The organism is Neobacillus terrae (assembly GCF_011393025.1).
GTDB classification, from domain to species: Bacteria; Bacillota; Bacilli; order Bacillales; family Cytobacillaceae; genus Neobacillus_A; species Neobacillus_A terrae.
The window spans coordinates 1-57,671 of the sequence record NZ_JAAOEO010000019.1 but is presented as its reverse complement, the minus strand read 5'-3'; the positions used below and the strand labels follow the sequence as shown (position 1 = coordinate 57,671).

The 57,671-nt window shown below is 39.3% G+C and carries 55 protein-coding genes and 1 other annotated feature (1 of these 56 running past the window's edge); of the genes, 9 read left to right on the top strand and 46 right to left on the bottom strand.

All coding sequences use genetic code 11. The features are described 5' to 3' along the window. Positions 1-1,842 carry the 5' portion of a monovalent cation:proton antiporter family protein gene (locus tag G8761_RS20660; protein WP_166029864.1) on the bottom strand. It extends 15 nt beyond the left edge of the window, so the window shows 1,842 of its 1,857 coding nt (coding positions 1-1,842); its start codon is at positions 1,840-1,842; its stop codon lies beyond the left edge, outside the window. Positions 1,843-1,983: 141 nt separating this feature from the next. Here G8761_RS20660 and prpE point away from each other — a divergent pair, with 141 nt between their 5' ends. Then, positions 1,984-2,730 (top strand): bis(5'-nucleosyl)-tetraphosphatase PrpE, encoded by a 747-nt coding sequence (gene prpE / locus G8761_RS20655; RefSeq protein ID WP_166029898.1) that lies wholly within the window; start codon positions 1,984-1,986, stop codon positions 2,728-2,730. A gap of 21 nt (positions 2,731-2,751) precedes the next feature. Here the strand turns inward: prpE and G8761_RS20650 are convergent, their stop codons facing one another. From G8761_RS20650 to G8761_RS20635, 4 genes are all read right to left on the bottom strand, one after another. Next, positions 2,752-3,651: an RluA family pseudouridine synthase gene (locus G8761_RS20650; RefSeq protein ID WP_166029863.1), complete on the bottom strand. Its 900-nt coding sequence runs from the start codon at positions 3,649-3,651 to the stop codon at positions 2,752-2,754. A 6-nt stretch (positions 3,652-3,657) separates the two neighbouring features. After that, complete coding sequence (locus G8761_RS20645) at positions 3,658-4,458, bottom strand: NAD kinase (protein ID WP_166029862.1); 801 nt, start codon at positions 4,456-4,458, stop codon at positions 3,658-3,660. Positions 4,459-4,488: 30 nt separating this feature from the next. Continuing rightward, positions 4,489-5,127 carry a GTP diphosphokinase gene (yjbM, locus tag G8761_RS20640; RefSeq protein ID WP_166029861.1) on the bottom strand — a complete coding sequence of 213 codons (639 nt, stop codon included), beginning with the start codon at positions 5,125-5,127 and terminating at the stop codon, positions 4,489-4,491. Positions 5,128-5,247: 120 nt separating this feature from the next. After that, complete coding sequence (locus G8761_RS20635) at positions 5,248-5,607, bottom strand: UPF0738 family protein (RefSeq protein WP_166029860.1); 360 nt, start codon at positions 5,605-5,607, stop codon at positions 5,248-5,250. A gap of 118 nt (positions 5,608-5,725) precedes the next feature. On the opposite strand from G8761_RS20635, the gene G8761_RS20630 reads away from it, so the two are divergent. Together G8761_RS20630 and G8761_RS27705 are read left to right on the top strand one after the other, a co-directional pair. After that, positions 5,726-6,325, top strand: a complete 600-nt coding sequence (locus tag G8761_RS20630) for a CYTH domain-containing protein (RefSeq protein ID WP_166029859.1) — start codon at positions 5,726-5,728, stop codon at positions 6,323-6,325. 21 nt (positions 6,326-6,346) lie between these two features. After that, positions 6,347-7,045, top strand: a complete 699-nt coding sequence (locus tag G8761_RS27705; protein ID WP_166029858.1) for a lytic transglycosylase domain-containing protein — start codon at positions 6,347-6,349, stop codon at positions 7,043-7,045. Positions 7,046-7,168: 123 nt separating this feature from the next. Here G8761_RS27705 and G8761_RS20620 read toward each other — a convergent pair whose 3' ends face one another. From G8761_RS20620 to G8761_RS20560, 13 genes are all read right to left on the bottom strand, one after another. Then, positions 7,169-8,419 carry a hypothetical protein gene (locus tag G8761_RS20620; RefSeq protein ID WP_166029857.1) on the bottom strand — a complete coding sequence of 417 codons (1,251 nt, stop codon included), beginning with the start codon at positions 8,417-8,419 and terminating at the stop codon, positions 7,169-7,171. A gap of 12 nt (positions 8,420-8,431) precedes the next feature. Then, positions 8,432-9,166, bottom strand: a complete 735-nt coding sequence (locus G8761_RS20615) for a creatininase family protein (protein WP_166029856.1) — start codon at positions 9,164-9,166, stop codon at positions 8,432-8,434. Between the two features lie 15 nt (positions 9,167-9,181). Further along, the gene (locus G8761_RS20610) at positions 9,182-10,315 is read right to left on the bottom strand and encodes a M20 family metallopeptidase (protein ID WP_166029855.1); all 1,134 of its coding nucleotides are present in this window, start codon (positions 10,313-10,315) and stop codon (positions 9,182-9,184) included. Between the two features lie 6 nt (positions 10,316-10,321). Beyond that, positions 10,322-11,638 (bottom strand): amidase, encoded by a 1,317-nt coding sequence (locus G8761_RS20605; RefSeq protein WP_166029854.1) that lies wholly within the window; start codon positions 11,636-11,638, stop codon positions 10,322-10,324. A 1-nt stretch (position 11,639) separates the two neighbouring features. Further along, positions 11,640-12,578, bottom strand: coding sequence for a M14 family metallopeptidase (locus G8761_RS20600; RefSeq protein WP_166029853.1), 939 nt, complete (start codon positions 12,576-12,578; stop codon positions 11,640-11,642). Between the two features lie 83 nt (positions 12,579-12,661). Next, on the bottom strand, positions 12,662-14,299 hold the full coding sequence (locus G8761_RS20595; protein WP_166029852.1) for an ABC transporter substrate-binding protein: 1,638 nt from the start codon (positions 14,297-14,299) through the stop codon (positions 12,662-12,664). A 98-nt stretch (positions 14,300-14,397) separates the two neighbouring features. Further along, complete coding sequence (gene nikC / locus G8761_RS20590) at positions 14,398-15,216, bottom strand: nickel transporter permease (RefSeq protein ID WP_166029851.1); 819 nt, start codon at positions 15,214-15,216, stop codon at positions 14,398-14,400. A gap of 15 nt (positions 15,217-15,231) precedes the next feature. After that, positions 15,232-16,245, bottom strand: coding sequence for an ABC transporter permease (locus G8761_RS20585; protein ID WP_166029850.1), 1,014 nt, complete (start codon positions 16,243-16,245; stop codon positions 15,232-15,234). 17 nt (positions 16,246-16,262) lie between these two features. After that, complete coding sequence (locus G8761_RS20580) at positions 16,263-17,219, bottom strand: ABC transporter ATP-binding protein (RefSeq protein WP_166029849.1); 957 nt, start codon at positions 17,217-17,219, stop codon at positions 16,263-16,265. Beyond that, positions 17,173-18,189 carry an ABC transporter ATP-binding protein gene (locus tag G8761_RS20575; protein ID WP_166029848.1) on the bottom strand — a complete coding sequence of 339 codons (1,017 nt, stop codon included), beginning with the start codon at positions 18,187-18,189 and terminating at the stop codon, positions 17,173-17,175. Before G8761_RS20575 ends, G8761_RS20580 begins: the two co-directional genes overlap by 47 nt. Positions 18,190-18,211: 22 nt before the next feature. Then, the gene (locus tag G8761_RS20570) at positions 18,212-18,868 is read right to left on the bottom strand and encodes a GntR family transcriptional regulator (protein WP_166029847.1); all 657 of its coding nucleotides are present in this window, start codon (positions 18,866-18,868) and stop codon (positions 18,212-18,214) included. Next, the gene (locus G8761_RS20565; protein ID WP_166029846.1) at positions 18,865-19,905 is read right to left on the bottom strand and encodes a ketopantoate reductase family protein; all 1,041 of its coding nucleotides are present in this window, start codon (positions 19,903-19,905) and stop codon (positions 18,865-18,867) included. Before G8761_RS20565 ends, G8761_RS20570 begins: the two co-directional genes overlap by 4 nt. A gap of 10 nt (positions 19,906-19,915) precedes the next feature. Continuing rightward, on the bottom strand, positions 19,916-20,734 hold the full coding sequence (locus G8761_RS20560) for an SDR family NAD(P)-dependent oxidoreductase (RefSeq protein ID WP_207789288.1): 819 nt from the start codon (positions 20,732-20,734) through the stop codon (positions 19,916-19,918). 522 nt (positions 20,735-21,256) lie between these two features. On the opposite strand from G8761_RS20560, the gene G8761_RS20555 reads away from it, so the two are divergent. Beyond that, the gene (locus G8761_RS20555) at positions 21,257-21,664 is read left to right on the top strand and encodes a globin domain-containing protein (protein ID WP_166029845.1); all 408 of its coding nucleotides are present in this window, start codon (positions 21,257-21,259) and stop codon (positions 21,662-21,664) included. Beyond that, positions 21,664-22,536, top strand: a complete 873-nt coding sequence (locus G8761_RS20550) for a ClpXP adapter SpxH family protein (RefSeq protein ID WP_166029844.1) — start codon at positions 21,664-21,666, stop codon at positions 22,534-22,536. Before G8761_RS20555 ends, G8761_RS20550 begins: the two co-directional genes overlap by 1 nt. 821 nt (positions 22,537-23,357) lie before the next feature. Here G8761_RS20550 and pepF read toward each other — a convergent pair. From pepF to spxA, 5 genes are all read right to left on the bottom strand, one after another. Further along, positions 23,358-25,175, bottom strand: a complete 1,818-nt coding sequence (pepF, locus tag G8761_RS20545) for an oligoendopeptidase F (protein ID WP_166029843.1) — start codon at positions 25,173-25,175, stop codon at positions 23,358-23,360. A 104-nt stretch (positions 25,176-25,279) separates the two neighbouring features. Then, complete coding sequence (locus tag G8761_RS20540; RefSeq protein ID WP_166029842.1) at positions 25,280-26,491, bottom strand: competence protein CoiA; 1,212 nt, start codon at positions 26,489-26,491, stop codon at positions 25,280-25,282. A 208-nt stretch (positions 26,492-26,699) separates the two neighbouring features. Beyond that, positions 26,700-28,211, bottom strand: coding sequence for a cardiolipin synthase (gene cls / locus G8761_RS20535; RefSeq protein WP_166029841.1), 1,512 nt, complete (start codon positions 28,209-28,211; stop codon positions 26,700-26,702). Between the two features lie 184 nt (positions 28,212-28,395). Further along, a complete protein-coding gene (mecA, locus tag G8761_RS20530) occupies positions 28,396-29,067 on the bottom strand; it encodes an adaptor protein MecA (RefSeq protein ID WP_166029896.1) in 672 nt (223 codons plus the stop codon). 863 nt (positions 29,068-29,930) lie between these two features. After that, the gene (gene spxA, locus G8761_RS20525; protein ID WP_166029840.1) at positions 29,931-30,326 is read right to left on the bottom strand and encodes a transcriptional regulator SpxA; all 396 of its coding nucleotides are present in this window, start codon (positions 30,324-30,326) and stop codon (positions 29,931-29,933) included. A gap of 605 nt (positions 30,327-30,931) precedes the next feature. Between spxA and G8761_RS20520 the strand changes: the two genes are divergently transcribed. Then, the gene (locus G8761_RS20520; RefSeq protein ID WP_166029895.1) at positions 30,932-31,117 is read left to right on the top strand and encodes a hypothetical protein; all 186 of its coding nucleotides are present in this window, start codon (positions 30,932-30,934) and stop codon (positions 31,115-31,117) included. A 55-nt stretch (positions 31,118-31,172) separates the two neighbouring features. Here G8761_RS20520 and G8761_RS20515 read toward each other — a convergent pair whose 3' ends face one another. The 7 genes from G8761_RS20515 to G8761_RS20485 all read right to left on the bottom strand — a co-directional run bounded on the left by G8761_RS20515 (position 31,173) and on the right by G8761_RS20485 (position 38,316). Next, on the bottom strand, positions 31,173-32,099 hold the full coding sequence (locus G8761_RS20515; RefSeq protein ID WP_338001005.1) for an IS3 family transposase: 927 nt from the start codon (positions 32,097-32,099) through the stop codon (positions 31,173-31,175). Then, positions 32,000-32,563, bottom strand: coding sequence for a helix-turn-helix domain-containing protein (locus G8761_RS20510; RefSeq protein WP_166029838.1), 564 nt, complete (start codon positions 32,561-32,563; stop codon positions 32,000-32,002). The genes G8761_RS20515 and G8761_RS20510 overlap by 100 nt, the downstream gene beginning before the upstream one ends. Before the next feature lie 105 nt (positions 32,564-32,668). Continuing rightward, positions 32,669-33,601 (bottom strand): ABC transporter ATP-binding protein, encoded by a 933-nt coding sequence (locus tag G8761_RS20505; protein WP_166029837.1) that lies wholly within the window; start codon positions 33,599-33,601, stop codon positions 32,669-32,671. Continuing rightward, complete coding sequence (locus G8761_RS20500) at positions 33,601-34,671, bottom strand: ABC transporter ATP-binding protein (RefSeq protein ID WP_166029836.1); 1,071 nt, start codon at positions 34,669-34,671, stop codon at positions 33,601-33,603. Before G8761_RS20500 ends, G8761_RS20505 begins: the two co-directional genes overlap by 1 nt. A gap of 12 nt (positions 34,672-34,683) precedes the next feature. Further along, a complete protein-coding gene (locus G8761_RS20495; protein ID WP_166029835.1) occupies positions 34,684-35,598 on the bottom strand; it encodes an ABC transporter permease in 915 nt (304 codons plus the stop codon). A 2-nt stretch (positions 35,599-35,600) separates the two neighbouring features. After that, complete coding sequence (locus G8761_RS20490; RefSeq protein ID WP_166029834.1) at positions 35,601-36,536, bottom strand: ABC transporter permease; 936 nt, start codon at positions 36,534-36,536, stop codon at positions 35,601-35,603. Positions 36,537-36,663: 127 nt separating this feature from the next. Beyond that, positions 36,664-38,316, bottom strand: coding sequence for an ABC transporter substrate-binding protein (locus G8761_RS20485; RefSeq protein WP_166029833.1), 1,653 nt, complete (start codon positions 38,314-38,316; stop codon positions 36,664-36,666). 519 nt (positions 38,317-38,835) lie between these two features. Next, positions 38,836-39,084: a binding site (T-box leader), on the top strand. 62 nt (positions 39,085-39,146) lie between these two features. Between G8761_RS20485 and trpS the strand changes: the two genes are divergently transcribed. Beyond that, positions 39,147-40,136, top strand: a complete 990-nt coding sequence (gene trpS / locus G8761_RS20480) for a tryptophan--tRNA ligase (protein ID WP_166029832.1) — start codon at positions 39,147-39,149, stop codon at positions 40,134-40,136. 55 nt (positions 40,137-40,191) lie between these two features. On the opposite strand, the gene G8761_RS20475 is transcribed toward trpS, so the two are convergent. The 11 genes from G8761_RS20475 to G8761_RS20430 all read right to left on the bottom strand — a co-directional run bounded on the left by G8761_RS20475 (position 40,192) and on the right by G8761_RS20430 (position 50,957). Beyond that, positions 40,192-40,938 carry a YjbA family protein gene (locus G8761_RS20475; RefSeq protein ID WP_166029831.1) on the bottom strand — a complete coding sequence of 249 codons (747 nt, stop codon included), beginning with the start codon at positions 40,936-40,938 and terminating at the stop codon, positions 40,192-40,194. Between the two features lie 88 nt (positions 40,939-41,026). Then, positions 41,027-41,242, bottom strand: a complete 216-nt coding sequence (locus G8761_RS26865) for a YuzI family membrane protein (RefSeq protein WP_420800277.1) — start codon at positions 41,240-41,242, stop codon at positions 41,027-41,029. A 111-nt stretch (positions 41,243-41,353) separates the two neighbouring features. Next, positions 41,354-41,518, bottom strand: a complete 165-nt coding sequence (locus G8761_RS20470; RefSeq protein ID WP_166029817.1) for a hypothetical protein — start codon at positions 41,516-41,518, stop codon at positions 41,354-41,356. Between the two features lie 168 nt (positions 41,519-41,686). Next, on the bottom strand, positions 41,687-43,471 hold the full coding sequence (gene opp4A, locus G8761_RS20465; protein ID WP_166029830.1) for an oligopeptide ABC transporter substrate-binding protein: 1,785 nt from the start codon (positions 43,469-43,471) through the stop codon (positions 41,687-41,689). 18 nt (positions 43,472-43,489) lie between these two features. Then, complete coding sequence (locus tag G8761_RS20460) at positions 43,490-44,362, bottom strand: ABC transporter permease (protein WP_166029894.1); 873 nt, start codon at positions 44,360-44,362, stop codon at positions 43,490-43,492. 79 nt (positions 44,363-44,441) lie between these two features. Then, positions 44,442-45,410, bottom strand: coding sequence for an oligopeptide ABC transporter permease (gene opp4B, locus G8761_RS20455; protein WP_166029829.1), 969 nt, complete (start codon positions 45,408-45,410; stop codon positions 44,442-44,444). 12 nt (positions 45,411-45,422) lie between these two features. Then, on the bottom strand, positions 45,423-46,349 hold the full coding sequence (locus G8761_RS20450) for an ABC transporter ATP-binding protein (RefSeq protein WP_166029828.1): 927 nt from the start codon (positions 46,347-46,349) through the stop codon (positions 45,423-45,425). Then, on the bottom strand, positions 46,336-47,355 hold the full coding sequence (locus G8761_RS20445) for an ABC transporter ATP-binding protein (protein ID WP_166029827.1): 1,020 nt from the start codon (positions 47,353-47,355) through the stop codon (positions 46,336-46,338). The genes G8761_RS20450 and G8761_RS20445 overlap by 14 nt, the downstream gene beginning before the upstream one ends. 258 nt (positions 47,356-47,613) lie before the next feature. Then, complete coding sequence (locus G8761_RS20440; RefSeq protein ID WP_166029826.1) at positions 47,614-48,402, bottom strand: DUF2268 domain-containing putative Zn-dependent protease; 789 nt, start codon at positions 48,400-48,402, stop codon at positions 47,614-47,616. A gap of 311 nt (positions 48,403-48,713) precedes the next feature. Then, complete coding sequence (fabF, locus tag G8761_RS20435; RefSeq protein ID WP_166029825.1) at positions 48,714-49,952, bottom strand: beta-ketoacyl-ACP synthase II; 1,239 nt, start codon at positions 49,950-49,952, stop codon at positions 48,714-48,716. Positions 49,953-50,024: 72 nt separating this feature from the next. Further along, positions 50,025-50,957: a beta-ketoacyl-ACP synthase III gene (locus G8761_RS20430; RefSeq protein WP_166029893.1), complete on the bottom strand. Its 933-nt coding sequence runs from the start codon at positions 50,955-50,957 to the stop codon at positions 50,025-50,027. Between the two features lie 206 nt (positions 50,958-51,163). On the opposite strand from G8761_RS20430, the gene G8761_RS20425 reads away from it, so the two are divergent. Next, positions 51,164-51,400, top strand: a complete 237-nt coding sequence (locus tag G8761_RS20425) for a hypothetical protein (protein ID WP_166029824.1) — start codon at positions 51,164-51,166, stop codon at positions 51,398-51,400. A 61-nt stretch (positions 51,401-51,461) separates the two neighbouring features. Here the strand turns inward: G8761_RS20425 and G8761_RS20420 are convergent, their stop codons facing one another. The 4 genes from G8761_RS20420 to G8761_RS20405 form a co-directional block, all read right to left on the bottom strand. After that, positions 51,462-51,659: a ComZ family protein gene (locus G8761_RS20420; RefSeq protein ID WP_166029823.1), complete on the bottom strand. Its 198-nt coding sequence runs from the start codon at positions 51,657-51,659 to the stop codon at positions 51,462-51,464. A gap of 20 nt (positions 51,660-51,679) precedes the next feature. Then, a complete protein-coding gene (locus G8761_RS20415) occupies positions 51,680-52,627 on the bottom strand; it encodes a BMP family ABC transporter substrate-binding protein (protein WP_166029822.1) in 948 nt (315 codons plus the stop codon). Between the two features lie 105 nt (positions 52,628-52,732). Then, complete coding sequence (locus G8761_RS20410; protein ID WP_166029821.1) at positions 52,733-53,587, bottom strand: hypothetical protein; 855 nt, start codon at positions 53,585-53,587, stop codon at positions 52,733-52,735. A gap of 82 nt (positions 53,588-53,669) precedes the next feature. Continuing rightward, entirely contained in the window at positions 53,670-54,401 is a 732-nt protein-coding gene (locus G8761_RS20405; protein ID WP_166029820.1) for an alpha/beta hydrolase, read from the bottom strand. A gap of 220 nt (positions 54,402-54,621) precedes the next feature. Here G8761_RS20405 and G8761_RS20400 point away from each other — a divergent pair, with 220 nt between their 5' ends. Beyond that, entirely contained in the window at positions 54,622-54,810 is a 189-nt protein-coding gene (locus G8761_RS20400) for a YjzD family protein (protein ID WP_166029819.1), read from the top strand. Between the two features lie 106 nt (positions 54,811-54,916). Here G8761_RS20400 and clpB read toward each other — a convergent pair whose 3' ends face one another. Continuing rightward, the gene (gene clpB / locus G8761_RS20395; RefSeq protein ID WP_166029818.1) at positions 54,917-57,514 is read right to left on the bottom strand and encodes an ATP-dependent chaperone ClpB; all 2,598 of its coding nucleotides are present in this window, start codon (positions 57,512-57,514) and stop codon (positions 54,917-54,919) included. Positions 57,515-57,671 lie beyond the last annotated feature (157 nt).

Sequence of the window (57,671 nt, the reverse complement as noted above, 5' to 3'; positions counted from 1 at the left end):
AAACTCAAGTTCCCTTTTCAAATCAGTCACATACTCTTTCGAACCGCTCACGATTAAATGGTCATCCAACTGCAGTTCAGTATCGCCATGGGGAATAATTGAGTCCTTTCCTCTAAAAATGCGTACAAAGATAATATCTCCTGTAAAAGGAAATTTCCGTATTGTCATACCATCAAAACGTTTATTTTGCATGGAAATTTCATGAAGAGCTGTCTCCTGATTGGTTAAAATATTCATAATGCTGGGAGACTCAATTAGTGCCCGCAGCAGAACTTTGGTAGACATATAAAGTGAATAGGTTTCCACTCCCCTAGCCCGGAGGCCTTCCTCAAGAGATGGAGTTTCAATTCGGGTAATCACTCTTTCTACTCCCAGTTCCTTGAGTTTAAAGGCTAATCTAGCATTTACTTCCTCATCCTTTGTAGAGACAACAACAATATCAGTCTCAGATACATTCTGTTTCTCAAGCGTCTCTATAGAATAATCCTCTATTTCTCTAATTTCAAACAAGGAATTAGAAATCTGCTCTTCTGATTTATCCAATTTGGTATGAAAAAGAACAGGGTCATATATAGAGGATTTGAGCTCGAGTGAAACCGGAAGGGTAACCTGGTTTGCCCCAATAAAGGCCACCTTGATTTTTCTGCCGGCAGCAGCTTCCTTTGGAAACAGCTTTTTAAAAACAATTGGAGTGATTATTGACGTAATGATTGCAACTAGAATAAGCGTGCCGCTCATTTGCTGAGTAATAATCTTCATCCTTTCCCCAATTGTTGCCGCAGCAATTACAAGCGATAAGGTACTTGTCAGCAAAAAGCCTGAAGAAATCACTGTCTTGGTGTCATACCATTTTTTTAGCAAAAAGACGGGCAAAAGCTTAGATAACAGCAGCCCCCCTAATAAAAGCGGAATCAGCATAAGTAATCTTTTATCACTGAAAAGTGACCAAACGTCCAGTTTAACCCCTACCATAACAAAGAAAATCGGTATTAAGAATCCATAACCAAACGAGTCAAGCTTATGGACCAAATCCTGATTAGGAGACAAAAGTGACACCAGTACACCAGCAAGGAAGGCTCCTAATATATTTTCTGCCCCAACGGTTTCAGATAACCCTACCAAAACGATAATTAGTGTAAAAACTGCCCTTGTACCAATCTGAACTGTTCCTTTAGACAAAGCATCAAGAAAGGCTCTGTTTTTAAAGCCGCGGCCTATAAAATAAAGGCCAATCCCAGCTGCAAATAAAACAAGAAGCAGCCATGTATTTCCATGGCTTTTTTCATTTAGTGAGACAAAAACAGCGAGCAGTATCATTGTGACAAGATCTGCAATAACTGCCACAAGCAGAATAATTTGGCCAATTCCTGTTTTCATCAGATGCGCTTCCTTTAGGGTAGGCACTACAACTCCAAGAGAAATCGTTGAAATGATAAGAGTCATAAGGAATGCATTATGAATAAAACCTGCAGCCACAAATAAATAGGACAGTCCCAGTGAAACGGCAAATATTCCTGCGAAAATAAGCCCGGCTACAGCAAATGTATTCGGCTCCCGTTTCCCAGAGGGCAGCATCCCTCTCTTCTTATTTCCGGTAAAAGCAGTAAAATCAATTTCCAGGCCGCTCAAAAACATCAGAAAAATAAACCCTAGTGTGGAAAGTGTTGCAATCCAGGGATCCTTACCAATAAGATCAAAACCGCTTTTTCCAATAATCAGACCCATGATAATTTCTGCAACTACAACCGGGATAAAGCCTAATTTCAATTTATGAAGTATGATTGGAGTAACAAATGCCGCAACAATCACAATGACCAGCGATGTAACTGATGAATGTTCCATAAAAACTCCTCCTTTTCCCCCATCAAATAAGATTATTCAGCAAAACATCCTATATAAATCTTTTAAATAGTTTTCATCTATTATAAATGAAGGGTAAAGTGAAAAACTAATCATAAGGATGCATAAAAGGGAGGGATTCAACTGAAAATCGATATTATTGGTGATATACATGGATGCTATAAGGAATTTGATACCCTTACACAGGAGCTGGGCTATAAATGGGATAATGGAATTCCTCTTCACCCTGATGGCAGGATACTGGGTTTTGTAGGTGATCTCACTGACCGGGGGCCAGAGTCACTAAAGGTAGTTGAACTTGTATGGAGATTGGTTGTTAAGGAGAAAACTGCTCACTATGTTCCCGGAAACCATTGTAATAAGTTATACCGCTTTTTCATTGGGAACAAGGTTCAGATAACACACGGTCTGGAAACTACAGTAGAGGAATTCCAATCGCTTGAAAAGAAGGTCCAGCGTGAAATAAGAAACAAATTCGTAGCTCTTTATGAATCTGCCCCGCTCCATTTGATACTAGATGATAAAAAGCTGGTCATCGCCCATGCCGGTATTCGTGAGGATTATATAGGTAAAAATAATTCCCGAGTTAAAACCTTTGTTTTATATGGAGATATTACTGGTGAAAAGCATCCGGACGGTTCACCGGTCAGAAGGGATTGGGCAAGGAATTACCAGGGTAAAGCCGTCATAGTATACGGACATACGCCAGTTGAGGAGCCAAGGATTGTGAACAATACCTACAATATTGATACTGGCTGTGTATTTGGAGGAAAACTGACAGCCTTAAGATATCCTGAAATGGAACTTGTATCTGTCCCCTCCTCTATGCCTTTTACAGAAGAAAAGTTCAGAAAGATTGACGAAGAATAAAATATAAGGCTGCCTGTTTATTTAGGGCAGCCTTTTTAAAATCGAGATCATATCATCGGGCATCGGGGCCTCTAATGACATTTCAAATTTAGTAAATGGATGGATAAAAGTTAGTTTTTTGCAGTGAAGGGCCTGTCTCTGAATAATACTTCTTTCTCCCCCATATAAATCATCACCTAGTAGGGGATGTCCTAAATAGGCCATATGAACGCGAATTTGATGCGTACGGCCTGTTTCCAGACGAAGTACAATATGGGTGCAGCCTTTGAAACGCTGAATAACTCTGTAATGGGTGCAGGCATACTGGCCGTCTTCCCGGACCTCTCTTTCGATAATACTGTCCGATCTTCTGCCAATTGGCTGATTAACGGTGCCCCGATCTTCAGGAAATCCCCCGCTAGCTAAGGCTTCATACATTCGCTTCACTTGCCCTGCTTTCTGCTGCTTACTCATTAAATGATGAACATGGCGGTGCTTCGCAATAAGGACAATACCTGATGTGTCACGGTCAAGGCGGGTAACAATATGGGCAGTAGCTGGAATTCCTCTTATCTGATAGTATCCTACCAGGGCGTTTGCCAGGCTCCCTGTGGGATGTTCCCTTGAAGGTATCGTATTCATATTTGCAGGCTTGTTAACGACAAGCAAATACTCATCTTCATATAGGATATCGAGGGGTATTTTTTCCCCCTTCAGCCCATCTGAAGTTTCCTCAGGAGGAAAGATAACCGTTAAAAGATCATTCGCCTTAAGAATGTACCGAACATTTTCTTCCTGTGCATTCACGAGGATTTTTCCACCCTTAAATTTAATATCCGTAAGGGCGGTTTTAGAAATCTCATGTTCCTTTAAAAAGTGCCGGATGAGTTTACCCTCACTGCTGCTATTAATTTCCCAGTCCAAGCTAAATTGCGATGACATGTCTTATCAATCTCCATCTGCGATAAACGAATCATGTACCCTTTTCCAAAAAGGGAAGGGCCGGAATCTGGCAAACCGGATTTTTTCTTCGGGAACTCTGAATTGAATCGATTTCACATCTTTATGAAGAAGTGTTAAATGATCAATGGTCACCTGGAAGTCCGACAGATTGACAGGTTTAAGCATGCACGTATGATGGGCAGGCAAAATTAACGGGGATCCGATTGTCCGGAAAACCCGGTTATTAATCGAAGCCATTTCAGCTACCTGGATAGCGGCAATCGACGGATGTATTATGGCTCCTCCAAGTGCCTTATTATAGGCTGTACTTCCTGAAGGAGTGGAAACGCAAAGGCCATCACCGCGGAAACGTTCAAAATGCTGGCCTCTGATCTCTAAGTCCATAACTAAAGTTCCTTCAATACTTTTTACAGTGGATTCGTTTAAAGCAAGATACCTTGATTCTTTCCCACCATGCTGATATCGGATAATGATCTCGAGGAGCGGATATTCAATTACCTGAAAAGGAGTTTTAGCAATGGCAATGACCAGCTTTTCAATTTCTTCAGGGACCCAGTCAGCATAAAAACCCAAGTGACCAGTGTGAATTCCGACAAATGCCGTTTTATCCAACCGGCTGCTATACCTGTGAAACGCATAGAGAAGGGTTCCATCCCCTCCTACTGAGATAACAATATCAGGCTGGTCCTCATCGTAAACAAGATCAAAATCAAGCAGATAGGTTCTTATCTTATGCATAAGCGTATTCGATTTTTGATCTCCCTTTGAGGTGATGGCAAATTTCATTTTTCAAGCTCCTTATTTTATAAGATTTAATCAGTTCTGATCTTCCTGCTTTTGATCTTTTTTTCTAGTAAAGAATGCTTGCGCCTCCTGGATTTCTCCTCGTATAAGCGACATTTCCTCATCAAGCCTGAAAGCTGCTTCGGCCGCTCTCTTAAGCCTCAATTTTATATCCTGTGGAAAAGCCCCTTTATATTTATAGTTCAGCGAATGCTCGATCGTTGCCCAAAAATTCATGGCCAGTGTCCTGATTTGAATTTCTGCCAGGATCTTTTTTTCACCATGGATTGTCTGAACAGGGTATCGGATCACCACATGATAAGAACGATAGCCGCTTACTTTTTTATTGGAGATATAATTCCTTTCTTCAACGATCTCAAAATCGTTCCTGTTTCTCAGGAGACTAACCACTCCATGAATATCATCAACAAATTGGCACATCATTCTTAGTCCGGCAATATCCTGCATTTCTTCTTCAAGTTTATCTAGGGCAATCCCTTTATTATTGGCTTTGTCAAGGATACTCGCTATAGGCTTTACCCGGCCTGTGACAAATTCAATCGGTGAATTGGAAGAGTCCATTTCAAACTGGCCCCTCATTCCTTTTAACTTTACCTTCAATTCTTCAACTGCCTGTTTATAAGGGGCTAAAAATTGATCCCAATGTTTCATTTTTCTATCACCCGGCCCTAAAACAAAATCTTAATGGATGAATGGCTGTTTATTAGAAAACAAGTTATTCCCGATATGACGGATTTACAAGTTCTCCTTTATCACATATGTGATCCTGCATTAGAAAACAGCTTCGACCTTTGTGACCATTTCCTCTCCGTAGTTACTATTACCCTTAATATTATCGGTTAAATATTCAAGTTCTTCAAAAAAGTTGAAAAGTTTAATCTGTTGTGTTCCATCTGATAAAATAACCGCAGCCCTTTGGTCCAGCGCAGTTTTTAAAGATGGCCAAATGTTTTCCATTAGAACTATATATGTATAATCACCATTCTCCTCCATTAAGTAAATAAAGGCGAAACTGTCAGAATCAACAAGCATCTGCCCGGCAGGAACAAGACCTGAAACAGGCTGAGCCGCAGACAGCAGCAATTGGTTCTTTTCTAAATTAGCTATGTCTATTCGAAGCTTTTTTTTCATTATTTTCTACCTCCATATATACTCTCCTATTTTAGCATAAGCAGTTCAATTCTCCCAGAAATTGCAGTCGCCATAAATCAAAGAGATAATAAAGAAAAAATATAGGAGGTAAAGTACCTTGTCACAACATCTTGAAATTGAATTTAAAAATATGCTGACGAAATATGAATATAACCAGCTGAAAGAAGCCTTTCAAATAAACGAAAACAACTTTTTCACTCAGGAGAATCATTACTTTGACACAGCTAATTTTGCTTTGAAGGAAAAAGGATCTGCACTTAGAATTCGCCAAAAAAAGGGCTCCTATGAAATGACTTTGAAACAGCCAGCCTCCCAAGGTCTTTTGGAAACCAACCAGATTCTTACCTCCATTCAAGCACATGAAGCTTTCAATGCAGGCAGGCTCCCTGAAGGTTTAGTAAAGATGGCCGTTGAGGAATTAGGGGTCAATTTTAATATGCTTGCTTACTTTGGGGCTCTTACGACAAAACGAGCTGAAGTAAAATATCTATCCGGTCTGCTCGTTTTAGATTATAGTACCTATTTAAATATGGAGGACTATGAGTTAGAATACGAAGTAGAAGAATATGAGACAGGCAAGAAAGCCTTCTCTGATTTATTAAAAAAACACCATATTCCTGAGCGGCCTACTCTTAATAAAATTCGCCGCTTTTATGAGGAGAAGTATCGTCAATCTACAAACTTCTCAACCGAATAAAACTTCTTAAGGAGCTTTTAGATGAGTATCGATAAATTAAAGGCCATGCTTGAATTAAAAGCCTTTCAAGGCTTTGGTTCTTCATCGGAAGAACAGGATAACTCAAATATGTTTACGGACCTTCTAAATCAACTTTTAGGGGATCAAGAGCGTCCTTCTTTTACTTCTGATCCATCTAACCAAGGATCAACGGACGTAAACCTGGTGAATGATCTAACTTTGCCTGAGATCTCAAATACTGTTACTCCCATGGTTCCCGGTTTAATAGCTGCTAATTCCCTTGGCTGGATTGGAAAAGCACCAATTGTTCCTCCTGCTGGGACAAGCCAGAACCAGAATTCATCCCAAAAATACGATGATATTATTGAAAAAGCATCCAGGCTTTATCAAGTGCCCGCAAAATTAATTCGTTCTGTGATGCAGCATGAATCAAGCTTTAACCCTAATGCTGTCAGCAGAACAGGCGCCTCTGGACTCATGCAATTAATGCCTGGAACAGCACGCGCTATGGGGGCTGAAAATACGCTTGATCCTGAACAAAACATCCTTGCAGGAACCAAGTATCTTCGCCAGCTTATGGATAAGTATGATGGTAATATCCACTATACCATTGCAGCGTATAATGCTGGCCCGGGAAATGTGGATAAGTATGGAGGTATTCCTCCTTTTAAAGAAACACAAAATTATGTCAGGAAAGTAACCGGTTCATTTTTAGCATAAAGTTTAATGACATCCAAACAGTCCTAAATCAATTGAGAAGCCCCCTTTTTGGGTGGCTTTTTTATAAAGGCAGAAAAAAGAAGGGGGAACATTGGTCATGCTTCCCCTTCTTTCAGTATTACTCTACCTTTGCATACTTGCAATCTCAAATGGCCTAAACTCTTTGCCGAGCAGCTCAGAAATGTCATCGATAAATGTAAATGTTGTATGTGGCGTATCATAAAGAATATTGAAATATTCATCTCTTTTCTCAACTGGAGTTGCATCATACGCCAAACCGACCATCCAGCGTCCATAGTAATAGGAAGGATAATACGTTCGTTGAATTCTATCAGAGAAGAAACGGAATGCATTATTTGCTTCAATTGTATTAATGCTGCCTTTATGAATCATATAATCTATAGCTTCTTCTTTGCTTCCTTGACCAAGATTATATAGATAGCACGCATTGGTCGTGTACATCCTCTGCAGATCCAAATAATTACGGGCCAAAATATATTGATGCTTGGCTGCCACATCTACTCCTGTGGTCTCCTGGTTTAATTCATCCCATCCCAAGAAGTGAAGCGCTGTTTCCGGACCACCTTCAAACAAAGCGTTCGTAGGACTATTGATTAAATAATAGGAAGCTTCTAACGGAAGCTTTCCCTGCTTAAATAAATGATCCCAGCGGCAATAAAAAGCTTGATGACCTGGGTAACCTTCGTGGGTCATGATTTGCGCCAAAATTGGCTCGCTCCATGGACGGTCAATATTAAAAGTTAGATTACCACGGTAATTTCCGGTGTATTTAGAATAACCACTCCAGAACACGCCGCGTATTGATTTGATTGCGTCAATCCCGTCTTCTTTAGGAAGGGAAATAACACGTTTCAAAGTACCCGCCTTGCTTCGTTCCTTAAAGTTTTCTGCCACCTTCGTCACAAGTTCGGGTTCAATCAGCGTATCCTTTCGCCATTGTTCACCCATCTCTGCAACGCTCCCCTTGTAACCAAGGTCTTTAAGTCCTTTTTCCACCTGTTCTTTCATAAAAATAATTTTTTCATCGGAAATAAATACAGATGGAAGCTCTTGAATATTCAAAATCAATTGATCATATGGAACGTTATCACCTTGGAGGCTTCTGGCAAAATAACGAAAGCTGTTTACCATGGACCTTAAGTAACGGCCAGGGTGCCCTTCTAACGATTGAATCTCCTTTTCCACTTCCTCAATCGTTTTGCCGATTTCATCAAAGGTATGAAGACTCGACTTTACATCACTGTAGCTGGCAGTTGCCACTTCCTGTTGATATAGCTTTTGCACCTGATCATTTAAGCTTAAAACGATATCAACTATTTTTTCTCCTGTCTTTTCCTTCGTCCAACGCAGCATCAAGTACCCCCCTTAAATTTGAGTTTGTACTGGTTTGTTAACCTTCCACATGTCTTCAAAGTCCTTTAACATGAGCGGAATCATTGCTTGATACAATTTTTCTCCTTTTTCCACAGTTGCTGCTCCTGCATTTCCTAAATAGCCTTCGGGAAAAATTGATCTCCCCCAGTTGCGGTACTTTATTTTTGGTGACAGCTCGATTTGGTGATTGCCTACTTGGCTAGTATCCGCAAGAGATTCTGAGATTGCCAGTACTAATGAAGTCTCATCTTCACCGGCATGGCCAGGCTCAGCTGCAATAGTTTTAATCGTATCGCGGTAATCCACCCACCAATTAATCATTAAAATAGTTAATCCTAAATCGGCTAACTTTTCACCAACCGTATTTAAGCTGTTAATGTTTCCACCATGCCCATTAAAAAACACTAAATTTTTAAAGCCGCTCCGGTGAAACTCCTTCCCTACTTCAAATACATAGTTAGAAAATGCCTCAACTGAAACATCAATGGTCCCTTTGAAAGACTGCAGCGCCCAGGAATGACCATAAGAAATTTCTGCTCCAATGACTACTTTTTCACCTATAATCCTGTCCAGCCGTCTTAAAAACTCCCTCGGGATTAACACATCTGTTCCAAGCGAGCAATGGGGACCGTGTGCTTCCACCATACCAATCGGTAAAATGGCTGTATCAACACCGCTTTTTAACACATCTTCAAATTGGCGCAAACTTAAATCCATCATGTACATGAATCGTCACTCCCATTAAATATTTTTTTTCAATGCTTCCGCCAACAATGCTGCACGATATGGTAAGTTGGCCAATACCACATGCTCATCATCAGAATGGGCACCTGCTCCCTGTGGCCCAAGGCCATCTATGGTTGGGATTCCAAGGCCTGCGGTAAAATTCCCGTCACTTGCCCCGCCTGATGAACCTTCTTTCAATTCATATCCATGGCCGGCTGCAATCTCTTTTAGTTGTTCATATAACATAATGACTTCAGCATTCCTCTCCAATGGATACCGGTTTATCCCACCGCTCACCTCAACTGTTGTACCATTTAAAAATGGTGTAAGGTTTTGGAATTCACGTTCCAACTCATACGCTTGTTCCTTTGCCGTAAATCTTACATCCACTTCTGCATGTGCATGCTTGGCAATAACATTGGGCCGGCTGCCGCCTTCAATTAATCCAACATTCACTGAAATCCCTTTTTCTTTGTCTGCTAACTTCTTCATCTCCACAATTTGCAATGCTAGCTCTTCAATCGCACTTGCACCAGCCCAAGGATCTATACCGGCATGACCGGTGACTCCTGAAATATTAATTGTGAACCATCCAACACCTTTTCGAGAGGTTTTTACTGCTGCATCCGGGGAAATACTGGATTCTGGTACATAGACCATTGAGCTGTCTTTGGCCAGCTTTTCAATTGTTTCCCTGGAAAAAAGGCTGCCGACCTCCTCGTCCGAACTAACAAAAAAGACAACCTTTCTTTTACCAAAAATATTAAACTCTTTTAATGCCTTTAAGGCCCAAAGGGTAGTGGTTAGACCTCCCTTCATGTCAAATGTACCCGGACCATACAATATGCCATTTTCTTTTTTAATCGGGAGTGCCCCTTGGCTCCATACGGTGTCATAGTGGGCAATGATTAAAATTTGCTCTTGTTCCTCACCAGTCCCGTATGTAAAACAATATTGGTTTCCGACCCTTTCCTGAGGAATAATCTCAGCCTTGCCGCCAACTAATCTTTCAAATTCCTTTTGCAGTACAATGCCGCATTGGTCGGTTAATTCTTTGTTAGTAGAGGGAGATTCTGCTTCAACAAGCCTCAAAAGCGTTTCTTCCATTTCTGACTGATGATCCTGTAAAAATGACAATATATCAGACAATATTTCTCACCCCTTTTTTAAATTCGCCCCTTGCTCTAATGCTCGAGCGATACTTAATAATTCCCTGTCTTTATTCAAAGGTCCTGCCAATTGCATCCCAATCGGCATTCCTTCATTGGAATAGCCAAGATTAATTGTGACTGCAGGATGCCCGGAAACATTAAAGGGACCAGTAAATGTCATTTCATTTTTATCATGGTCACCAATCACTGGATCCTCTCCGGGTGCAGGAAACGCGACCGTTGGCATCAACAGTACATCCACTTTAGTAAAAACCTCAGAGACGGTCACCCGAAACTCCTTTTGCTGCTGTAGCCCTTCAAGGTAATCTACTGCTTTTTGTTCCATACCAAGTTCGAGTTGACTAAAGGTCAGGGGTGCGTAATCATGTTTACGATTCAACCAATTTTTATGAATTTGCGCCGCTTCAGGAAGCAATATCTTCATAAGGATATCCTCGGTTTTCTCCCAGCCTGGAATCTCTACTGTTACGAGCTGCCAGCCAAGCTCTTCTGCAATGTCCAGTGAGTGATTGTAGACTTCTCTTACATCAGACTCTATACTTCTTAAATAAGATTCTGGGAGTATACCAATCCTCTTTATTCCATCTAATGAACCCTTGGTATTGAATTCTGAGATTGCATCCCAAACTAATAATAAATCCTCGGCTGTTTTGGCAATTGGCCCGGCGTGATCGAGTGACCAAGAAAGTGGGAAAACGCCCTGTACGCTTATCGCATCATAGGTAGGCTTTAATCCAGCAACACCACAATAGGAAGCCGGAATTCTAATAGAACCGCCTGTGTCCGAACCCATAGAAAAAAAGCCGAGCCCGGCCGCCACTGAAGCTGCGGAGCCGCCGCTAGAACCTCCGGCAGTTTTATTCAAGTCCCAAGGATTGTTGGTTTGCTTGTATTTCGGGTGAACAATTCCGTAAGCAAACTCAAGCATATTGGTTTTCCCTATAAAATTAGCACCTGTGTCCGTAAGCTTCTCGACCACATCAGCGTTGTGATCAGGAATAAAGTCTTTCAGTATCGTTGACCCGCAGGTTGTTAGCCTTCCTCTTGTATAAAATAGATCTTTTAAGGAATACGGCACCCCAGTTAGTAGGTGAGTTGGCTTTCCTTGTAAAAATAGTGCTTCTGCTTGCTGTGCTGAAACCAGCGCATCCTTCTTGAAAAGTGAAATAAACGCATTTAACTTTAGCTCTTCTTTTTCAATACAAGAAAACAAATAGCTTACAAGTTCGACTGGAGAAAGCTGTTTACTGCGATATAAATTTGCAAGATTGATTATTGATCCTTTTAATATTTCCTTCAATCTATTCACCTACTGCAAGAAGTGGGTCATTTTCATTAATCGCTAATGAGGTTACCAGGAACAAGACAGCTCCATTTGTGTCAGAATGGAAAGTTTTCACAACATGGCCGAACTCATCAGTTAAATCGCCAAGCTTATCGCCCTTACGAACCATCTCACCAATTTTTACGCTCGGGTACCATAAACCTCTTTGGTTGGCACGGTACCAATCAAATTTCGATAAATATTTTGACTTGAACCTGCTCACTTCTCCCTCCAGAACGCCAAGAGAACGAAGGATATTTTTCGTTCCTTCCTGTAAAAGGACAGAATTCTCATCACTTAAAATTCCTTGCTGCCCCGCTTCTGCTATAATGGCAGGAATCCCCTGCTCCGCAGCTGCCCCGTAAGTAGAACCGGGAACCTGTCCGCTGCTGCCAACTACATATTCAATTTCAAAGAGTGATGCCATTTCTTTTGATTTCTCGGCCACCTGTTCGTCCTTTGTTACATGGTAAATCGTAAAGGGTATCAAGGCTTCAATCATATCGCCTCCATGGAGGTCAATAAGGTAATCCACATTTTTAATGGCTGTTTCATTTAACCAGTATGCCAGTCGTTCTGCATCTGTACCGTCTTCCTTCCCAGGGAACATCCGATTTAAATTTTTACCATCACGGGGATGAACATAGATACTGCGGGAATAAAATGAAGCCGGATTGGCTATTGGCAAAATGGCAACCTTGCCTTTTACTTCCTCTGGGTTAAGGCTCTGGCCAAGCTTTAAAGCGGAGTCAATTGAGGTATATTCGCAGCCATGAATCCCGCCAATAATAAGAACCCGGGGACCTTCCTGGCCATTAATCAAAAATAACGGAAGCTTTTCTTCAATGTCCGGAAATTCTAAATATCCTTGAACTTTTTCATTACTCGAAGCAGCTAAATTACCGAATTCCCACATTAGCCTCGCCCTCTCCAATATTTCTATAAATTTCCTGAACGGCAGAGATAATATTTTTCCTGCCGTTCAAGAAGATACTATGATTATTCCTTTGTCATCTTTTGGAATGGCACATACCAAGTATTCATTGGGTTAATTTCAAAGCCTTTTACCCAAGTTTTCTTAGCAACTTGGACCTTTCTTTGTGCTACGAAAATATATGGTGCTTCATCTGCCATAATGGCTTGAACTTCTTTATAATCTGCATCACGCTGTGCATCATCAACACTAACACGAGCCTCTTGTAACAGCTGGTCAACCTTCTTATTATCATAGAATGCAAGGTTAAAGCCTGGCCCTTTACTAGAGGAGTGTGCAAAGTACCATAGGTTGTAATCTGGATCGGCATAATCCGGTGTCCAGGCTGCTAAAGCAAGCTGGTGCTTACCATTCGTTACCGTGTCAAGGAATGTTGGCCATGCCAAGGTTTTAATATTCAATTTAACACCGATTTTCGCCAAGTCAGATTGAAGCATAACCGCAATATTCTTACGGACTTCATTGTTCTCGGAAATGACAATTTCTAAGTCAAAGCCTTTTTCATAGCCAGCTTGTTTCAATAGATCCTTTGCTTTATCTAAGTCGTAATCATACAAAGTAGCCTTATCGTTATAACCAAACATTCCCTTTGGAACGATGCCATTGACGCGCTCTGCACCACCAAGCAGCACGTCTTTGATAATAGAATCATAGTTCACTGCGTGAGCTAATGCCTGGCGGACTAATTTATTATCTAACGGTTTTTTCGTCATGTTCATTGATAGATCATCAATTTGGTAGCCAGGAGACTTCACAACTTCCACTCCATTTTTTCCATCCATTTGGTTTAGGACATCTGGAGAGATCATTGTGTCATCTAATTGATCGAGCTCACCCTTTTCCAGCATTAAACGGGCAGTCGATGGTTCTGGAACAATTAAAATATTTACTGTCTTCATCGTTGGAGCACCGCCCCAGTAGCTGTCATTAGCCTTTAATACAAGCTTTTGGCCGCGGTCCCAAGTTGCCAGTGTATATGGACCAGAGCCCATTTCGTTGGAAGCTAAGTATGATTCTCCATTGTCTTTTCCTTCATGCTCCTTTAATTTTGGATTAACGATATTTCCATACACGGTTCCTAATGATTTCACAAATGGACCAAACGGCTTCTTCAAATGGATTTTAATCGTGTTAGCATCAACAATTTCGAAGCTTTTGTCATCGACAATACCTTCAAAAATTCCGGCAGCAGATTTTTTCAATTTCATGGCACGTGTAAAGGAATATTGAACAGCCTCCGTCGTAACAGGTGTACCATCATGGAATTTGGCATCCTTGCGTAAAAAGAAGGTATACGTTTTGCCGTCTGGAGTAACTTCCCATTTCTCGGCGAGTTGAGGTTTGATTTCTGTAGTAGTTCCATCATAAGTAACTAGGCGGTCGTAAAGCATATAGGTAACACGAAATGATGTATTGGCAGCTGTTCCATGTGGGTCAAGGTGCGGAATATCTTGGTTTGTAGCAAAGTTAAATACATCTTTATCCTTTGGCTTTTCAGCATCCGTCTGATTACCTGTATTTTGTTTCCCGTTATTTTTAGCAGGAGTTGACGATTCTTGATTGTATTTGTTACACCCTGATAAAACCAGCCCAACTATCAGCGCAAACATAACCAACTGCATCCATAACCTTCTTTTCTTCATGCTTTATTTCCCCCTTGGTTATTTCGAATATTTTAAAAATATTTTTGGCAATTGTTGTTCCACATTCCCTCCCAACTAAAATGTTTTTTCTTAAAATATTAACGCTGCTTAGGGTCGAGGACGTCACGCAGTCCATCACCTAACAGGTTAAAACCTAGAACCGTAAACAAAATGGCTAAGCCAGGGAACGTCGCTGCCCACCATGCTTCGCGAAGAATCTCCCGGCTTGATGAGAGCATCGCTCCCCATTCAGGTGACGGCGGCTGTGCACCTAATCCTATGAAGCTTAATCCTGCTGCTGCTAATATTACAAACCCTAAATCAAGGGATGCTTGAATACTTGCTGGTGCAATTGAATTGGGAAGGATATCTTTAAATAAAATTCGAAACGGATGGGCACCAAGTGCACGAGATGATTCGATAAACTCGGCATTCTTAATTGACAGCACCGATGAGCGAACAATCCTTGTGTACCAAGGCCACCAAACCACCGCTAAGGCTAACAATACGTTTTCGATTGATGGACCAAGTGCGGCCGCGATCGACATCGCAAGTATGATTCCAGGAAAGGAAAGGAAAATATCTGTTAAGCGCATGATAATTTGATCGACTAACCCACCAAAATAACCGGCAATTGCTCCAAGCATGGTGCCAACTGGAAACGAAATCACCACAACTAAAAGACCTACTTTTAAAGAAATTCGCGAACCATAAACGATACGGCTAAAGATATCTCTGCCTACTTCATCTGTGCCAAAAATATGGGCACTACTCGGTGGCTGCAATTTATTTGAAAAATTCACTTCTAAAGGATTATAGGTTGCGATCAACGGAGCAAATGCAGCCAGGAACAGTAATATAAACACTAAGATAAAACCGATTAAGGTTAACGGACTGGAAAAAATTCGCCTAACCATTCAGCGTGCTCCTTTCTACTCATATTTCAATCTTGGGTCAATCACCTGATAGAAAATATCAATGATTAAGTTTACAAAAATGAATAGGACAGCAATTAATAATGTTACGCCCATAACGGCAGGGAAATCCAAATACGTAATCGCGTTTACTGCGTATTTTCCAAGTCCAGGCCAAGAAAAGACAGATTCCACTAAGACGCTTCCACCCAGAGAATGACCAAACGTCATCCCAATTAATGTTAATATGGGCATCATCCCGTTTTGTAAGGCATGGCCGTAGAGGACACGATTTTGAGAACCGCCCTTTGCATAAGCCGTACGAACATAATCGCTTCTTAAAACTTCAAGCATGCTTGATCTTGTCATCCTGGTAATCATTCCAATGGTTACCGCTGCCTGAGTAATACCTGGCAAAATGAGATGGATAAATGCAGATTGAAAAACTGGCCAGTTTCCAGTTAATAACGCATCTATTGTATACATTCCAGTTATGTGCGCAGGAGGTGAAACCCAAGTGTCCAGCCTGCCCGCTCCGGGCAGCACCCCCAACTGAAGGTAGAAGAACAATAGCAGGATAATTCCTAGCCAAAAAGCAGGCATAGCGACACCGATTAATGCTGCAAATCTTGTAATTTGGTCTGGAATTTTATCCTTTTTGTTCGCACTGATAATACCGAATGGAATTCCGACCAAAACGGTAATGATCATTGAAAATAAGGTTAGTTCCAGAGTTGCAGGAAAATAGCGTTTTAAATCATTTACCACCGCTTGCTGCGTGTACGTGCTGTTACCTAGATCTCCTTGAAGTATCCCGCTAACATAACGTCCATATTGAACATATACCGGGTCATTTAGTCCCATTTTTTCCTGAAGCTCTTTTATGATTACCGGATCTGCCTTTGGTCCCAAAATGAGTCGGGCGGGGTCACCGGGAATCGTATGTGAGATAAAAAATGTCAGGACACTAATTCCAAATAGAATTGGAATCATTAACAGCAAGCGTTTTGAAATGTACTGAATCGCATCCAATTTTTTCTTACCCTCCTCTATACATGAATACAAGCCGTCCAATGACCAAACGATTTTTCACGGAGCTCTGGAACAATTGTCTTACATTCCGCGGTTGCCATAGGACAACGGGTATGGAAGGTGCAGCCTGTCGGCTGATTCACTGGACTTGGCAAATCTCCTTGAAGAATAATCCTATCCCGTTTTTGTTTTGGATCTGGGACAGGAACGGCTGATAATAGTGCTTTTGTGTAAGGATGCTGAGGGTTGCTGTACAGCTCGTCAACTTCTGCAAGCTCAACAATCTTGCCTAAATACATTACCGCTACCCGGTCGGAAATATGCTGCACCACGGATAGGTCATGGGAAATAAACACATAGCTTAAGCCGAACTCTTCCTGCAGGCTGGACATGAGATTTAGTACCTGTGATTGCACAGAAACATCGAGAGCTGATACCGGTTCATCAGCAATAATTAACTTTGGATTTAGCGTTAATGCGCGTGCGATTCCAATCCTTTGCCGCTGCCCGCCGGAAAATTCATGTGGAAAATTGCTCAATTGTTCTTTTCGAAGTCCAATTTTACCGATTAAGTTTTCAATCATTTCAAGGCGTTGTTTTCGATTGCCGACTCCATGGATAATCAACGGCGCTTCTAAAATATCTCTCACTGTATTCCTGGGGTTCAGTGACGCAAAAGGGTCCTGAAAGACAATCTGCATTTCTTTTCTCAGATCCTTTAGATCTTTTCCCTTTAAATCAGTAATGTTTTTTCCTTTGTATTTGATTTCACCTGAGGTTGGCTCAATTAATCGAAGGATTGAACGCCCCAAACTAGATTTTCCGCAGCCTGATTCACCAACAATTCCTAAAGTTTCACCCTCATTCACTGAAAAGCTGACCCCATCGACTGCTTTGACCGTTGTCTTTTTTCCTAAAAAGCCTTTGTTAATGGTGAAATGTTGCTTCAGATCTTTCACCTCGAGAAGCGTCATACCTGCCCACCCCCTTTTCTTCATATAACCAGCAAGCTGCCGTATGATTAGGACCAACCTCCACCGTTGAGGGCTGCTTTCCTCTGCATATATCCATTGCTTTATTGCATCTGTCAGCGAAACGGCAGCCAAGAGGCATATTTTTGGGGGAAGGAACTGTCCCCGGAATCGAACCAAGTTGGTTTTTTCGTTCTCCCAGTTTCGGAATTGATTGCATCAAACCAATTGTATAGGGATGTTTGGGATTGGCAAATAACTCCTCCGCCATTCCCTGTTCAACAACCTTTCCAGCATACATAACGATAACCCTGTCACAAACCTCTGCAACCACTCCTAAATCGTGTGTAATCATGATGATTCCCATGTCATTCATTTGCTTTAATTTGTTCATTAAATCGAGAATTTGGGCTTGGACAGTAACGTCTAATGCAGTAGTCGGTTCATCACAGATGAGCAGTCTTGGATTACATGCCATGGCAATCGCAATCATTACCCTCTGCCGCATTCCACCCGACAGCTGGTGAGGATATTCATTCACAATTTCATCCGCCCGGGGTAAGCCAACTTCTTTTAGCAAATGGACCACTCTTTGTTTTCTTTCAATTTTTGACAGTTCCGTATGCAGGTAAAGTGCTTCACCAATTTGTTTACCTACAGAATGCAAGGGATTTAGTGATGTCAAAGGATCCTGGAATATCATTGAGATTTGATTTCCACGTATTTTTTCAAGCTGTTTTTTGGATAAGGCGGTAATCTCCTTTTTTTCAAGATTTACCTTCCCCTCAAGCTTTGCCTTGTCAGGCAGCAGCCTCATTATCGAGAGGGCGGTCATACTTTTTCCACAGCCAGATTCACCGACAATCCCCAGGGTTTCCCCTTTTTCAACCTGAAACGAAACATCGTCGAGGATCTTCAAATAGGAACCATCTTTTTTAAGCGATAGTGATAAATTCTCAACATTAAGTAACAATGGATAACACCTCCATCCTTTGTTAATCTGCTTTCTGCTTCGCTAAAGCCTTCACTGCGTTAACATAGTGTTCTGAAAATACCCGTTTAATTTTTTGCAGGTCCCTTGTTCTCAAAGTATCAATCAATAACTCGTGATTTTCGACCACCATACTGGCCCTGCTTGGAAGTTTGTTGGCAACAGTCAAAAACATTGCTCCAACTTGTGTATCAAGCTGCTGGTGCATCCTAATTAACCGTTTATGCTTTGATAATTGGACAATCGTTCCATGGAACTGAATATCGCACCTTGCTTCCTGCTCTAAATCCTTTTCTAAAAAGGCTGTCTCTAATTCTTCAAGCAATTCTTCTAATCTGGTAAAATCCTTCTCTGTTATGTTGGCGGAGGCCAATAACGCCGCTTCCCCTTCCAGCAGGGCTCGTAAGGTATAAATCTCATAGGCGTCCTTCATCGACAAGGTTGTCACGAATGTCCCCTTATTGGTTTCATGTTTGATGAGCCCCTCATTTTCTAAAAGCTTAAGAGCTTCCCTTACAGGTCCTCGGGAAATGTTCATTTCCTCTGCAAGCTGTGCCTGATTGAGACGTTCCCCCGGCTTTAATGTTCCATTAAAAATCATTTTTCGTATGATATTGGCAACGTCATCCGATAAATTACGCTGTTCGAGAAAAAATTTCATCGCTGCTGAACCCTTTCGTATAGTTTTTTTAATTCATAAAGGTTTTCCCAATTCATTTGCCTTACACCTGTCTCAAGTTCTTTGATTTGCTGTATTAACGCGTTGGTTAATGGCATTTCTAAACCACATTGATTTCCTATTTCTACAATCGGTACAAGCTGTGCATCAATTTCCGTTTTCCGTTTTCGGACGGCTAAATCTCTCCAAATTCCGCTTTTTGTCTTTTTATTAGCTGCCATTCTTACTGATAGTTTTTCTAGTTGTACATCAAGTACTTCACGATTACGAGATTCTCTTGGGTATACTAATTCTGGCTCCCAATCGTCAAATCCGAGGGGTGTCACACCCTCTTTTTCAGCAACCTCCAATATCTCTGAGCATAGCTCCATTAAGGTCTCTCTTAAATCCTGCTTCCTTACTACTGCTGCCATGGTTTCATCAGCCAATGCAGTGGCATACAGCAGTCCGGCATAGGACATTTTCCCCCATAAAAATCCCCAAATATTGTCGGTTATCTGTGCTGGCCCCCATGCCTGCAAGCGATGGTGGAGGTCGTTGAGCCTGGGAGTTACTTTGGAATTGAGTTCACCAATGTATAGTGACGCCACCCCCCCATAAAGAATTCTTCCTGGTTCGAGATAATCTGCAGAAAAGTTAACAAAGCAGCCAATTGTACGTTCTCTTCCAACCATACTTGCAATCTGTTTTTCACATAATCCATTTTGAACCGAAACGATAAAGGATTCTTCCGAAAGCAACGGGAATATTTCATCCACTGCATCTTTCGTATGTTGAGCTTTTACACAAATCAAAACGGTTTCTATTGGTTTCCCTCTTTTTCTCAGCTGTTCTGGAGTAAAAGACGGGCACTTTGCAGTAAAGGTTTCTTCCGGGCCTTCAATAGTTAATCCACTTTCATTGATTTTATTTACATGATTTTCAGCGATATCACAGAGAACAATCTGTTCCCCTTTTGCAGCTAAGTGTGCACCAATAACACCGCCAATGGCACCCGCTCCTACAATTGTTATCTCCATAACGCCCCTCCTAGAAAAGTTGTAACCCACCATCTGCAGAAATAATCTGTCCGCTGACATAAGCCGAATAATCTGATGCAAAAAATAAAACCGGGTGGGCAATGTCCTCTGGCTTGCCAATCCTTTTTAGCGATATGGATTCGATTAGCTGCTGCTGTTTTTCCTCTCCCATTGCTTCCCATTGTTTGATCGAGGAAGGATTGGATAATACAAAGCCTGGTGCAACATTGTTTACAGTAATTCCATAAGGCCCCAGTTCTCTTGCCATTTGACGTGTAAAGCCTATTTGACCTGCTTTTGAACCTGTATATGCCTGAATCCCGGTCAAACTGCTGCTGCGGCCAGCGCCGCTTGAGATATTGACGATCCTGCCGTATTGCCTTTCCTTCATGTGGGGAGCAACCGCCCTAGTCATATAAAAACAGGCGTACAGATTAATCTCCAATACCTTGTGCCACTCGTCATCCGTTACTTCTTCAATCGGCTGATGGACCTGGCCAACAACCCCGCCTGCATTATTAACCAAAATTTCAACAGATTGAAATTGCTTAATCACATCGTTAATGAATTCCTGAACTCGATTAGATTGGGTTAAGTCCACTCGATAGGTATGTATGGTCCCTTGTGATTGAGTTTGTTGTATGGTTGAGGTTACTTCCTCTCTCGTTCCCTGTAGCTGTTCCTCTAAAATATCAACAGCTATTACATTAGCCCCCCGTATGGCAAATGCCTGACAGATTGCACGGCCAATACCATGTCCCGCCCCTGTTACAATCGCGGTCTTATTTTTAAAAACAGTTGAATGTAAAATGTTAACACTTCCAGACAATGTAAACACCTCTTTTTCTAAACTTCCTGACTATTCAAAAAGTATCTTACAACCCATTTCTCAGGCTTGCAATAGCTTCGACTGAACTTCCTATAAAGATTGTTTAAATGATACTTTTCTACTTTTTTCTTGTTTTCTAGTTAAGGATCAAAAGCGTACTCCTAAAAGTACACCCTACTTCTAAAAGAATCCCTATTAACCAATTTAAATTCCTGAGAAATGCTTGACCAAAATAGCTGTTGAAACCAATAGTATTGATGGTTGGTTAAATTGGGCAAAATAGCTCCATACTGTTTCAACGATCGATAACTTTGTTCAAGTACTTTTCGGCCTTCCTTTAAATTCGACATTTTATACCAAATTTTAGGAGTAGCGGGTAGAGAATTCGTTTCTCTACTCATCAAAATATAGAAATTCTTTGATATTTCTAAAGAAATTCCCCATTCCAAAGCGATTTATTTGTTATATAAAAGGGGCATTGCTAAAATAAGGCATACAAACTCATTTAAAGGAGTTGTCAACATGATTGAGAAAATGCCCACTCCATTCGAGGCTATTGGAGCAGATAAACTGCATGAACTGGTAGACACATTTTATGGCCTGGTTGGAAAGCATCCTGATCTAGCACCCCTGTTTCAGAATGATTTTTCCGAAATCGCCAGGAAACAAAAACAATTCCTGACTCAATACTTAGGTGGTCCTAATTTATATACACAAGAACATGGGCATCCCATGATGCGTGCCCGTCACTTACCTTTCCCCATCACACCTGTTAGGGCAAAGGCCTGGCTTTCCTGCATGCACCAGGCAATGGATAAAGTTGGATTGGAAGGACCTCTTCGCGAGGAATTTTATTCCCGCCTTTTCCTTACTGCCCAGCATATGGTAAATACACCGGATGAGAAAGAAACACAAGGTGATATGCTGTGATGGACGGGGAAAAGTATATAAATAAAGCTTCTGCGCATTGCCATGGCAGTGAGAAAAAACCGATTGAAATTTATCTCTTTGTTGATCCTCTCTGTCCTGAGTGCTGGGCAATTGAACCTATACTCAAAAAGCTGCAAATTGAATATGGCCGATATTTCTCTATACGCCATATTTTAAGCGGAAAATTAGCTATGCTGAATATGAGTAAGAAGCAGAAATATGAAAGCATCGCTAATCTTTGGGAGAAGACAGCTAGCAGGTCCGGAATGTCATGCGATGGAGACTTGTGGTTTGAGAACCCAGTTTCATCTCCCCATATTGCTTCTATTGCTGTTAAAGCAGCAGAACTTCAGGGCAGACGCAGAGGACATCGTTTTTTACGAAAGCTGCAGGAAGCGTTATTTGTCGACAAACAAAACATATCTAATTTTGATGTCCTCAAAGATTGCGCTCGCAGTGTAGGTTTGGATGTAGAAGAATTTATTACTGATATCCATTCAGATAGTGCAGCCAAAGCTTTTCAATGCGACTTAAAAATCACTTCCGAAATGGAAGTTAGTGAAATTCCAACTTTGGTTTTTTTTAATGAGAATGCTGAAGAGGAAGGAATAAAAATTACAGGTTCTTATCCATATGAGGTGTATGTACAAATTCTTGAAGAAATGCTTACCGAAGAACCGATGAAATCACCTCATCCCCCACTCGAAAACTTTTTAAAGTTTTTCCGGCTGGTTGCGACTAAGGAAATTGCTGTTGTGTACAATATGTCCATCTCTCAGGTGGAAAAGGAAATGAAAAAACTTTTACTAAAAAAGAAAGTGGAACAGATCCACGCCAAGTATGGAAGTTTTTGGAGATATATTGAAACCTAGGCCAGCCCTCTTCCTAAATGGGCGGGCCTTTTTTTAGAAATGGCTTTGTTAATCCTACCTGTTGATTTCCGCTCCCGGCGCTCGCTTTCCCCGGACGGTCCGGAAGCCTCCTCGGCGCTATGCACCTGCGGGGTCTCCCTTGGACCGCTTTCCCGCAGGACATTGAATAGCACCCATGAAATCACCCACACACGAAGGAATGCGATAGCATTTCCGAGGAGTCTCGCACCTTTTGCTTCAATCAAATTAAGGAAAAATTAACAATGAGCTTTAATAGACACCAATGAAAAAAATTTGGCACACAAATAAATGAAATAACAGTATCCACAGTTATTTCAGGGTAGAGCCTTAGGAACAAAGAAAAAAGGCCTGAAGCACCAGGCTTCGGCCTTTTTTATAAATACGAACAAAGGGGATGGGAGAAATTTTTCACGGTCAAACAAAGGGGTATATGTTTGTTTGTGATCAACTTCACGTATAAAATATATCATGGAAAATGCCTTCTTGACAAGAAGTTTGTTACACATTTCACAATATTGTCAAATTCATATTAGCGACAACAGGACAATATATTATCTTTAAAAGAGATCTATTTGAGGTGAAACGTATGAGGAAATTTTTTTATCTTTCGATGTCGGCACTTCTACTATGCTCCTTCTTTATACATATACTGGCCCTGATGCACCTGGCTCCGCTCCTGTTAAGCATTCCTCTATTGTTTTTCTCCATTTTTATTTTCATCATGAGCCTGATCGACCGCAAACGATTCAAAGGATTTCACTAGTATATTAAAAGGGATGGCTGCCGCCATCCCTTCGCTCTTATGACAATAACTTTTCCATTTCGTCCAGTTTTTCTTCAAACACCTTGCAGGCATCTGCGATTGGCTGGCTGCTAGTCATATCGACACCAGCTCTTTTTAATACTTCAATCGGATAATCGGAGCTTCCGGACTTCAGAAATTCTACATAGCGTTTAACTGCAGTTTCCCCTTCTTCCAGGATTTGCTTACTTAGAGAGGTTGCTGCACTAAATCCGGTTGCATATTGATATACATAATAGTTGTAGTAAAAATGAGGAATTCTGGACCATTCAAGACCGATTTCTTCATCGATTACTAAATCTTCTTCACCAAAGTACTTCTTGTTTAGCTTATAGTACTCCTCTGTCAAAAGATCAGCTGTTAATGGAACATTGTCCTGTGCTTTTTGATGGATAAGATGCTCGAATTCAGCAAACATCGTCTGGCGGAAAACAGTCCCTCTAAAGCCTTCAAGATAATGGTTTAGGAGATAGAGGCGTTTTTGCTCATCGTCAACTGTTTTTAACATGTAATTATTTAGAAGTGCTTCATTACAAGTTGAAGCAACCTCTGCTACGAAAATAGAGTAATTCCCATATGGATAAGGCTGTGTTTTTCTTGTGTAATAGCTATGGACGGAGTGACCGAACTCATGGGCTAGAGTAAACAGGTTATTTACATTATCCTGCCAGTTCATCAAAATATATGGATTTGTTCCGTAAGTACCGGAAGAGTAAGCTCCGCTGCGCTTCCCTTTATTCTCATGCACATCCACCCAGCGATTTTCAAATCCCTCTTTCAGAACTCCAAGATATTCTTCCCCCAGTGGTGCGAGTCCCTTTAAAATAATTTCTTTTGCTTCTTCATATTTGATTTCCATTTTTACGTCTTTAACAAGAGGTGTGTAAAGATCGTACATGTGAAGCTCTTTAAGTCCTAATACCTTTTTGCGCAGCTTTATGTAGCGGTGCAGCAAGTGCAGGTTATCATTTACTGTCTTAACCAGGTTTTCATAAACACTTTCAGGAATATTATTGGCTGCAAGAGCTGCCTGCCGTGCTGAGTCATATTTTCTAATCCGAGCATTGAAATTATCCCTTTTAACATTACCGCTTAATGTGCTTGCAAACGTATTACGGAACTTGCCATAAGTATCGTAAACTGCTTTGAAAGCATCGTGGCGGACCCTCTGGTCTCCGCTTTCAAGAAATCTTGAGTAGCGTCCATGAGTTACTTCGACCTCTTCTCCACTTTCATCCTTAATCGAAGGAAATTCGATATCTGCATTGTTGAGCATTCCAAAAGTTGTGCTTGATGAGTTTAGAACTTCTGAAGCTTCTGCAAGAAGTGCTTCCTGGTCAGCGGGCAGTACATGTGGCCTTTGAAGATTGATTTCCTCTAAAGCATGCTCATAAAGCTTTAATTCCCCTTTTTCTTCAAGGAAGCTCTCAATCTTTTTCTCATCAACTGACAAAAGTTCTGGTACTATAAAAGCCAATTGGCTTGCTGCCTGAGAATAAAGGCTTTTAATTCTTCCATCAAGGCTCTGATAAAAGGAATTTGTTGTATCCTGGTCATAGCGCATATGTGCATAGGTATACAATTTGCTAAGCTTCTCCATAAGCCTGTCCTGAAATTGCAGCGCCTCATATAGTGTAGCTGCGTTTTCGCCTAGTTTTCCCTCGAATTCTTTTATCCCAGGAATTAATTCTTTAACCTCATTAAATTCCTTATCCCATGCTTCATCACTTGAAAATATGTCTTCCAGTTTCCAGGTATCCTCTACAGAGATCTCCTTGCGTGCTGGAAGTGCTTTTACTGCTGATTCGTTCGCCATGTTTATCCTCCATTCGACATTTCGGGTTTCGAAAAAATACTCTTCAATATATTCAACAATTCCGTTGATATTCCTTTCTATCTTTATAAAACTAATTGGAATATTCAACTATTACTATTGCTATCATTTATTATTCCCCAGTATGCCTTATAAAAAGCATCTTCCATTACCTTTTGTTCCGCAGAATTCTGCGGAACTCTGAATACATTGTTAAGTTTATATATCCCTTTTTCTACTGGACTTAACTTTCCCATCCGCGTTAATACATCTAAATATTGCTTAATAACTCCATAGCTGCCAGAGCTTTCAGCTAATGGAAGCATTCTAGGTACAATGTCGTTTGATTTGATCCTGAGATTAATCTTTCGCATTGCTTGTTCTAGACTGACAATGGCCCCGTACCTTATAAATCTAAGGTAATCGAGATACAAATAGATCTGCCATACTAAAGGCGGGGTTAAAAAGTGAGCAGCTTCTGTTAAAGGAATTCCAATTTCAGGAGGAAGGAGAAAGATGTTCAAATGGCTTCTATATAACTCATTTAGTACTAGTAAAGGTTTTGCAGAATGAAATTGGATAGAATTCATTTTGAAGGTATATAGTGCTTTTTTCCAATCATTTGCACTTATACGCGAAGGGCTCCCAGAAGGCTCGATTAAGTTTCCTATTAAGGTCTTATCAAGTGGGGATACAGTTATGTCTGCCAGGGCATTTTTTGAGGAATAGGGAAAAAGAGGGTTCAATTGGATAAGGGATTTGCTGTCAGGAGAGTAAAAGGGAAGAGTCCAGTTTAACGAATGGATTTGTCTAACAAATAAATATTGAAAACCGGAGAGTGAAACGGAAGATGCATTTTTCCTTTGAAAGTGCATTGCACCCAGCAGCCAAATTGGGATATAGCCTTGATTTACATAGGATTTAGTCCTTTTTAACACTATTTCAGGGGAGATAACTGAGCATTGGTATTCAAGTGCGTATTTCTTACCTTCAAATTCAAACATGATATCTGGCCTCTGCCGAATTTCTTTAATATAATACTCCATCTCTACTGTTGGTACCTGCCGCTTAAGCCACTGGTATAAGTGTTTTTTTCCAAGCAAATGATATTCGGTTTCATTTTCAAAACTAGCCTCGCAGGTATGCGCCTTTAAATGAGAAAAATGAAATATTCGTTTTTCCCCTAGTTTTAATACTACCTTTTCACCACATGAGGGGCAGTAAAATTCTTCTTTATTACGGAAATACACCAGGCTTGCTTTTTTATAATTATTACCAAGGCAAAGCTTTTTGCCCGTTTTAGTAACCGCAGTTAACAAAGTGATCCCTCCTTTTAATATAAAAATTCGAGATATAAAAATAAAAACCTTTAAATAATAGAAAAACTTGGCATACGCCAAGTTTTTCTTATACTCTCTCAAAACGGAACATCCTCAACAAGGAAAAACTGATGAAAGTTTCCTTGTCCTGCTCGTCGTTCAGATTTTATGAATATAAGCTAAAGAAACAACTTCTGTAAAAGAATTTTTAAAGAAGAGGGGACAGCAGCCTTGAAGTAGACTCTAAAAGCCGATAACCCAGGTGCCTCTTTTTAAAGGATTCCAGTTCCAGCTTTTCTGAGTATTTAAGATCAAGGAGAAATTCATCCACCAGTTTTTGGGTACTTTTTGTCCTATATAAGAAAGCGTTAACCTCAAAGTTTAAATGGAAACTCCGCATATCCATATTTGAGGTTCCAATCGAGGCCAGTTCAGAGTCAACTATAACAATTTTGCTATGCATAAAGCCACGTTCATACTCGTATATCTTTACTCCAGCTTCAAGCAGTTCCGGAAAATACGACCGTGAAGCATGAAAAACGATTCTTTTATCGGGTTTATTGGGTACAAGAAGCCTGACATCAATACCGCTTAACGCAGCAACTTTTATGGCAGAGAAAATATCTTCATCCGGAATGAAATAAGGAGAAGCTATCCATACTGATTGGCGGGCAGAGGTAATCATGGAAAAAAAGATATTCTTGATGACGCTCCACTCATTATCAGGTCCTCCCGCAATAAGATGAACTCCACCGTGGCTTTTACCGTCTATGACCGGTGAAAGATAATCATCTGTCAGGAAGCTGTGATTTGTAGCATAATACCAATCCTGCAGAAAGATGAGCTGCAATGACCTAACTGCTTCACCCTTTAACATTAAATGAGTATCTCTCCAAAAACCAATATTCTTAACTCTGCCTAAGTATTCATCACCAATATTCAGCCCGCCGACAAAGCCTACAGATCCGTCAATTACGATTATTTTCCGATGATTGCGGAAGTTAAATTTGTTATTTAAAAATGGAAGCTTAACTGGTCCGAATGAAACAGTTTCTACCCCTGCATTCTTTAATTCTTTAATATACTTTTTGGAAAGCTGCCAGGACCCTACCGCATCATATAAAAATCGCACTTTTACTCCTTGAAGTGCTTTTTTAATGAGCACATCCTTTATCTCACACCCGATTTGGTCATTCCGAACTATATAGTATTCCATATGAATGTGGTGTGTTGCCTTGTTTAACTCTTTAATTATATGGCGAAAAGTTTCGTTCCCATTTGTTAGAGTTTTTGTTGCTGTATCGAAAGAGATAGGGCTGTTTCCAAGCCTTTGTGCCAAAGAGAAAAGCCTTTTCTGATGGTCGCCCATCTGCTGGAGTTTCTCTTCACTCCTTGGGTCAATGTCCCCTTCAACTGTTAAAAAAGCCTGCTTATCCAGGAAGTATTTTTTTCTGTACATACGTTCTTTTCGATAGCTTCTCCCAAAAAGCAAATAAAAGAAAAAGCCTAATAAGGGAAAGCTTCCAAGTACAACCAGCCAGGTCAGTGTCTGAGTAGGATGTCTGTTTTCAAAAAAGATTAAGATTCCTATAAATATAACGGACAGTGTAACAAATACACTTAGAAAACTAACAATTCCCCCTTCAAGCTTTTGCCTGAAAATAAAGAAAAAAACAAAAAGAAACACACCGAATAAGATAACCCGTACGGTATTTTTCAATAATCCTCACCACCCAATACTCCATAACAAGAAAACATTATATCTTATTTTATGTAAAGTGTTTGTTATATCATTTAAAATTGTTCGCATTTTCATTTTAACAAAACAGATATTTCTTTGTCCTGAAAGACGTAGACTTTATTAGCTTTTAAAAAAGCCGATTTCAAATGAAATCGGCTTGGTCTTAACTGAAATGTTTTCTTAATTCTGCAAAAACATTTTCAGAAATTATTTCTTTTCCGTACTCTTCGATGCGATGAATGGTTACTTGTGTTTCAAGCCCATATTCAAGAAGAATACTTAAGATATCATCAATTTGGTCCTCTTCAAATTGTTCTTCTGGGAACTCAGCAAACAAATAATAGGTTCCTTCGAAGTGAAAAAGACTTGTATTTAGACCATCCAAACCAGGATGAAGAGATAACTGAATAATGTCTTCAAAATCTTTAAAAGCGAGCAGGAATTCTAAAGGCTCATCTTCGAGAAGTTCCTCTTCAGGACCATATGTCCGTGGATTAAAATGCTGGTCCAGAAGTTCCTCAATTTTTTCATCTACAGGAATATCCTTCATTTTGTCACTTGGTATAGGAAGCTCGAATTTTTGTCCATCTCTGGATAACTGAGCTTTTGTCACCAAAACCTCAAGACCTTTTTCTAAAGCCTGAACTTGAATCCAAAGCGGTCCTTCAACGGTAAATTCCTCTTCCTGATGCACCTCATCCATCATTTCCCAGAAGAGCTCTTCACTTCGTTCCCGATTGTACCAGATCTCTTCTCTGTCGAAGCCTCTTTCCTCTATATCAATATATGAGATATAAAACTTAACGGTATTCTCATTAATGCGTTCTATTTCCATCATCAACTCTCCCTCCCTTTCCATGATTGAAGGGACTCATAACCCCCACGAAGAATGATAATGCTTATCTATTACCCATTTTAGACCTATTTATTCTTTGCTAAATGGATAAAAGTCAGCCTTGTACTTTTATTTTATGATAAAAAAATGAATATGGGAAACAAAATATCACGGCAATTCAAAAAACGTCAAATGCCTATTGATATTCCTTCAATTTTATCAAAAAAATCGCTTTTTTACAATAAGACGGTCTTCTTTGTGCTTATTCCGATAACTGGTTTGTATGACTTAAATAAAAGCAATACCATGCAGTGAGGTTTAATTTAACCTTATTTACTAGGTGTTATTCTTTATGTTTAGTTAACTTTTCCTATTGTTTTTTTAAAAGAGAAGGTATCCGGTTCCTTACGATCAGCAATATCATTAGCTCAGAGATTTTTTTGAAAAAACGCACAAATTACGCGATTGCAGAAGGAATATATCTTTGAATTTACATCGCCCGAAACTATGCGATAGTATAATTGAGGATTTTTGAGGAGTTCCCGCCTTCCGCTTCAATCAACAATTGACTTTAATACATCCATTAGATAAGAAAAACTAGGTATTCGCCAAGCCCTTTTGGCGGAAGACCTAGTTTCTTAATACATCAAAACAGCACATCCTCGGAAAAGCAGGTGCTGTTCCTTCGTGCCATGGATATAGCTGACGAAGCCTTACTTGTCCGGTCCAGGTAGTTTCAAAAATGATGAATATATACTTTTAGCTAAAGAAAATTCGGCAACTGCAGACCCTTTTCCTTTATCGACAATTCTTCCTTAATAACAATAAAAAACCCCTTCTAAAAATTGAAGGAGTTTTGAAAGTTAATTTACCATACGCTGAGCTTCCTGTAATTGGAAAGTACGAACCTTCCTTGGAAGGAAACGGCGAATTTCATCTTCATTATATCCAACTTGTAAGCGCTTCTCATCTAAAATAATTGGTCTGCGAAGCAAGCCTGGATTTTCTTTTATAAGCTCAAATAAATTTTGCAAGGGCATCGTTTCAAGATTAACATCCAGCTTTTGGAATGTCTTTGACCGCGTAGAAATGATTTCATCTGTTCCATCTTCAGTCATACGAAGAATTTCTTTGATTTCTTCAATGGAGAGCGGCTCGGAAAAAATATTTCTTTCAGAATATGCAATTTCATGCTCTTCCAGCCAGGTTTTTGCTTTTCTGCATGATGTACAACTTGGTGAAGTGTATAGTGTTACCATTTTGGTTTCACACTCCTTAATTATTTTCAAACTATATATAGGAAATAGTAGCTTAGCAGTCAGAATATATCTTCTAAATAATAATTAATTTAAATAAGTAATTTATATCATTAATTATACACTACCACTCTAAAAAAAGTAACCCTATTAAACAATTAGTTTTCTAATGTTTACTTTATATTAGACGATGGATTTCCATAAAAGTTTCAGGTTTTTATCAAATAATTATTTGACATCCACCCTTTCGTGGGAAAATAATAAGCTAAATTATTAAATCATTCGTCTTTTATTGCAGCTTTATGTACGTGACTGCTATAAAATTTTAAAAATATATTCTTATAGTTTCTTTACCCTTATCATTTTTATCTTAAACCACTTAAAATAAACTTTTTTATTCTCAATTAAAATTCTCTTTCGAAAACGCTTAACTTTGTATTAATATCATTAAATATGAAAAAGGTCACCTTTTCATTTTAATTAGTTTTTGCGTATTTTTTCCTTTCCATCTGTTTGAAATTCTTTTAAAATAAAGATAGGAAAATGCTTTCAGGCCTGAATCGGTTGAGCCTGTTCCCAATTTGAATGGAGGGTTTTTCTTGGCTGGATTGGCTGGTTACATAACAGATTTGACAATTGTTGCAGTCCTTGTTGTAGGAATTACTGCTTTAATGGGTGTTATTACTAATGGTATTGGGGAAAATTTATTTGGCGGAAAGAAAAAATCAGAATTTGTCCAGGAATCTGCAAAATACCAAACTGGTTGGAAAGCAGTGGGTGGCAATAAAAAATAAATACAAAAAAAAGAACCCATACTTTGAGGTGACCCCCAAAAGTTAGAGTTTTATATTAAGCAGCTGATTGGCTGGTATGAATCCGGTATTGTACTGGACTCATGCCAGCCAATTTTTGTTTTATACGCTTGTTATTGTAATAGTGGATATAATCTTCTATTCTATTTTTTAACTCTTCATAAGAGCACAGTGCTTCTCCGTAATACATCTCTTGTTTCATTAAACCGAAAAAGTTTTCTATAGGTGAATTATCTAAACAGTTTCCTTTTCGTGACATACTCTGGAATACCTTTTGTTCTTTGAGTCTTTTTACCCATTTGTTATGTTGATAATGCCAGCCTTGATCAGAATGTATAGTGGTTCTGTACTTTGAGTCTTTTACGATTTCAAGGGTTTCCTCGAGAGGGGTGAGCACCAATTCCAAGGTTGGACGCATACTTACTCCATAGGAAAGGATTTCACCGTTGAACATATCCATAATGGGACTCAGATACAGTTTTACATTGTCTGAACACTTGAATTCTGTGATATCTGTTGTTAATTTTTGATGACACACATTTGTGTGGAAACGACGGTTTATACGATTCTTGGCAACAGTTCCTGTAGTTCCTTTGTAAGAACTGAATTTCCGTGATTTTCTATTGAACTTTTCTCCTTTGAGTTGGAGTTTTTTCATGATGCGTTGTACCTTCTTATGATTCACCTTATAACCACGGTTTTTCAATTCTAGATGGATACGGCGATACCCATAGTTGCCGTCATTTTCATCAAAAATCGATTGAATACATTCTTCAAGCTCTTGATCAGGATATTCTTTCTTCATGCAATTTATATGGTAATGGTAGGAGGATTCAGGAATACCGACTCTAAGTAAAACATCTTTTAACTTGAAGGTTTCTTTGAGTTCGAATGATAGCGCTGCTTGTGCTTTTCGAGATAGCCTTCCGGATCCATCTGAAAAGCTCTCAACTTTTTTAAGTATTCTACCTCTAAACGAAGATGTTCGTTTTCTCGTTCCAATTTTTGTTCATATGTCATTTCACGTTCTTCTGTAGGTTTGTTTTTTCTGTTCTTGGATTTTTCAGACATGGGAGGCCGTCCTTTCGGTTTATCCAGGGCCTCAGCACCACCTTCCAGATACGCTTTCTTCCATGAAGCTATCATAGGAGGGATTGTTAGCCCAAATTGAAGGGCTGTTTCCATTTCTGAAGAACCTGTTCTCTCCATGTATCTTAATACATCCAGTTTAAAATGAGTAGAATAAGTTTCATTATGTTTCTTCCTCATTAAGCCTTCAGCTCCAAATTTCTCGTATACTTTTACCCATCTCTTAATGGGTGAACTGCTGGACATGCCGTGCTTACTAGCCAGCGAGTCATATCCAAAATGACCTTCTTGGTATTCCCTTACCACCATCAACTTAAATCGTTCACTATATTTAGCCATAAATAAACACCCCAAAAGTTAGATTTTAGCTCTAACTTTTGGGGTGCAGTACACTTTCTGAGTTCTTTTTTTATATGACGGAAAGCTTTATTCAGTATGGGTAACTTATCTGTATTGCTGTTTATATTGTTCGAATTCCTTAGCTGAACAAAGAACAAAGTGACCTGGACTGATTTCCCTCATGGTAACATCTTCATTATCACCATAGTTATGGACACTTGGATTATAGGTAATCCGTTTACGTGTTCTTTCTGATTCAGGGTCTGGAATCGGGATAGCAGATAATAAAGATTTAGTATATGGGTGCAGAGGATTTTTATATAAATCTTCAGCAGGTGCAATTTCGACCAATTTCCCATAATACATTACACCGATTCTGTCACTGATGTATTTAACCATTGAAAGGTCATGGGCAATAAAAAGGTAGGTTAATCCCTTCTCACGCTGAAGCTTCTTCATCAGATTAACTACTTGCGCCTGAATTGATACGTCAAGAGCTGAAATAGGCTCATCCGCAATAATAAACTCAGGTTCAACAGCTAGTGCACGGGCAATCCCAATACGCTGTCTTTGACCACCGGAGAATTCATGAGGATATCTGTTGGCATGCTCTTTATTGAGTCCAACTGTTTCAAGCAATTCATAAACTCTTTCCATACGTTCTTTCCTGGTCTTAGCAAGTCCGTGAATATCGATTCCTTCAGCAATAATATCAGCAACCGTCATTCTTGGGTTTAGTGAAGCATAAGGATCCTGGAAAATCATTTGCATTTTACGGTTGAACTTTTTTAGTTCTTTTGCAGATTTCTTTCCATGGACATTTTCTCCATCAAAAAACACCTCTCCGGCAGTCGCATCATAAAGACGGATAATAGTACGGCCTGTAGTAGACTTTCCACAGCCAGACTCCCCAACAAGACCTAAAGTTTCACCTTTATAAATATCGAAGGTAACACCGTCAACGGCTTTAACCAGATTGGGTCTACCCACGTTAAAATACTGTTTTAAATTCTTTATTTCGATTAACTTTTCAGCCATTATGATTTACCCTCCTGAACGAGAACAGGCTTTTCAAAAGTAGAAGCTAATTTGCGCATTCGCCTTTTAACAGCTTCAGGCGGCTCTACTTTTGGAGCATCCGGGTGAAGGAGCCATGTTTTCGCAAAATGGGTCTCAGAGATTTGGAACATTGGCGGTTCCTCTTCAAAATCGATTGCCATCGCATACTGGTTTCTAGCAGCGAATGCATCCCCTTTAGGTGGATGTATAAGATCCGGAGGTGTTCCCGGAATAGCAGCAAGCTCGGATTTATCATCGTTATCCAAGCTTGGCATGGAAGCCAATAACCCCCATGTGTATGGGTGGCGTGGGTCATAGAATACCTCATCAACCGTTCCCATTTCAACAATTTGTCCTGCATACATAACAGCGACACGGTCTGCCACATTAGCTACTACCCCAAGATCGTGGGTAATAAAGATAATAGACGTATCCATCTTGCTTTGCAGGTCTTTCATCAATTCAAGAATTTGTGCCTGGATTGTAACGTCCAATGCAGTGGTAGGCTCATCGGCAATTAACAATTTAGGATTAGCTGCCAAGGCGATTGCTATCATCGCACGCTGTCTCATACCTCCGGAAAACTCATGCGGATATTGAATTACACGTTTTTCGGGCATAGGTATACCTACAAGGCGTAAAAGTTCCACTGCTCTTTCCTTGGCTGTAGATGTTGACATATTCTGATGCTTGGTTAGAACCTCCATGATTTGCCGGCCAATCTTCATGGTCGGGTTTAAAGACGTCATAGGATCCTGGAAGATCATGCTGATTTCCTTACCACGAATCTTTTCCATTTGTTTGTCAGTCTTTTTTACTATATCTTCACCATTAAATAGAATTTGCCCGCCTTTAATCTTACCAGGAGGCATAGGGATCAATTTCATAATGGTTTGCGATGTAACACTCTTTCCGGAACCCGACTCACCAACAATGGCAAGAGTCTCACCTTTGTGAAGGTCGAAGCTTACTCCGCGAACGGCTTTAACCTCACCACCATAAGTTTGGAAAGAGACTTCCAAATTCTTTACTTCTAGTAATTTTTCCATTTTATCACACCCCTATTTACGTAGTCGTGGATCTAAGGCATCTCGCAGGCCATCCCCGATTACGTTAAACGCAAAAATTGTTAAACAGATAAACGTAGCAGGGAAAAATAATCTCCATGGATAATATTTAATCGCAGGCAGACCATCGGAAGCCATAGTTCCCCAGCTTGCTAACGGAGGCGTTAATCCTAATCCCAAATAGCTAAGGAAGGCTTCCGTGAATATAGCAGATGGAACAGTTAGAGTCATTGTGACCAGAATCGGTCCCATTGTGTTAGGGATTAAATGTTTTCCCATGATACGCTGAAGTCCTGCTCCTAATGTTTTTGAAGCTAAAACATATTCCTGGCTCTTCAGTGACAGAACTTGTCCGCGGACAATCCTGGCCATATTTATCCAACCTGTAATTGTCATTGCAAGGATCATGGTACCAAGTGACTGACCCATAACAACCATGAATAAAATTACAAGAAGTAAATAAGGAATTCCCCAAAGGACATCAGCAAAACGCATCATAAATTCATCAATACGTCCTCCCTTATATCCTGCGAGTCCCCCCCAGAAAACGCCGATAAAGAAATCAACTGCAGCAGCTGCTATACCTATGAACAAGGAAATTCTTGCTCCTTGCCATGTACGAGCAAAGACATCACGGCCTAAATCGTCAGTTCCAAACCAATGCATACTTCCAGGTGGCTTATTAGTATTCACAAGATTGTTTGTACGGTAATCAAACTTAGTCATATATGGTCCAAAGATTGCCATGATGATTAGGAGAATTAATAATACAACACCAAACATGGCAAGCTTGTTTTTTCGAAAGCGGATTGAAACATCCTTCCAAAAGGAAAGGCTCGGTTTAGAGATTTTTTCAGCTTCAGTACTTCTAGTTCCAACTATTTGAAATTTTTCTTTTGAGATTTCCATGTTTATTCTCCTTTCTTCCCGCTTGTAAGTTTGATACGCGGGTCGATGAAACCATACGCAATGTCGACAAGGAGAATCGCGCTAAGCAAGATAATACTATAGAACACTGTGACGCCCATAATCACCGTGTAGTCACGGTTTGAAATCGACATAACAAAGTGAGAACCAAGCCCTGGAATACCAAAAATCTTTTCGATAACAAAACTTCCTGTAACAATACCCGCAGATAATGGCCCCATATATGAAACAACAGGAAGAAGCGCATTACGGATTGTATGTTTAATTGTTATAGCTGTTTGTCCCAACCCTTTTGATTTTGCTGTACGAATATAATCATTTGCAAGAACTTCAAGCATACTGGATCGAGTTAGACGTGCAATAAACGCCATTGGTGTTGATGCGAGTGCTAATGCAGGAAGAATCGTATGCATAAAAGAATCCCAACGAGCTACAGGGAATATATGCCATTTAATAGCAAGGAAATACTGTAAAACAGTAGCCATAATAAAGGATGGTACAGAAATTCCCAGTACCGCAATAATCATGGCACCATAATCCTGCCATTTATTATGTTTCAGTGCAGCAATAATTCCTAGCAGCGTTCCTAAAGCCAGCGCAATTAAAATTGCTTCTACACCTAAAAATAGTGAAACAGGAAAACCATCATTAATTAAGTCATTAACCGTTCTAGAATTATATTTAAACGATGGACCAAAATCCCAATGTGCAATTTTCACTAAATAATCTCCATATTGAACATACCATGGCTTATTTAAGCCGTAGTGTTCATTTAGTGAAGCCTGGATTTCAGGTGGCAGCTGCTTTTCACCAGTAAACGGGTTACCTGGTGCAAGGCGCATTAAGAAAAAGGTTGCTGTAATAATAAGATAAAGAGAAAACAGCAAGTATAGTAGACGTTTCGTGATGTATTTCGCCAAAATTTCACACCTCCATTAAGTACTAACTTTTTAAACTTTCAAAAAACTCTTATTCAGAAAGCAAGGTATATGGGTAACAAAACCCATATACCTTGCCTCTAAATCTAATATTTTTATTTGTAGTATTTTATTCGAAGTGAGCCCATTTCAACTGAACATCACCAAGACCAGATGTTACTACATCTTTAAGGTTATCTTTCTTAACCCAAACATTTGTATAGAAGTAAATAGGAGCTACCGGCATTTCATCCATAAAGATAGCTTCAGCTTTCTTCAGTATGTCTAAACGTTTTGATGCATCGCTTTCTTTTGCAGAATCTGCAAGTAATTGCTTGAATTCAGGATTTTCCCACTTAGTATCATTGTTACCGCCATTTTTGTCACGGAACAATTCAAGGAAGTTAATAGGGTCGTTGAAGTCACCCAACCAGCCCATACGTCCTACCATGTAGTCACCTTTATGAAGCTTGTCAATGTAAACTTTCCACTCAGCGTTATCAAGCTTAACATCGATTCCAAGGTTTGATTTCCACATATCCTGGATTGCCTGAGCAATCTTTTGGTGTGCTTCACTTGTATTATAAGACACAGTAATTGGTGGCAGATCTTTAGCATCTTTTAGGCCAAGTTCTTCTAAACCTTTTTTCAAATACTCTTTTGCTTTTTCAACATCGTTATCTTTGTAATAACCTTTTTTGTTTTCTTTGATCATTGAAGGTGGAACAGCTGCCATAGCAGGTATTTGTCCGCCCTGAGTGATATTGTCAACAATAGCTTGACGGTTGATTGCGTAAGAAAGTGCCTTACGGATGTTAACATTGTTCAATGGCGGCTTTTCAGTATTAAACTTGAACCAGTAAGTACCGGCAATTGGTTTAACATTCAATTTGCCATCATCTTTTAATTGTTTTAAAGCATCAGTTGGAAGTGTACCGAATGGTGAACCAGCCCAGTCAAGTTCGCCATTGTCGAACATAGAAAGTTCTGTATTAGGGTCATTGATCATGTACATTTCAACTTTTGTAAGTTTCACACTATCTTTATCCCAGTACTGGTCGTTCTTTTCAAGAGTGATCTTGTCCTGGTGAGACCATCCAGTCATTTTGAAAGGACCGTTTGAAACATAGTCCGCGCCAGCTTCTGCATACCATTTAGGATTCTTCGCTGCAACTGTGTGGTTTACAGGGAAGTAAGTGTAGAATGCTGTAAGCTCCAAGAAATAAGGAGTTGGATTTTCTAATTGTACTTCTAAAGTTTTGTCGTCAACAGCTTTAATTCCAAGAGTGTCAGCTCCTGCTTTACCTTCGTTAATAGCTTGCGCACCTTTTACATAGTAAAGCTGGTAAGCATATTGTGATTCGTTTTTAGGATCAAGAGCCCATTTCCAAGCATAAACAAAGTCTTCTGCTGTTACAGGATCTCCGTTTGTCCATTTTGCATCACGAAGTTTGAAAGTGTAAGTTTTCAAATCATCGGAATGTGTAATTTTCTCAGCCATAGCGGGCTGTGGTTTGCCGTCTTTATCAATACGAGTCAAACCTTCAAATGTTTGAAGCAATACTCCGCCGGAAGTAGCATCGTTAGCCAGCCCTGGATTCAGGGAGAACGGTTCGGAGTTAATGTTTACGCGCATTTCCTGAGGTACGTCAGATTTTTTGCTGTCGCCCTTTTTTGTTGATTCATTGCTTGCCTTGTCTTCTTTGTTAAAGCCGCCGCATGCAGTAAGGAACATGCTCAGAACAAGCAGCATGCTAAAAAAGACTGATAATCTTTTTTTCACGGTATTACCCCCCTATTTTTTTCGGCAAACAACTTTTACTTCTGTCCTCATTAGCAATTACAATTGTACGTCCTGGGTATAATTTACAAATAGTCTGTAAATTTAATTTATGAAATTGCCTGACTATTAAAAGATGAATAAAAAAGCAAGTTTACCATTTTAAGAGATCAAAAGAATATTAAAAAATTATTTGGTCCCTTAAGATGCCAGCTATAAACTTACCCATTCTTTTGGTCAGGAGGTACATTGAACTAGTAATGTGACAATATAGTAAATATATCGTTTGTTAAGTTTATTATAAATAGTTTAAATATTTAATGCAAGTAAGAATTGTGCAATATTTTTTACCTAATCTTAACAATTTTATCGCTTTAACACTGTAATGAGAGCACTATTCCTAAATTCCGTTTTTTTCCACATCTTCCTTTTGGACAACTTAATTATTATACTTGTATAACTTCATTAGCATAACTTGATTTTTTTTCCTAGTTACGCTATCTTATTTATAAATATTTCATTATTCAGGCGTTGAAAAAGAGTAGTACCTGCGAACTATGGAATGCAGAGAGTTTGTGGCTAGTGTAAACAAACATCCGTGTTGCAGGGAATGGACTTTGAGCCCTGGAGAGGAACTGGCCGAAACAATCGCTTAAGTATTCTCCGGCGTCTGCCCAGCGTTATCCTGGCATCCCCTACCTGCTTTAACGGGGATTAAAGAGGCTCGATTAAGAGCAATTAGGGTGGCACCGCGGACCATTCGTCCCTATTTTTGGGGATGAGTGGCTTTTTTTGTGTAAAAAGATAAATTTACTTTTAATGGAGGCATTTAAATGAAAACAATCTTTTCTGGTATCCAGCCGAGCGGTACCATCACTCTTGGAAATTATATCGGTGCCTTGAAACAATTTGTTGAACTACAAAATGAATATAATTGTTTCTTTTGTATTGTTGACCAGCATGCGATAACTGTTCCTCAGGATCGGCTTGAGCTGCGCAAGAATATTAGAGGCCTTGCGGCTTTATATCTTGCTGTTGGTATCGACCCTGAAAAAGCAACCTTATTTATTCAATCTGAAGTTCCGGCCCACGCCCAGGCAGGGTGGATGCTGCAGTGTGTTTCATACATTGGTGAACTAGAGCGCATGACTCAGTTCAAAGATAAATCGGCTGGAAAGGAAGCAGTTTCTGCTGGATTGTTAACTTATCCGCCTCTTATGGCCGCAGATATTTTGTTATATAATACTGACCTTGTCCCAGTAGGAGAAGATCAAAAACAGCACCTCGAATTAACAAGGGATTTGGCTGAACGCTTTAATAAAAAATATAATGATATCTTTACTTTACCAGAGGTAAGTATTCCAAAGGTTGGGGCAAGAATTATGTCACTGCAGGATCCGACAAAGAAAATGAGTAAATCCGACCCAAACCAAAAAGCTTTTATATCTCTTCTAGATGATGAAAAGCAGATTGAGAAGAAAATTAAAAGTGCAGTTACTGATTCAGAAGGAATTGTAAAATATGATAAAGAAAATCGTCCTGGTATCTCTAACCTGTTAACTATTTATTCTATTCTCGGAGGCATGCAGATTTCAGAAATAGAAGCGAAATACGAAGGCAAAGGCTACGGCGAGTTTAAAGCAGATCTGGCTAACGTTGTTATTAATGCACTTAAGCCAATCCAGGAACGATATAATCAATTACTTAATTCAACTGAACTGGATGAAATTCTTGATAAAGGTGCCAGTAAAGCTAACCAAACAGCAGGGAAAATGGTTAAAAAAATGGAAAACGCCATGGGACTTGGAAGAAAGAGAAAGTAATCTAATTAAATTATTATTGATAGAAAAGGCATGCCCTATTGATAGGGCATGCCTTTTAATTTACTTTTGGACCATGCTCCATTTCCCATAATTTTTCAAAAAACGGCTGGCCCTTTATTAAATTTTCACAAAAATACTCATGTTTTTTTGACCATCCACTTTTAGTTTCCTCGAATAAACATTCCCAGGCTTCCTTTACACACATCTCCTGGATATCGGAATATTTCTCAGGACACCATTCTGTAAACCAATACCGGACTTCGGCCTCATTATCGGAAGATTGAAGCTGGTCTAAAGCCATAAATAAAAGCTGCTTTAGCTGCCTTTCTTTGCGCGTTAATCCTGCCATCAGGGATGGTTCTGGTGATAATATATGGAACACCTTCTTATCCGTTTCCTTATGAAAATGATACTGTTTTGAATCGTGATTTTCAATCATTTCATATACCAGCTGTTCCTGGCGAGGGATTAAACGGCTTTTTCGAATAGGAATATTATATCCGATCGTATCCACTGCTAAAACTCCTGTTCCATCCGTAACGACAAAGCAATAATCCAGCTGAATTCTTTCATGATTTTTTCTAAGAAATGCTTTTTGATAAATATCATCCAGTAATTGCTGGGGAAGCTCTGAGAGATCATTTTCAATATAATCAAATAACACTGAATCAATTTTTAAAAGAGGAACCTGGTCAAGCAATTCAACCCCATCATCTTTGCGCCACTCGTGGAAATGGCAAACATTGTAGCTATTTTCTTCACCTTCAAACCAGTTTACCCATACATCATGAAGATACAACATCAGATAACCCCTCACTTCACGAAACTATTTGTCACTCAGTATGGTCAGCAGTTAGTTAAATTATTCCTATTTTGACACATTTGCTCTTTCAGTTTATATTCTTTTTTTCAGGAAAAAAAATACTCAATGATATTATTGCTAGTCCAATTGGAAGCAAGTAACATTCGGTTTTGTCGGAGATATATACTAGGTATTCCATAAAGTTTTTTCCTGCGGTCATAATATTAAGGTAGGCAATGGTACTAATTCCTCCCGATACAGCAAGTCCAAATCCCATCATCCAAAAAAAGATTCTTATCATCATGGCCAGCACCTTATCCCTGTTTTCTGCCCTGGGACCTGTCCGTTTTTTTCATATATATATGAAAATTTCCTCTTATATATAACAGTGGAATTAAAAAAGCTTGTACTCCATTCATCTCAACAATATCGCCTTCATAACTTCTCCATCATTTCTTGCTACAGAACAAAAGGCGCAAGCGCCCTGGTCAGATGATGAAAGGCTAAAATCGCCACGTCCTGTGGCAACGCCTTCCTGACCCACATCCTGTGGGCCCCCAACAGGCATAAGACGAATCACGTAGGAAATCCTGATTTCTGAAGTGATTTGGCTTATGACCCCGAGGGGCTGGGCGCTGGAGCTGGATTACAATAACCTAGTTCAAGTTATCCACAAGGTAAAAATCTATAATTTCCTAAACGATAAAAAAAGAGATGATCCAAATCGGATCATCTCTCTGTTTCTAAATTATTGTGCATCAGGAGTATCGCTGGAAACGCCAACCTTTGACCAAACAAAGCTGCTGTCTTTAGGGTCAACACTAAAGTTGGTAACACGATTATTTACTCCAGTTATAGCAGAACGGAACAATGTAGGAATGACAGGCATTTCGTCATTCATATATTTTTGCCATTCTGAGTAAGTCTTCTTACGGAAGTCTTTGTCAAAAGCTTTATCAGAATGTCCTTCTGCTAATAATTTTTCGTTCTTCTCACTTACGAAACGTGAGTAGTTAAATGATGCATCTTTAGCATACAGACCGTAAGGGTCTACGTCTGTACCTGTACCCCAAGCACCTGCAAATAGGTCAACTTTAGGGTCATCTTCTTCAACCATTTTATAGAATGAGTTAAATTCGGCTAAACGTCCATCAACAAGCTTAACATCTAAGCCAACATTTTTCCATGACTGGATGTAGAACCTAGCAAGTGGTTCTGCAGTGTCTCCTCCACTCATTGCAAGGAAATTGATTGTAAACTTCTTACCGTTTGGATCTTCACGCAGGCCGTCTTTATCAGTATCCTTATAGCCTGCTTTGTCTAATAATTTTTTAGCTTTAGCTGGATCATAACCGACTGGGTTAGCTTTTGGATCTGACCAAGTTGGGAAGGAAGGCGGAATCAAAGATGTTGCTGGGAAACGAAGTCCATTGTAGATTTTTTCCCCAACAGATTTTTCATCTAATGCATATCCCATTGCCTGACGTAAGTTCTTATCCTGGAATTTAGGATTATCCATTACGCTGACACCTTTTTTGGCATCCCAATGTCCTAATTTAAAACCAATATAGTTATAAGCTAAATCGATCTTTCCAACGAATTGGAAGTTTTTAGATCCTTTAGCAGCAGGGTATTGATCTGCAGGGAAATCAGCAACATCCACTTCACCTTTTTTAAGTGACTGTAAAATTACCTTAGGGTTAACAACTTTTAAAACTACACCTTGAAGATTAGGCTTGCCATGGTAATAATCGTCATTTCTTTCGAATTGAACAGATTCTCCTGGAACCATCTTTTTGATTTTAAATGGTCCAAAACCGATTGGAGTTTTATGAATCTTATCGGATTTTGCAAGATCTTTAATAGGAACATCGCCAAGGTAATGCTTAGGCATTGCATATGGCCACAGACCAGTTAATAGAGATGGATTAGCTGACGCAAAAGTAATAGAAAGTGTCTTGTCGTCGATGATTTTGATACCGGAAATATTTTGTGCTTTTCCTTCATGATATTCTTTCATCCCAACAATGCTTTGGATAATAGCATCGCCATAGCGTACACCAGTGTAATCTTTATTACCAATTACAAGGAATGAATATTCATAGTCTTGGGCTGTAACAGGCTTGCCATCAGACCAGTTTACATTGTCTTTAATTTTTACGGTAATCGTTTTGTTGTCATTTGACATTTTGTAAGTTGCTGCTCCGTCATTTGTGAACTCATAATCTCCATTTGTTGAGAATAATGGCTCATCAAAGAATTGCAGGATTTCATAATCTGGCTGTCCTTGGTAGAAGGCATAGTTTAATGTTCCTTCAAAAGGAGTATCAGATACCTGTGCAAAGTTCAAAACACCATCAGAGACTGGCTTTTTAGTGTTTTTAACCACCATTGGGAAAGTGCTGATATCTTCTTTTTTTGTATTGCTGGCTGAATTCTTTGTAGTGCCTCCAGTCGAGCTATTGCATGCTGATAACAGCAAACCAGCAGCGATAACCGGAGTTAAAAGCTTTACTACATTTTTCTTCTTCATGCTTTCTTTTCCCCCTCTTTATCCTAATCTTTGTCTTGCATCGGCGGCACGTTTTAGCGCCTGACCGATAAAATTTATACACAGCATCAAAACTAAAATTAGCAATGATGCGGGTAACCAAATCCACCACTTATTTTGAAGTACATCCGGATTGGATGCGTAGCTTACGAGAGTACCTAAACTTGGAGTGCTTTCCGGCAGACCAAAGCCTAAGTATGTTAATCCTGACTCAATTCCAATGTTGCCTGCCAGATTAAGTGTTAGGTTAACAATAATAATTGAGCTTAAGTTTGGCAGGACTTCTCTTATCATAATTTTCCAGTCAGGTGTTCCAAGCGTTTTTGAAGCATTTACATAATCCAATTCTCTTTCCGCAAGAGTCTTAGATCGTATAAGCCTTGCTTTTCCTGTCCATAGGAATCCACTCATAATAAGTATAAAAGTATAAACATTATATTTGGGAATAATGGTTACAAATACAATGATTAACATAAGTGTTGGCAGTATCAGTACAAAATCAATTATTCTCATAATCACATTATCTGTCTTACCGCCAAAGTATCCGGCGATTAATCCAACTGAAAGACCGATAATTCCTGCTACTAAGGTAACAAATAAACCGATAGTAAAAGAGTTTTTAGCACCGATTATTAATTGCCCAAGTATATCCCTGCCGCCGTAATCTGTTCCGAGAATATGCTCCGCAGAAGGAGGTGCGTATATGGATAATAAATCTACAGTAATGATTTTTTCCTGATCTAAAAGAAGGGATGCCCCGTATACTATTACGAGAACAAGTCCCAAAAGTATTAGAGATATTAACGCTAGTTTATCTTTTACAATTTCCCGCCACATTATAGCCAGTGGTCCGGTTCCTTTTGGCCTTTTCATTTTTTGTTTGTCTGAATCTATGTTTTGCTGGTTTGGATTAGCGATTTCAGTTTTCATGATAGTCCCCCTCTCACCTTGGCTATTCAATCCTGATTCGTGGGTCAACAGCACTTAAGATAATATCCGACAATAATGTACCAATAAGAGTCGCTAAGCCAGATATCATTACAAGTGCGGTAACAACACTAAAATCACGTTGGGAGATGGAGGCGATAAATAACTGGCCAATTCCCGGATAACCATAAATCGTTTCTAAGAAAACCGAACCACCTATTAAATAAACAATCTCATAACCAAGAAAAGCTGCAATTGGCAAAAATGAGTTGCGTAAAATGTGCTGTGTATATACCTTTGATTCATTAACCCCTTTAGCCCTTGCTGTTTTAACAAAATCTTTAATTTTTGTATCAATAATCTCATTACGCAAATACTGAATAGTTACGGTAGTATTCACAATAGCACCAGATAATGCCGGAAGAATAAGATGGTTAAGCTTACTCATGTAGTATGAAAATGTTCCATCTTCCACTCTGATATCCACACTTCCGCTTGTAGGGAACCAATTAAGAACGAATCCAAAAATAAACAACATGATCAAAGCAAAGATAAATAGTGGAGTTGCAAATGTAAGATAGTTATAGCCAACTACCATTTTGTCGGCCCATGAATCTGTCCATCTTCCTCCCACAATTCCCAGTGGAATAGCAATCATATAGCTTAAAATTAAAATTGCTAAAGATAAAATAAGTGTGTTCTCCATTCTTCCAGCTAGAAGCTGTGTTACAGGTACCTGATGAATGACTGACATTCCCATGTCTCCATGAAGAAGTCCTCCTGCCCAATGCAAGTACTGTTTATAAGGAGGGTCAAGTAATCCCAGCTTTTGTTTTAACTCATGTAGAGTTTGAGCATCCATTTTCGGATTGCTTGCTAATTGTCCTGTTAAAGCATCACCCGGCATGGCTTTTGCCAGAGCAAATATCAGGACGCTTAAAATTATCAACTGAGGGATCATGACTACGAATCTGCGTAAAATAAATTTAATCATCTGTCTTCCCCCCTACGGCAATGCAACTGAGTGTGTATCTGAAATTTGTTTAAGTTGATAAACCTTACCCTCAGCGTTAAAATACTTCTCGTATGAATTCTTATATTCAGCGTTGATTTCTTGTCTGAGTTCAACTTGCCGCACCCTTTTTTCAGGATTTATATCCGGGATAGCGGAAATTAATCTCTTAGTATAAATGTGCTGTGGATTTGAATAGATTTCTTTGCTTGTACCTTGTTCAACAAATTGTCCGCGGTACATAATTCCGATACGGTCACACATATGCTGAATAATTCCTAAGTCGTGACTAATAAATAAATAAGTCAAATTAAATTCTTTTTGAATATCCTGCATAAAGTTTAATACCTGTGCTTGTACCGAAACGTCGAGTGCAGATACAGGTTCATCTGCAATAATAAGCTTTGGATTAAGTGTAAGAGCTCGGGCAATACCAATCCGCTGTCTTTGTCCGCCTGAAAATTCATGCGGATATTTATAAATGGACTCTGGATTTAATCCTACCTTCTCTATGTAATACTCAACCTTACGCTTTTCTTCACCTGGTGATAATCTTTCAAAATTTCTTAGCGGTTCAGCAATAATATCCAAAACCCGCTTTCTGGGATTTAATGAAGAATAAGGATCCTGAAAAATCATCTGAATATCTTGACGATGATGATGAAAGTCCCTGCGGCTTAATTTTGTTAAGTCTTTTCCTTCAAACAAAATCTCACCTGATGTGGATTTGTTTAAACCAATGATTGTTCTGCCTGTTGTTGTTTTTCCACATCCGGATTCACCTACAAGCCCATAGGTTTCTCCTTGCTTTAGTTCGAAACTAATATCATCGACAGCCTTTACATGATCTACAACTCTTCTAAAAAAACCGCCGCGAATTGGATAATAAACTTTGAGATTATTTACTTTAAGAAACGACATATTTGCTATCCCCTATTTCTTCAGGAAAGTGAAAGTGATTATAGCACGTACAGCGAACATAATGGTTTGCTTCAACTTCCCGTAATATTGGATGTTCTTCGTGATTATGGTCATCTATCCAGTCTATACGTTCTTTAAAACGGCAGCCTTCTCTCGGCAAATTCTGCAGAGATGGAACGATTCCCTTTATCACATGCAGTCTATCTTTTTCAGACGCTGTTGATGGAATAGAATTCAATAAGGATCTAGTATATGGGTGCAATGGATTTTTAAATAAAGTTTTAACATCTGCAAGCTCCACTATTTCTCCTGCATACATAACCGCTACTCTGTCTGCCATTTCGGCAACTACTCCAAGATCGTGAGTGATCAAGATAATTCCAGTCTTCATTTGCCTTTGCAGGTCTTTAAGCAAGTCCATAATTTGGGCCTGAATTGTAACATCAAGTGCAGTTGTCGGTTCATCTGCAATAACTAACGAAGGCTCACATGCTATGGCAATCGCAATAACAACACGCTGCCGCATACCGCCGGATAATTCATGAGGAAATTGCTTGTAAGTTCTCTCTGGATTTGGAATTCCTACTTTTTTCAATAACTCCAGTGCTTTTTGTTTTTTCTTTCCACTGGAGAGATTTGTATGATAAGTCATACTTTCTTCTATTTGTCTGCCGCAAGTCATTAGCGGGTTAAGTGCTGTTAAAGGATCCTGAAAAATCATACCGATATCTTTTCCACGAATTTTATTCATTTCAGACGTTGTTAAGCTCAATAGATTTTTTCCGTTAAAATTAACATTACCCTCTAACTTCGTTCTTCCCTGCGGGTGCAGGCCCATAATTGACAGTGCCAGGGCACTTTTTCCACAGCCTGATTCACCTACTATCGCTACAACTTCATTTTCTTTAATTGTTAACGTTACATCATCAACAGCTGCATAATAATTATTATTTATCCGAAATGAAGTACGCAGATTTTTCAATTCCAACAATGGTTGATTACTCAATGTGAATCCCCCTAACAAAAACATATATAAAAAAGTAGAATAATATAACATGAAACTAGGATTTTGATAAGGATTTCAGTTAACTGTTAACAGAAAGTGAAAAATCTTTATCTTTTATATCTTTATATTCTTTTAATTATTCTGTAAATTTATTTATTTAAAAATTATTTTATTACATTTAGTTTACATTTGCAATAACTTTTTTATAGAACTTGTCTTCCATTTAATAGAAGGATATAACAACTTTAGTGTTGATTTTTAACAAAATACACCATCATTCCCCAAAAAATCGGATGCTTCTTTCGAAAATGAAAGTTTTTCAGAATAATTGTTGTTCTGATAGTAGTTTTCTACAATAGCAAACCCTGCCGCGTATCCTAATAAAGCAGGATATCGTCCGCGGCCATATAATAAATCATCATGTTTTCTTTCATTTTTCTGGATATCTAAATGTTCCTTTAAATAAGTGTTCCAGAATGCTAATAGTTCTTTTTTAGAATACATATGGCACCAATTAGCCAAATAGCTTTTGCCACAATTTTTTAATACAGCATACTCCGCAAGCCCTTCAATAATTAAAGAATCTAATAAAGTATTCGCCTCCATTTTTTTTGTTTGTTTTTTGAGCCTGCATACATGATGGTATTCGTGAACAAATAATGCCTCTATCTCTTTAAGATCGCTAACATCACTAATAAAGAGAAACATTTTATCCGGAAAGGAGACCCCTGATTTAGTGTTTTCCTGTCTCATAAACAGTCCCCTCCTTTGTCCCAGCGGAAAAAGAAAAATAGGAATATCGGGCCCTGACCATTTGTCTCGATAGTTTTCAAATATATGCCTAACCTGTTTCCATACTTCCTTTTCGTTCATTAAATCTAAATTTCTTTTTGTTGGCCAAGAGGGTTTATACATTCCAAATTTCAATAATTGATTGTAAATCTGATTCGCAGTGGAATCTTTAAAATAGGGAAGAAGCTTTTCACAAATTTTTATTGGACTGTCAAACTGCTCCTTCATCCACTTGTCTGTTTGAATTATCCCCATCTTACTCATTCTCCTTTTTGCATTTTCCTTTGAGTAGTTTATGTGGGGTTATTGGAGTTGTTCGTAAAACTAATGGGGTGCAAGCTTAATTTTCAGACTAATTCTATAGGTTCCTTCGTGAGGTACTTGTTCTTGGGGATGTTAGGTTCAATGTCCTGCAGAAAAACGGGCTGTTGCCTCACAGTGAGGTACGAGCGGGGAAACATGTGAGTTCGTCCACGGAAAGGGAGAGATTCTCTCGCTATTTTCCAAAAATCAATATAAAAAGCAGGCGCTTTTGCACCTGCTTTGATTTGTATTAATTTAACCTTTTATTCATATCTCACAAAAGCGATTGTAGCATTATGGCCGCCAAATCCTAATGAATTGCTGATAGCGGCTTTAACTTCCTTTCGGCGTGACTTATTTGGCACATAGTCAAGGTCACATTCAGGATCTGGTGTTTCATAATTAATAGTTGGAGGAAGTATGCCTTCTTTAATAGCCAATACAGTAAAAATAGCTTCTACCCCGCCAGCAGCACCCAGAAGGTGTCCTGTCATAGACTTTGTAGAGCTTATAGCTACATTGTAGGCATGCTCGCCAAATACTTCTTTTATAGCCATAGTTTCATACTTATCATTATAGTCTGTCGAGGTTCCATGGGCATTAATATAATCAATTTGTTCAGGACTTAGGCCTGCATCATCAATCGCCATTTTCATTGCCCTTGCCCCGCCTTCTCCGCCAGGTGCCGGTGCTGTTATATGATAGGCGTCACCAGTTGCACCGTATCCAACGATTTCTGCATAAATTTTGGCACCACGAGCCAGAGCATGTTCTAATTCCTCAAGAATTACTACTCCTGCTCCCTCTCCAATGACAAATCCGTCCCGGTTCAAATCAAATGGACGGCTCGCTGTCTTTGGATCAGGATTGTTGGATAATGCTGTATTTGCACAAAATCCAGCTACTGCCATTTTAGTAATTGGAGCCTCTGCTCCTCCTGCAACCATAACATCAGCATCTCCGCGTTGAATTACTTTAAAAGCATCTCCAATAGAATTGGTTCCAGTTGCACAGGCAGTAACAGTACAAGAATTAAAACCTCTCGCACCCAGAGCAATAGAAACCTGACCTGCTGCCATATCCGGAATCATCATTGGAACGAAGAATGGGCTTACCCTTCTGTATCCTCTGTTTAAGAATATTTCATATTGATTTTCAAATGTCTCCATACCGCCAATTCCAGAGCCAATCCAGACACCTACACGAGGAGCATTTTCATCGGTAATTACCAAATCGGCATCTTTTACAGCCATCAAAGATGCAGCTACTGCATAATGTGTAAACCGGTCCATTTTTCTGGCGTCTTTTTTCTCAATAAATTCTTCTACATTGAAATCCTTTAACTCTGCCGACACTTTGGCAGGATACTCATCCGCATTTATTCTAGTTAACGGGCCAACCCCGGATTTCCCTTCAATCGCATTACTCCAGCTTGTCGCAGCATCATTGCCAAGCGGTGTAACTGCTCCGATGCCTGTAACCACTACTCGCCGTTTTTTCATCGTCTATCCATCTCCTTTGTCTGTATTCATAAATTTATTTTCACTGTATCTTTTGTCAAATAAGAAGCGGACTTATCTTCCCCAGCGCATAGCAATGGCTCCCCAGGTTAGTCCTCCGCCAAATCCTACCATAATAATAAGGTCATCATCTTTAATTTTTCCAGCTTCGAGCTCTTCTACCAAAGAAATAGGTATCGAAGCAGCCGAAGTATTTCCATATTTATTAACCGTTTTGGACATTTTTTCTACTGGAAGTTCTAGTCTCTGCCTGGAAGCCTCCATGATGCGGATGTTTGCCTGATGAGGAATAAGAAAGTCGACATCCTCTTTCGTTAGGCCGGCTTTTTCCAGTACATTCAGACTGCTCTCACCCATTTGGCGGACGGCAAATTTGAAGACCTCACGCCCATTCATAATTATATATTCATCTTGGTAAAGGTGTTTCCCTCCTGTACCATCTGCACCTAATTCAAAGGATAAAATTCCTCTGCCTTCTTTAACATGTCCAATTACTGCTGCACCTGCTCCGTCTCCGAAAAGGACTGCTGTATTCCGGTCGTTCCAGTCCGTAATCTTTGATAGCTTTTCTACACCTATTACAAGTACGTATTTAAATCCACCTGATTCAACAAACTGTTTTGCTGTTACTACTCCATACATGAAACCTGCACATGCTGCACTTATATCCATAGCGGCAGCTTTTTTCGCACCGAGTCTTTCCTGAAGCATACAGGAAACAGAGGGAAATGGCCGATCTGGAGTTACTGTTGATACAAGAATCAAATCAAGTTCTTCTGCAGTTATGCCGGCATTTTCAATCGCCTTTTGTGCAGCAGCAAAAGCCATATCAGAAGTATTTGTATTGTCATCGGCTATTCTTCTTTCTTCAATCCCGGTTCTTGTACGAATCCATTCATCAGAAGTATCCATTACCTTTTCCAAATCAGCATTAGTTACTACTTTTTCAGGCAAAAATCTGCCAATGCCAATGATTCCTGCGCCCATAATTTCCAGCTCCTTTTGTTTTTTATCCCTATTATTCATTATGTCCAATTCCACTTATTATCAAATATTATTACCTGGTACTAATTTTACCTATAAATTAGAATTTGTGCAACAGGTTTTGCTTCTGTTCTCCGCCATTGTCCATACATATTTGATTCAAAAGCATAGTGTTAATTAGGAATCTTCTTAAAGGAGGAGAAGGTGATATGGAAAAAGAAAGCCCACGTGAGATAAAAGAACCAGGCGATCCGCTCACAAGATTTGCGTTTAGGCCCAGCCCGAGAAGTGATGAAGCTTTTATTGAGAACCATCCGCATATTAGGCATCGTTTTAATCAATTTGTTTTTGATCAACTACTGTGGAATTTAGATGACTCAGCCAGAAAGTTAAGACCATACTTCCTCTGGATTAACATAACCTCCCCTGAGTTATCCATTGGGTAAAAACATGTAGTGTTGCCTAATTTTAAAAAATAGCTGCCTACTCGGCAGCTATTTTTTAAAATTATTGGTCTGACTCTTTTTTAGCGTCATCATAGCCCAGCTCATATGCTTCGTTCATTACATTCGTAAATAAAGACATTAGGGGCTGAAGCATTTCCATAGATAATTCAATGCCCAATTGATCAAGCTGTGCTTTTGCTTCTGGAAAGTGCTTCATTGCAATTTGCATAAATTGCATATTTTTTTCTTGTGCGTTCATATGTATACTCCTTTTTTATACTATTGTGGCAATTTTCCAGTTTCTATATATTTTTGTATATCCCCATTTATTTCATTGATAAACTTTTTATCCACAAGGGGGCTGAATTTACCGAGAGAAACTCCCTTATCCTTAAAATCAAATTCAAGGTTCCCGGATTTTAATTTACCTTCTGCATATTGTCTTGCTACAACTTCATACAAGAGATCTACATTCTGGATGGTACTTGTTAACACTGTTGTTTCGCCGAGATCAGATTGGTCTGAAACATATCCGATTACAAAAAGTCCATGTTCCTTCATTTTTTCAATTAACGAAACATTAAAACCATCGCCGGCAGGATAAAGAACATCAATCCCGGTTTCAAGCATCTGATCAAGTAATTGATTGGCTTTTGCTTCATCGTCCCAATTACCAACATATTTTATAGAAATATCCGTATTCTTATCCTCGCTCAATGCCCCTTTTTTAAAGCCTTCCACTTCGGACTGCCATTTATAAGCGGCTATAACCCCGATCCGATGCGTTTTTGACATGTGTGCTGCTACCTTTCCGCCAAAATACCCCATCGCATATCCCTTAAAATTTAAACTTGTTGTATTTGAGTTTTTTGCATCCCCATTGAAACTGACAAATTGTATATCCGGATACTTTTCAGATATTCGATTAAAGTAATCTGCATATTCGGCACCATGGCCAAAAATAAGATTTACTCCTTTTTGATGAAGTTCTTTAACAGCTCGTTCCACCACTAAATCGGTATTCATGCCTTCTTTATAATATACATCTATATTAAATTCAGACTGGATTTTCAGCATCCCTTTATAGCCCTTTGTCCCCCATACCTGGTCGTTAATGGTGTCAGGAACTAATAATCCAACTTTTTTAAGCTTTCCTGGTGTATCTGAATGGCTGCACGAGCTTAGAAGGAAAAGGGATATAAAGATAACAGCTAAACGATACCACATGATTGCACCTCCTTCTCAAGGCAGCACCCTAATTATTTTTCTTTTTGAGGTGTTTTTGCTCTTTTTATTCTAACCTTATCAAAAAGAATTGAAAAGGAGTTTCCATCACTTCCATATTTCACTATCCCTTAATCGTTCATTATGCTTTTGTTGCATCGCATATCCTTCGACGAAAGAGGTTATCTTCTTTATGCGCAGTCCTAATAAATGATTTTCGTTAAAGGTATTCAGCGGACGGTGTTCTGGAACAGGTTTATTGATTGATTTCAGCTGCAGGATACAATTCTCCCAGTAATTTTCTATGCTGCTTTCTAGTAAGTAGCGACCACTTCTTTCACTTTCGATAGTTTCGGTCAATTTTGCTACTGCATCTGTAATAAAGATTAAATCTGCGGTCCATTCTCTATCTGACTTTATTTCAGCTTTATTTCCCATATCCCCCAGGATTGCCTGCTGTACATAAAAAGTAGCCGGCTGCCAGGGTCCATATAAAGATGGGAGATAAATATGCTGACATCTCTGTTCCGGTATAGGAAGCTCTGAAAGAAATGCTCTTAGTGTAAATAAGATATCAGCCTGAAAAGAATCGGATAACATTTGAACAGGCAATAAAAAGACAAAGAGATTTTTTCCGTTATCATTTGATTCAAGACTTTTTATAAAGGATTTTAGATTATCCTGTTCCGTAATGGAATCATCCTTAAACTCCATAAATAAATCAAATAAGGAAACAATCACCGCCTTTTTTTCATGATTAGATGTTTCTCCTGCAGCCGCCTCCAGGCCCGCTTCTGTAAAATTAGCATTCCTGCCAATCTCAAGTCTTTTTTCATCGGCATAAGATTCTATTTCGTTTTCCGGAAAGCTTATCCCTGTTACTTCCCACCCCTTGGCAAGCAATGCTGTACATAGATGAAATCCAACAAATTGAAAAGTTCCGTAGATAATTGCCCTTTCCATTTGAATTCCTCCCAAGTCCTCACAATATATTGAATCCTATGCTTTATGAAGTTTTTTTATTTCTTGAATAAATTCTATGGGATTACAGACTTTTCTCATGTTTTTTATAAAACTTGATAATTTGTACACCAAGCTGCTGTTTTTTTTCGGGAACCATAAAATTTGCGCTAACTCTCCCGGCATCTGGAGAATTAATTAGCTTCTGATAAAGCGGTGATTGATTAAATGCCCTTCCTCCTGATAATATCTGAATGATCTTCACAGATATTTCTTTATCAAATAAGATCGGATCATTGCTTTTTAGTATTGTATCCTCCATGGTTTTGCTATCTTTATGATAAGCAAGTGCTAATTCACTTAACAGTTTTTTATAAAAAAACTTATGTTCCCGTTCTTGCTCCAAGTGCAGTTTTAAGGATAATATAGGATTCACAAAAACCACTGAGCGAATTTTCTCTCCCATTTCTTTAAACAGCTGAAGTGCAACAAGACTCCCCATTCCTTCAGCAAGGATATGGATCTTTTCATTTAATATTTCATTTCGGATTACATGCTGGTAAAGCCTTTGTGCCATTTCAACAGCGGGTCTGCTTCCCCAGTTTTTCCCGAAGAGGTTAGAAGAAAAAATAGTATATCCTGCTTCCTTAAATTCCTCTATCAAGGAAAGCTTCCCCTCATTCTGCAGCCAGAAGCTTTTACCTTCATCTACGAAATGCCTTTCATCTCCTATTATAAGGATACCGAAGCCATTTGGCTTTTCAGGATAGTGTATGATATTCCATTGGGTATCCAACTGAAAAATTCGGTTATCCATAGAGTAAACTCCTTTTACATCAATTCATCAGATTATCGTATGCTTTTTCATGTAATCGGAAAGGGGCTTTGCCCAATTATTGAAGATTAAATTTAAAATTATTCGTTTCATTTATGAATTACTAACTTGGATTTTCCATCTTGCGATTTGGAGGTTCATTATTTCTATTACCTATGGTAAGATGTTAGAAGAATGAATGAAATAGTATGAGGTGAAATTAATGAAATACTTTTGGACACTGTTCTGGACATTCCTGCTGTGTGAAATGCTGTCATATGTCGTTTGCTCAATGGTAGGTTCTGAATTTAAAGTTGAAACCGGTGCCATGCTGGCTGTAGGCTTTACGATCCTGATTCTTATCATTCCAGCAATTATTCCTAACGATAAGGAAGAAAAGCACATTCATTAAAGTAAAGCATAGAGCCCGTTTAAAAGGGGCCATGCTAGACAGCGGAAAAGCAGCATCTGCTGTCTAACTTTTAAAAAGTCATCCTGCCAAAACAGGATGACTTTTTTTAATGAACCATAAAAACAAGTTTTCCATCTTCAACATTAATTTGTAAAGTACTGTTCGTTTTAATGTTTCCAGATATAATTTCTCTAGCGAGCTTTGTTTCTATATATTTTTGAATATACCTCTTCAAAGGCCTTGCACCGAAGTCAGGATTGTATCCATTTTCGGCTATATATTCTTTAGCTGATTCCGTCAGTAAGATTTGGATATGCTGATCCTCCACTCTGTTTTGCAGATCGTCTACCATCTTGTTGACTATTTCCTTTATCTCATTGCCCGTTAATGGTTTAAACAAAATAGTTTCATCTATCCGATTTAAAAACTCTGGACGGAAATGCGTTCTTAACAGCTGCTCTATTTTATCTACAGTAGTTTTAGAAATCTCATGGCCATCGTTTTTATCTTCAAGCAAGAAATGGGAGCCGATATTGGAAGTCATAATAATAACGGTGTTTTTGAAGTCGACCGTCCTGCCTTGAGAATCTGTAATTCTTCCATCATCCAACGCCTGAAGGAGCAGGTTAAAAACCTCAGGATGTGCTTTTTCTACTTCATCTAAAAGGATAACGGAATAAGGTCTTCTTCTAACGGCTTCAGTCAGCTGTCCCCCTTCTTCATAACCTACATACCCAGGAGGTGCTCCAATCAACCTTGATACCGCAAATTTTTCCATATACTCGGACATATCTATACGAATCATTTGTTCTTCACTGTCAAATAATGCTTCAGCTAAGGCTTTTGCCAGCTCTGTTTTCCCTACCCCGGTTGGGCCAAGGAATAAAAATGATCCTATTGGCCTGTTTGGATCCTTTATACCAGCCCTCGCTCTGATTACCGCGTCTGAAACCAGCTGAATGGCTTCATCCTGGCCAATGACACGCTTATGAAGGAGAGCTTCGAGGTTTAAAAGCTTTTCTCTTTCTCCTTGAACAAGTCTTGTTAAAGGAATTCCTGTCCACCGTGCCACAATATCTGCTATTTCTTCATCTGTCACTTCTTCCCGGAGAAGACGATTCTCGTTATGATCCGCTGAAGCAGCTTCAAGCTCCTTAATTTCCTTTTCCATTTTAGGGATTTTCCCGTGACGAAGCTCAGCTGCACGATTTAAATCATATTTATCTTCCGCCTTTTGAAGTTCAAGACGAAGATTCTCCAATTCCTCTTTTTTCTCCTGAACCTTTTGAATGCTCTCTTTTTCTTTTTGCCATTGTCCCTTCATTGCATGAGCCTGCTCTTTTAAATCTGCCAGTTCCTTCTCCAGTTCGGCGAGCCGCTCAAGGCTGCTTTCATCCTTCTCTTTTTTCAACGCAGCTTCTTCAATTTCAAGAAGCATAAGGCGTCTGGTTACTTCATCCAGTTCAGTCGGCATTGAATCAATTTCAGTCCTGATATGGGCGCAGGCCTCATCAACTAAATCAATTGCTTTATCGGGCAGGAAACGGTCTGAAATATACCTGTCCGAAAGAGTAGCTGCGGCAACAAGTGCCCTGTCATGTATTTTTACCCCATGATGGATTTCAAATCTTTCCTTTAATCCTCGTAAAATGGAAATTGTATCTTCCACTCCTGGTTCCTGAACCACAACTTGCTGAAAGCGGCGTTCTAAAGCGGGATCTTTTTCTATATATTTTCGGTGTTCCTCAAGTGTCGTTGCCCCAATACAATGAAGTTCTCCGCGGGCCAGCATGGGTTTCAGCATATTGCCTGCATCCATAGCTCCTTCCGTCTTCCCCGCACCAACGATTGTATGGAGTTCATCGATAAACAATAAAATTTTCCCTTCACTCTTCTTTACTTCATTTAATACTGCTTTTAATCTCTCTTCAAATTCTCCTCTGAATTTTGCACCTGCGATTAGAGAACTCATATCTAGTGAAAAGATGGTTTTATCTTTAAGACCTTCAGGGACATCCTTTCTGACAATTCTTTGGGCAAGCCCCTCAACGATTGCTGTTTTTCCCACCCCAGGTTCACCAATTAGGACTGGATTGTTTTTTGTTTTTCTTGAAAGGATTCTGATTACGTGTCTGATTTCAGTATCGCGCCCAATAACCGGGTCAACTTTTCCAGTTTTTACTTCCTCTACAAGATCCCTGCCGTATTTCTTTAGTGCTTCATAGGTCTCTTCTGGGTTTTGTGTAGTCACTCGCTGATTCCCCCTTATTTCTTTAATAACTTTTAAAAACTCGTTCGAATTTGCATTAACTTCTTCGAGAATCTTACCCATTCCTGAAAACAAAGCTGAGCTAGCCAGCAAAATATGTTCAGTTGAGATAAAGTCGTCTGTAAATTGCTTTTTTACTTCTTCAGCTTTTATAAGCAGATTCTGTAAATTTGAAGTTATATATAAGGTTCCGTCCGCCACTCCGCTTCCTGTAACCTGCGGTTTCATATTCAGTTTCTCTTTTATTTTTTGTTTAACATTTTCTGTTTTTATACCCGTTCTTTCTAAAACAGTATTAATCAGGCTGTCTTTCTGATTCATTAATGAAAGAAACAAATGTAAGTCATCGACTTCCTGATGCTGGAACTCTGCTGCCAATTCCCGAGCACCAATAAAGCCTTTTTGCAAGCGTTCCGTCATCTTATTTAAGTCCATTTTTTACCTCCATTTGACCTTTTTTGACCTAATATATACTTATTATATTCCATGAGAAAAAGAAAGAAAAGCCACCCGCTGTGAACTATACCCCATATTTCGGACAGTGATAAAAAAGAGCCTATACTGCTAATAGGTGGCCCCGGTATTGCACCGG

Coding starts and splice junctions, on each gene's coding strand:
- G8761_RS20650 (WP_166029863.1), bottom strand. CDS start 3,651: ATGTCATCGCAATTTAGCTTGGACTGGGAAATTAATAGCAGCAGTGAG.
- G8761_RS20645 (WP_166029862.1), bottom strand. CDS start 4,458: ATGAAATTTGCCATCACCTCAAAGGGAGATCAAAAATCGAATACGCTT.
- yjbM (WP_166029861.1), bottom strand. CDS start 5,127: ATGAAACATTGGGATCAATTTTTAGCCCCTTATAAACAGGCAGTTGAA.
- G8761_RS20635 (WP_166029860.1), bottom strand. CDS start 5,607: ATGAAAAAAAAGCTTCGAATAGACATAGCTAATTTAGAAAAGAACCAA.
- G8761_RS27705 (WP_166029858.1), top strand. CDS start 6,347: ATGAGTATCGATAAATTAAAGGCCATGCTTGAATTAAAAGCCTTTCAA.
- G8761_RS20620 (WP_166029857.1), bottom strand. CDS start 8,419: ATGCTGCGTTGGACGAAGGAAAAGACAGGAGAAAAAATAGTTGATATC.
- G8761_RS20615 (WP_166029856.1), bottom strand. CDS start 9,166: ATGTACATGATGGATTTAAGTTTGCGCCAATTTGAAGATGTGTTAAAA.
- G8761_RS20600 (WP_166029853.1), bottom strand. CDS start 12,578: ATGTGGGAATTCGGTAATTTAGCTGCTTCGAGTAATGAAAAAGTTCAA.
- G8761_RS20595 (WP_166029852.1), bottom strand. CDS start 14,299: ATGAAGAAAAGAAGGTTATGGATGCAGTTGGTTATGTTTGCGCTGATA.
- nikC (WP_166029851.1), bottom strand. CDS start 15,216: ATGGTTAGGCGAATTTTTTCCAGTCCGTTAACCTTAATCGGTTTTATC.
- G8761_RS20580 (WP_166029849.1), bottom strand. CDS start 17,219: ATGACGCTTCTCGAGGTGAAAGATCTGAAGCAACATTTCACCATTAAC.
- G8761_RS20570 (WP_166029847.1), bottom strand. CDS start 18,868: ATGAAATTTTTTCTCGAACAGCGTAATTTATCGGATGACGTTGCCAAT.
- G8761_RS20565 (WP_166029846.1), bottom strand. CDS start 19,905: ATGGAGATAACAATTGTAGGAGCGGGTGCCATTGGCGGTGTTATTGGT.
- G8761_RS20555 (WP_166029845.1), top strand. CDS start 21,257: ATGATTGAGAAAATGCCCACTCCATTCGAGGCTATTGGAGCAGATAAA.
- G8761_RS20550 (WP_166029844.1), top strand. CDS start 21,664: ATGGACGGGGAAAAGTATATAAATAAAGCTTCTGCGCATTGCCATGGC.
- pepF (WP_166029843.1), bottom strand. CDS start 25,175: ATGGCGAACGAATCAGCAGTAAAAGCACTTCCAGCACGCAAGGAGATC.
- mecA (WP_166029896.1), bottom strand. CDS start 29,067: ATGGAAATAGAACGCATTAATGAGAATACCGTTAAGTTTTATATCTCA.
- spxA (WP_166029840.1), bottom strand. CDS start 30,326: ATGGTAACACTATACACTTCACCAAGTTGTACATCATGCAGAAAAGCA.
- G8761_RS20510 (WP_166029838.1), bottom strand. CDS start 32,563: ATGGCTAAATATAGTGAACGATTTAAGTTGATGGTGGTAAGGGAATAC.
- G8761_RS20505 (WP_166029837.1), bottom strand. CDS start 33,601: ATGGCTGAAAAGTTAATCGAAATAAAGAATTTAAAACAGTATTTTAAC.
- G8761_RS20500 (WP_166029836.1), bottom strand. CDS start 34,671: ATGGAAAAATTACTAGAAGTAAAGAATTTGGAAGTCTCTTTCCAAACT.
- G8761_RS20495 (WP_166029835.1), bottom strand. CDS start 35,598: ATGGAAATCTCAAAAGAAAAATTTCAAATAGTTGGAACTAGAAGTACT.
- trpS (WP_166029832.1), top strand. CDS start 39,147: ATGAAAACAATCTTTTCTGGTATCCAGCCGAGCGGTACCATCACTCTT.
- G8761_RS20475 (WP_166029831.1), bottom strand. CDS start 40,938: ATGTTGTATCTTCATGATGTATGGGTAAACTGGTTTGAAGGTGAAGAA.
- G8761_RS26865 (WP_420800277.1), bottom strand. CDS start 41,242: ATGATGATAAGAATCTTTTTTTGGATGATGGGATTTGGACTTGCTGTA.
- opp4A (WP_166029830.1), bottom strand. CDS start 43,471: ATGAAGAAGAAAAATGTAGTAAAGCTTTTAACTCCGGTTATCGCTGCT.
- G8761_RS20460 (WP_166029894.1), bottom strand. CDS start 44,362: ATGAAAAGGCCAAAAGGAACCGGACCACTGGCTATAATGTGGCGGGAA.
- opp4B (WP_166029829.1), bottom strand. CDS start 45,410: ATGATTAAATTTATTTTACGCAGATTCGTAGTCATGATCCCTCAGTTG.
- G8761_RS20450 (WP_166029828.1), bottom strand. CDS start 46,349: ATGTCGTTTCTTAAAGTAAATAATCTCAAAGTTTATTATCCAATTCGC.
- G8761_RS20440 (WP_166029826.1), bottom strand. CDS start 48,402: ATGGGGATAATTCAAACAGACAAGTGGATGAAGGAGCAGTTTGACAGT.
- fabF (WP_166029825.1), bottom strand. CDS start 49,952: ATGAAAAAACGGCGAGTAGTGGTTACAGGCATCGGAGCAGTTACACCG.
- G8761_RS20430 (WP_166029893.1), bottom strand. CDS start 50,957: ATGGGCGCAGGAATCATTGGCATTGGCAGATTTTTGCCTGAAAAAGTA.
- G8761_RS20425 (WP_166029824.1), top strand. CDS start 51,164: ATGGAAAAAGAAAGCCCACGTGAGATAAAAGAACCAGGCGATCCGCTC.
- G8761_RS20420 (WP_166029823.1), bottom strand. CDS start 51,659: ATGAACGCACAAGAAAAAAATATGCAATTTATGCAAATTGCAATGAAG.
- G8761_RS20415 (WP_166029822.1), bottom strand. CDS start 52,627: ATGTGGTATCGTTTAGCTGTTATCTTTATATCCCTTTTCCTTCTAAGC.
- G8761_RS20410 (WP_166029821.1), bottom strand. CDS start 53,587: ATGGAAAGGGCAATTATCTACGGAACTTTTCAATTTGTTGGATTTCAT.
- G8761_RS20405 (WP_166029820.1), bottom strand. CDS start 54,401: ATGGATAACCGAATTTTTCAGTTGGATACCCAATGGAATATCATACAC.
- G8761_RS20400 (WP_166029819.1), top strand. CDS start 54,622: ATGAAATACTTTTGGACACTGTTCTGGACATTCCTGCTGTGTGAAATG.
- clpB (WP_166029818.1), bottom strand. CDS start 57,514: ATGGACTTAAATAAGATGACGGAACGCTTGCAAAAAGGCTTTATTGGT.